We start from the raw sequence: 56813 nt of genomic DNA on the forward strand, positions 1-56813 counted from the left end.
GCTCACCGCCGCCTTCATGGGTCTGTTCGTCGACCGTCACCTCGGTGGCCACATCTTCGACCCGGCTACCGGTGGCGTTCTTCTGTGGCAGCACCTGTTCTGGTTCTTCGGTCACCCCGAGGTGTACATCATCGCGCTGCCGTTCTTCGGCATCGTCTCGGAGATCTTCCCGGTCTTCTCGCGTAAGCCGATCTTCGGCTACAGCGGCCTGGTGTACGCCACGATGGCCATCGCCGCCCTGTCGATCGCCGTGTGGGCGCACCACATGTACGCCACGGGCGCGGTTCTGCTGCCGTTCTTCTCCTTCATGACGTTCCTCATCGCGGTCCCGACCGGTGTGAAGTTCTTCAACTGGATCGGAACAATGTGGAAGGGCCAATTGACGTTCGAGTCGCCGATGCTCTTCTCGGTCGGCTTCCTCGTGACCTTCCTCTTCGGTGGCCTGTCGGGCGTTCTGCTCGCGAGCCCGCCGATCGACTTCCACGTCACGGACTCGTACTTCGTCGTCGCGCACTTCCACTACGTGCTGTTCGGCACCATCGTGTTCGCCACCTACGCGGGTATCTACTTCTGGTTCCCGAAGATGACCGGCCGCATGATGGACGAGCGCCTCGGCAAGTGGCACTTCTGGACCACGTTCGTCGGCTTCCACGCCACGTTCCTCGTCCAGCACTGGCTCGGTGCCGAGGGCATGCCGCGTCGCTACGCCGACTACCTGCCCACCGACGGCTTCACCACGCTGAACACGATCTCCACGGTCGGCTCGTTCATCCTGGGTGCCTCGACGCTGCCGTTCCTGTGGAACGTCTTCAAGAGCTACCGCTACGGCGAGGTCGTCAAGGTCGACGACCCGTGGGGCTACGGCAACTCGCTCGAGTGGGCCACCTCCTGCCCGCCGCCGCGTCACAACTTCACCGAGCTGCCCCGGATCCGTTCGGAGCGACCGGCGTTCGAGCTGCACTACCCGCACATGGTCGACCGACTGCGTGCCGAGGCTCATGTCGGACCGGGCCACGGCGGCAAGCACGCCACCGCGGTTCTGGAGGACAGTAAGTCCTAGCGGACCGTATGGTTCCTGCACTACCGGAAGGCCCCGCCCGTATCTCGGGCGGGGCCTTTCCGTTGCTCCCGCGCTGACTTGGCAGAATGGGGAGCGATAGTTCATTTTCGATTCGAGCCCAAACGAACGGAGTTCTCTCGGTGGGTGCGTCAGACGCCACGGTTCTGGTGACGGTTACTGGTCCGGACAGGCCCGGCGTCACGTCGGTGCTCTTCGGGGCGCTGTCGCGCCACGACGTGAGCCTGCTCGACGTCGAACAGGTCGTGATCCGGGGGCGCCTCACGCTGGGCGTCCTGGTCGCGTGCCCCACCGACCCCGAGGCACTCCAGGAGGAGCTCGAGGAGGCGATGGACACGGTCGGCATGAGTGTCGACATCGAGATAGGTGCCGACCCGGCCGGTCGGCAGCACGTCTCCACCCACGCCGTCGTGGTGCTCGGCAGCCCGGTCAGCGCGCGCGCCTTCCGCTCGCTTTCCCGTGAGCTCGCCCGCCAGGGCGCCAACATCGACTCGATCCGCGGCGTCGCCGACTATCCGGTGACCGGGCTCGAGCTCATGGTCACCGCGTCGAGCACCGGCGAGGCCGCCGACGCGCAGTTGCGGGCGGGCCTGGCCGAGGTCGCGGCCGGCGCGAACGTCGACGTGGCCGTCGAGCGCGGTGGTCTGGCGCGCCGCGCCAAGCGGCTCATCGTGTTCGATGTCGACTCCACGCTCGTCCAGGGTGAGGTCATCGAGATGCTCGCGGCCCGCGCCGGCGTCGAGGACGAGGTCCGTGCCGTCACCGAGGCGGCGATGCGGGGTGAGATCGACTTCACCGAGTCGCTGCACCAGCGCGTCGCGACGCTCGCCGGTCTCGACGCCTCGGTCATCGACGACGTCGCCGCCGATCTGCAGCTCACGCCCGGTGCTCGCACGACGATCCGGACGCTGCGCCGGCTCGGCTACCACTGCGGTGTCGTCTCGGGCGGGTTCCGTCAGGTGATCGAGGGTCTCGCACACGAACTCGAACTCGACTTCGTGCAGGCCAACACCCTCGAGATCGTGGACGGCAAGCTCACCGGACGCGTCGTGGGCGACATCGTCGATCGCGCGGCGAAGGCAGTCGCGCTGCGCAAGTTCGCGGCCGAGGTCGGTGTGCCGATGGAGCAGACCGTCGCGGTCGGCGACGGCGCCAACGACATCGACATGCTCACCGCCGCCGGCCTCGGTGTCGCGTTCAATGCGAAGCCCGCGCTGCGGGAGGTCGCGGACGCGGCGCTGTCGCACCCGTTCCTCGATGCCGTGCTGTTCATCCTCGGTGTCACCCGCGACGAGGTCGAGGCCGCCGACGCGGTCGACGGCGTCGTGCGGCGCGTGCCGATCGCATGACCCTCACCGGGGACGGGTTCGCGGCGCGGCACGGCATGCTTGCCGCCGGCTACGGCAGCCGACCCGACCCGGACGATCCGTCGCAGGTGCTCGCGATGCCGATCGTGCTGCACATCCCCAAGGTTGATCCGCCTGCTCGCAGCGACCTGCTCGCGGCGGCCGCGACGGCAACCGTCGCGTTGTGCCTCGACGCCCGCGTCGGGCCGGACGAGGACGGCGAACCCGGGCCGTGGCAGCACGCGCTGCGTGAATGGACGGATGCCCGCATCCGCAAAGTGGCCCGGCGAGCGCGTGGCGCGCAGTGGCTCGCGGCACAGGAGGTCGACGGCGTGACCGTCGACGTGGGCGGCGCGCAGGCTCGGGCGCTGGTGCCCGGACAGGTCGGCGCGCTCGATCCCCGGATACGGAAGTTGCAGATCGGCGGCACCGATCTCGAGCACGACGAGCCGGGCCCCGTCGAACCGGGGCTGCCGATTCTGTGGGTCAACGCCTCACTCGACATGACCGTCGGCAAGGCCGCGGCGCAGGTGGGGCACGCGTCGATGATCCTCGCCGGAGCGATGACTCTGGAACGGGCCCGCCTCTGGGCCGAGGACGGTTACCGCTGCGCGGTTCGTGACGCCGATCCGCAGCGGTGGGCGCAGTTGTGTGACGAAGTCGCCCGGGGAGCCGCCGTGGCGGTGCGCGACGCCGGATTCACCGAGGTCGCACCCGGTTCGATGACGGTGATCGCACCGATTCCCTGATCTGTCCGACGACACGCAGGTCCGGTCCGGTCGGACCGCTCGAAGGGCAGTACGCGAAGATGGTCGCTGTGTCGGAACCAGATCCTGATCTCCTCATCGATTTCGAAGACGTCCTGATTCGCCGTGGCGGAGCGACCCTCGTCGGCCCGGTCTCCTGGAAAGTGGAGCTGGACGAGAAGTGGGTCGTCCTCGGCCCCAACGGCGCGGGCAAGACCTCGCTGCTGCGGATGGCCGCCGCCGAGATCCACCCGACGTCCGGTGTGGCGCGTCTGTTCGGCGAAACGTTCGGCAAGGTCGACATCACTGAGCTGCGACCGCGGATCGGTCTGTCGTCGTCGTCGCTCGCTCACCGGGTCCCGGCGGACGAGATCGTCAGCGATCTGGTGGTGTCGGCGGGCTACTCGGTGCTCGGTCGCTGGCGTGAGAACTACGAGGCGATGGACACCGAGCGGGCGGTCGAGACTCTCGAGAGCCTCGGCGCGGAGCATCTCGCGAACCGGGTGTACGGCACCCTGTCGGAGGGGGAACGCAAGCGGGTCCTCATCGCCCGCGCGCTGATGACCGATCCGGAACTGCTGCTACTCGACGAGCCCGCGGCGGGCCTCGATCTCGGTGGCCGCGAGGAACTCGTCGCGCGCCTCGGAGATCTGGCGGCCGACCCGGATTCGCCCGCGACCGTGTTGATCACGCACCACGTCGAGGAGATCCCGCCGGGCTTCACGCACGCGATGCTGCTGTCCGAGGGGCGCGTGGTCTCGCAGGGACTGCTCGACGACGTCATCACGGCCGAGAATATCAGCGAGGCCTTCAGCCAGTCGATCACGCTCGATCGCGTCGACGGCCGGTACTTCGCCCGCCGGACAAGGCATCCCGGGCTGCACCGCGCCTGACATCCGTCGCACGACGATCCGCGACACGCGGAGCCGACGTGCCCAGTGGGACTCGTGATGAGGCGTCCGTCACTCGGGGCGTAAGTTCCCGGTATGGGAACTTCTCGAGAGTCGGGCGCCTCCACCACAGGTGCCCCGCAGCAGGCCGAAATGTTCGACGAGGCGCAGACCGAGTCGACGGCTCCCGCGCCCAAGGACGCGTCCACCGTCATGCTCGTGCGTGACGGGGATGACGGCGTCGAGGTGTTCCTGCTCCGTCGAGTCGCCGGGATGGCGTTCGCCGGCGGGATGACCGTGTTCCCCGGCGGCGGCGTGGATCCGAGTGACGGTGACGCGAACATCCGCTGGGCGGGCCCGTCGCCGGCCTGGTGGGCCGAGCGCTTCGGCGTCGACGAGTCGCGGGCCAAGGCCCTCGTGTGCGCGGCTGTCCGGGAGACGTTCGAGGAGTGCGGTGTGCTGCTGGCCGGGCCCACCGAGGCCAGCGTCGTCGCCGACACCGCGGGCTACGCGGAGTCGCGGCGCCAACTCGAGTCACGTGAGTTGTCGTTCGCGGACTTCCTCGCGCGCGAGAACCTCGTGCTGCGAACAGATCTGCTGCGTCCGTGGGCCAACTGGATCACGCCGGTCCAGGAGGGCCGCCGATACGACACCCGTTTCTTCGTCGCCGTCCTGCCCGAGGGGCAGCATGCCGACGGTCAGACGTCCGAGGCCGCCGAGGTCGCGTGGCGTACACCGGCCGCGGCCGTCGACGACTGGCGCGAGCGCCGCAGCGTCCTGCTGCCGCCGACGTGGCGTCAGCTGGCGACCCTGGGTCAGTTCGACGGCGTCGACGCCATTCTCGCTGCCGAGCTGGAGATTTCGCCGATCCTGCCGCAGCTGTCCTTCGTGGACGGCAAGCCGCGCGTGTCCTTCCCGGGCGACGAGGGCTACTACGACACCGGGGCACTGCCCTGGGGGTGACGCCCAGTAGCCTGAGCCGCATGGCTGAGTTTGTGACTCTCGAGGTTTCCGAAGGTATCGGCACGATCCGTCTGGCGCGTCCCCCGATGAACGCCCTGAACCGTCAGGTGCAGGAGGAGATTCGGGCGGCGTCGCGGCAGGCGACTGTCGATCCGGAGGTCAAGGCCGTCATCGTCTACGGTGGCGAGAAGGTGTTCGCGGCGGGTGCCGACATCAAGGAGATGGCGGAGCTCGACTTCGTGCAGATGAGCGAGATCATCGCCGACCTGCAGTCGGCTCTCGGTGCGATCGCCGACATCCCGAAGCCCACCGTTGCCGCGATCACCGGCTACGCGCTCGGCGGCGGCCTCGAGGTCGCGCTCGGCGCCGACCGTCGCATCGCCGGCGACAACGTCAAGCTCGGTGTGCCGGAGATCCTGCTGGGCATCATCCCCGGCGGCGGTGGCACTCAGCGTCTCGCGCGCCTGGTGGGTCCGGCCAAGGCCAAGGACATGGTTTTCACGGGCCGCTTCGTCGGCGCCGAGGAAGCCCTGCAGATCGGCCTGATCGACGAGATGGTCGCGCCCGACGAGGTGTACAACGCGGCCCGCACGTGGGCGTCGCAGTTCACCGGCGGCGCGAGCCGTGCGATCGCCGCTGCCAAGGCCGCGATCGACCAGGGTCTCGATACCGATCTGGCGACGGGACTGAAGATCGAGCAGCACCTGTTCGCGTCGCTGTTCGCGACGGCGGACCGCACCATCGGCATGGAGTCGTTCGTCGAGAACGGCCCCGGCAAGGCGAAGTTCACCGGCAAGTAGCCGTCCCGCGTTTTGCGCACTTGTCGTCGTTCTCGGGTCCGGGAAACCACGACAAGTGCGCAAAACGCGTCACCGTGAGAGCGAAAACTAGAACTTGTTCATTCCTTACCATTCGGTAGGATTCTCGGCATGACTGCAAGCCCCCAAGACCCCGCGCCCAACCCGCACGCCACGGCCGAAGAGGTCGAGGCTGCGCTGCGGGACACCAAGCTTGCCCAGGTCTTGTACCACGACTGGGAAGCCGAGACCTACGACGACAAGTGGTCCATCTCGTACGACGAGCGCTGCATCGACTACGCGCGCGGTCGCTTCGACGCCGTCGCGGGCGACCAACCGCTGCCGTACGAGCGGGCCCTCGAGCTGGGTTGCGGAACGGGCTTCTTCCTGCTGAACCTGATGCAGGGCGGTGTCGCGAAGACCGGGTCGGTCACCGACCTGTCCCCGGGCATGGTGAAGGTCGCGATGCGCAATGCCGAGCACCTCGGACTGCCCGTCGACGGTCGCGTCGCCGACGCCGAGACCATCCCGTACGAGGACAACACCTTCGACCTGGTCGTCGGGCATGCGGTCCTGCATCACATCCCGGACGTCGAGCAGTCGCTCCGTGAGGTGCTGCGCGTGCTCAAGCCGGGCGGCCGTTTCGTCTTCGCCGGTGAGCCCAGCACCATCGGAAACTTCTACGCCCGCTGGCTCGGCCGCGCGACGTGGGCCGCGACCACGAACGTGACCAAGCTGCCGTTCCTGGCCGACTGGCGTCGTCCGCAGGCCGAACTCGACGAGTCGTCCCGTGCCGCCGCGCTCGAGGCGGTCGTCGACCTGCACACTTTCGATCCCACCGACCTCGAGAACATCGCGAAGTCGGCCGGCGCCGTCGAGGTCAAGGCGAAGACGGAGGAGTTCGCCGCGGCACTGCTCGGCTGGCCGGTTCGCACCTTCGAGGCCGCCGTGCCGCCGGAGAAGCTGAGCTGGGGCTGGGCCAAGTTCGCGTTCGGCGGCTTCAAGACGCTGAGCTGGGTCGACGACAAGGTGCTCCAGCACGTTGTCCCGCGCAACTTCTTCTACAACGTGATGATCACCGGCGTGAAGCCGGGCGCCACCGACTGAGCTGAGCCGAACGAGCTTTGGGATACGAATTCACCACCGACGACGTCGGCTACCTGCGTAGCGCCGAGGGCATTGCGGCGCTTGCAGAAACGGCCGAGTCGGAGCTGTCCACGCGCACGCGTCTGGCCGACATCGGCCGCGCGCGTGCGCGTTTCGGCGACCGTGCGGCCCTCCTGGTCGAGACGGTCCTGCTGCGGCGCAAGGCCGAGGCCAAACTGTCGGGGACGGAGTCCTGGCTGTTCACCGACGACGCGCTGCAGCAGGCCACCCCACTCGTCGTCGCCCGGCACCGCGGCCAACGCCTGGCGGGACGTCGGGTCCACGACGTGACATGTTCGATAGGTGCCGAACTGTCGGCGCTGGTTCCGTTGGCGGACACGGTGATCGGCAGCGACCTCGATACGGTGCGGCTCGCGATGGCGGCCCACAACGTTCCCGGCGCCTCGCTGGTCCGGGCCGACGCATTGCGGCCCTGTACCCGCGACACCGTCGTGATCGCCGATCCGGCACGACGTTCCGGCGGCAAGCGCACCCACGATCCGGCCGCGTTGATGCCGCCGTTGCCCGACCTCCTCGACGTCTATGCCGGCCGCGATCTCGCGGTCAAGTGTGCTCCGGGCCTGGACTTCGACCGTCTCGACTGGGATGGCGAGGTGGAGATCGTTTCACTCGACGGCGGCGTCCGTGAGGCGTGCCTGTGGTCACCGGGCCTGTCCGGAACCGGAGTGAGCCGACGGGCGAGTGTGCTGCGCTCGGACGGGACGGCGTGGGAGATCACCGATGCCGAGTCCGACGAGATTCCCGAGCGCGAGCCGGGGGAGTGGATCGTCGATCCGGACGGCGCGGTGGTGCGGGCCGGTCTGGTGCGCCACTACGCGGCCCGGCACGGGTTGTGGCAATTGGACCCGCGGATCGCGTATCTCACGGGCGACAGCGTGCCCGACGGGGTTCGGGGGTTCCGGGTGCTGGCACGGCTCAAGTACACCGAGAAGGCGCTGCGTCAGGAACTGACGGCTCGGGACTGCGGCTCGGCCGAGATCCTGGTTCGCGGTCTCGACATCGACCCCGCTGTGCTGCGCCCGCGCTTGAAGTTGCGCGGCACCACGGCGATGTCGGTGGTGCTCACCCGGATCGGGCGCACTCCCGTCGCGTTCGTGTGCGCCGCGCGGGACTGACTGCTACTTCAGCACGAACAGTTCGCCGATGAGCGTGGGTGTGAGTACCTCGCCGCCCGGTCCGACGGAGGTACCGGCGGTGGCGCCGGTCGCTCCGGGCAGCACATCCTGATCGAGTGTTTCGCCGGTCGAGGCGTCGAACGTGAGTAGCGCTGGTCCGGTGCCGTCCCGGACGGCGGTGTAGGCCACGGAACCCGCCGTCTGCGCCGAGGCCCCGATCTGCACCACGTCGGCGCGCTCCCAGAGCACCTCGGGGTGGTCGCCGCGGTCCCGCAGGGCCAGGAGTCTCCCGTTCTCGCCGCCCGCCGGGATGATCACCTCGCGGTCGGAGACGGATGGGCCGCTGCGCACCGCGTAGCCGAGGTCGTAATTCCATTTCGGGGTGCCCGTTTCGGCTTCGAGGGCCCACAGATGTCCGGCATTGTCGTTGGCGTACACGGTCTTTCCGTCCTGAGACAGAACCGGACCGGATGCGCTTCCCCCGGCGAGGGTGGCGGTGGACCACTCTTCGGTGATCTTCGGCTTGTCACCGCCGGAGTACCGGAGAGCGATCAGGTCGGCCTGCGGAGCGCCGGGACGCCAGAACGTGACCACGATTCGCCCGTTCTCGAGATCGATCGTGGGTGCGGTCGCGACAGGGCACAGCGGAGATCCGGAGAAGCAGTCGTCGAGCCCGAGGCCGTTCGGCAGCGGATCGATGTTCGCGCCCTGCGTGTACGACGCCGGCGGGATGAGGTCGTACGGTGCTGTCACGGTGCGGCCGGTGTGCGGGTCGAGGACGTTGGCCTGCCCCAGTTGCGTCACGAAAAGCAGGTGGCCGTCTCCGGTGAACTGGGCCGACAGTGGGGTTCCGGTGACCGGTGTGCGCCAGCGCAATTGGCCACGCTCGTCGAACGAGAGCATCGCGCCTTCCTCGCCCACGTACGTGTTCGTCGTCGCGTCGACGACGGGTGTCGACAGGGACGCGCCCGGCCCGACCCGGGCACACCAGCGTTTGCGGCCGGCGTCGATCTGGAACGAGAAGAGGTTGCAGCCGTCCTCGGTGCGGGCGGTGAGGAAGATCTGACCGTTCGCGGCCACCGCCGCATTGGTCGTCGTCGGGCCGCCCAGCGGACGCGACCACTGGACGTCGAGGGAGCGCGATCCCGACACGTCGCTCGTGTCGCTGTTGCGGGCATCGGAATGCATGCCGGGCCAACCGCCGGCACCGAAGACGTCCTCGGTGCCCGAATCTCCGCCGCACCCTGCGAGAAGGAGGGCCGAGATCGTCGTCAGCGCCGCCGCCGACGACCGCAGGGCACGCCGCATTACATCTCCTCGAGTCGGAATCCGTCCGGACCAGAGACTATCCCGGCCACGATTGGGCGTCGGGCAACCGCCCCACGCCCAATCGTGGGACCCTCGAAGGACGGATCCGTTCCCGCGGAGGAGCCATCATGAGAATTGGTGTGCCGAAGGAGATCAAGAGCGGTGAACTGCGGGTGGCGCTGACCCCGCTGGCCGTCAACGAGTTACGCGCACGCGGCCACGACGTCCTGGTCGAGCGCGGGGCGGGGATCGGGTCCTCGATGCCCGACGGCGAGTTCGTCGCGGCGGGCGCGCGCATTCTCGAGCGGGCCGAGGACGTGTGGGCCGAGGCCGACCTGATCGTGAAGGTCAAGGAGCCGCTGACGCCGGAGTTCCCGCTCATGCGGCGCGGGCAGGTGCTGTTCACCTACCTCCATCTCGCGGCCTCACTGGAGTGCACGGAGGCGCTCCTGTCGAGTGGTGTCACCGCAATCGCGTACGAGACCGTCGAACGGTCCGACGGGTCGCTGCCCCTACTCGCGCCGATGAGCGAGGTGGCCGGTCGCGTGGCCACACAGGTGGGCGCCCACGCGCTGCAGGCCACGGCCGGGGGCGTGGGGCGGGGGATTCTGCTCGGGGGAGTTGCGGGCGTGCCGCCGGGTCGGGTCGTGGTGATCGGGGCCGGCAGCGCGGGCACACACGCGACCGCGGTCGCGGTCGGTATGGGGGCGTCTGTGACGGTTCTCGACAAGGATGTCGAACGATTGCGGGCACTGCATGCCCGCTTCGGATCCCGCATTGCGACGGCCGTCTCGACCCGCACCGAACTCGAACAGACGCTCGTCGACGCGGACCTGGTGATCGGTGCGGTGCTGCTGCACGGTGCGCGGGCGCCGCGACTCGTCACGTCCGAGCAGGTCGAGAGGATGCTCCCGGGCAGTGTTCTCGTCGACATCGCGATCGACCAGGGCGGGTGCTTCGAGGATTCGCGACCGACCACACACGACAATCCGACGTTTATGGTTCACGGTTCAATTGTCTATGCGGTTCCCAATATGCCGAGCATTGTTCCCCATACGTCCACCCGCGCTTTGGTAAATGTAACCCTTCCGTTTGTTTCCGCCGTTGCCGAAAAAGGTTGGCGTTCGGCGATGCGGGCCGATCCGGCATTGGCCGAGGGGTTGAACACCTGGTCCGGTCAGGTGACGCACGCCCCGGTCGCGTCCGCGCACGCCCTCCCGTTCGTGGCGGTGGAAAGTGCCCTGAACGGCGGAAATGTCCGATAGCGGTAAACGTCATCGATGGAATTCGGCCGGGCGATGATCGTTGCAGATCGTTTATCGAATTCGGTTGCGACACGCGGCAGGAAATTGTGTCTAATGGATTCATGCAGCCGGGAACGCGGACAGAATCCGAAGTCGACGCGCAGCAACCCATGATGTCCCCGGCCGATGTATTGCCGCCGGACCCCTGTCCGGAGGAGTCGAGTCCGATCCCCGATCCTGTTGCGCCGCCCAGGAATTCCGTCGCCCCCGGGGCGGACGACTTCATCCTCGGCACGCCGGCCGCGGGGCGAGCGATCACCGGGGCCCTCGTCGCGGGCATCGCCGCGACGGTGGGAATCGTGATGGTCTCGGTCGTCGCGATGTTGATCACCGCGCTGGCCGGCACGCTCATCGCGTACGCCGTCGCACACGACGACGAGTGGGTGCGGGCGTTCCGTCGTCGCCGCGCCCGCCGCCGCCACGTTCTCGTCGTTCCCGGCTACACGCGGCACCTGTGGGCCGGTCATCACGGCGTCGGTCGACACGCTGCGACCTGACCACGATCCGACAGGCGGGGCACGTGACCGGGCGCACACTCGTGGTCCGTAGGCTTATGTCCCATGACGAGCATGTGGGGCGCACCGTTGCGCACGAGGTGGCGCGGATCCCGACGTCGGGACAGTGAGCAGGCCCGTTTCCTGACGGTGGCCTCGCTCAGATGGGTGATCGCGCACAAGGCGTACACGCCGTGGTACCTGGTCCGCTACTACCGCCTGGCGAAGTTCAAGCTCGCCAACCCGCACATCATCACGCGCGGCATGGTGTTCCTGGGCAAGAACGTCGAGATCCACTCCACCCCCGGTCTGTCCCGCATGGAGATCGGCAAGTGGGTTCACATCGGTGACGGCAACGCCCTGCGCTGCCACGAGGGGTCCCTCCGGATCGGCGACAAGGTCGTCTTCGGCAAGGACAACGTCGTCAACACGTACCTCGACATCGAGATCGGCGCGTCCACCCTCGTCGCCGACTGGTGCTACATCTGCGACTTCGACCACCGCATGGACGACGTCAACGTGGCGATCAAGGATCAGGGCATCGTGAAGGGCCCGGTGCGGATCGGTCCCGACACCTGGATCGCGGCCAAGGTGACGGTTCTGCGTAACACCCGTGTCGGCCGCGGCTGTGTGCTCGGCGCGCATGCGGTCGTCAAGGGCGACATCCCCGACTTCAGCATCGCCGTGGGCTCACCGGCCAAGGCCGTCAAGAACCGCAGGGCCGACTGGGAGTCCGGGGCGGCGGATCGGGCGAAGTACATCGCGGCGCTCGAGGACATCGCCCGCAAGAAGACCGCCACGAACGGGGCCGACGCCGTCCCCGCGGTGAACGGGAACGGCGCCGGAGCCTGATCCTTCGGGGACCGGGACGTGCGCTACCGGCCGGGTAGCGGACGCTCCGGAATCGCCGGGCGGGCCAGCGGATGCCGGACCCGTCGCTTCGCGGCGGCGTACACCTGTGCGGTCTCCTCGGCGACCTTGTGCCAGTCGAAGTCCGAGGTGAGACGCTCACGTGCCGCCACTGCGCGCTGCTGCGCGGCCGCAGGGGCGTCGAGCACCTCGCGCGCCGCGGAGGTGAGCCCGTCCACGTCGCCCGGCTCGAACGACAGTCCGGTGACACCGTCGACGACGGCCTCGCCGAGCCCGCCCGCGGTCGACGTGATGAGCGGTGTGCCCGCTGCAGCGGCCTCGAGCGCGATGATGCCGAACGGCTCGTACCTGCTGGGCAGGACGATCGCGTCGGCTCCGTGCAGCCAGCCCAGCAGGTCCTCGTGGTCGAGGTTGCCGAGGAACGTCACCGATCGCGCGACCCGATGGGTGCGGGCCTGCTGCTGCAGCCACTCGAACTGGGTGCCCTCGCCTGCGATGGCGAGCGTCGTCCCGGGGTGGCTGCGCCGGATCCGCGGCAGCGCGGCGATCGCGTCCTGCACGCCCTTCTCGTACTCGAGCCGCCCCACGTACAGCAGTGTCGCGGGACCGGGCCGGGGTGCGCGCGGACGGAAACTCCAGGTCGTGACGTCGATGCCGTTGCGGATCACCGTGACGGGAGGCAACTCCGGGCCGTACAGCTCGGTGACCTCGTCCTGCATCGACGCCGAGCACGTGATGATCGAGTCGGACTCGTTGGCGAGCCACCACTCCACCGAGTGCACCTGACGGTTGATCCGCCCCGAGATCCAGCCGCTGTGGCGGCCGGCCTCCGACGCGTGCAGCGTCGAGACGAGCGGGACGTCGTAGAACTCGGCGAGTGCAATGGCGGGGTGCGCCACGAGCCAGTCGTGGGCGTGCACGACGTCGGGCTGCCAGCCCTCGCCGATCCCCTCCTTCGCCAACGCCACGCCGGCGCGGACCATGGCGTGACCCATCGCGAGCGTCCACGCCAGCATGTCCTCGCCGAAGATGAAGTGCGGCGGGTCCTCGGCGACCGCGACCACCAACACGCCGTCGGCGATCTCCGTCGTCGTGGGATGCGTCGACGGGTCGGTGCCCGACGGCCGGCGGGACAGCACGACCACCTCGTGGCCGGCCGCGGCGAGTTCCGTGGCGAGATGGTGGACGTGTCGTCCCAGCCCGCCGACGACGACCGGCGGGTACTCCCACGACACGATCAAGATCTTCATCACACGCTCCCAGCGAATGCGGCTGTTTCAGTCCGGCGACCGGGCAGACGTCGCGCGTCGAGTGCGGGAAAGAGGCCGTCGGCGGCGTTCCACCCGTCCGCGAGACGTCGTGCGTGGTCGTCGCGGCCGGACGCAACGGCGTCGGCGATCTCCCGCAGCGCGTGGGCGTGCTTGTGGGCTCGGTCGCGGGCGTACCCGGCCGCCGAGTCCTTGCTGACCATGAAGGCCCAGTCACTGGAAACCGTCATCAGCGTCTCACGCAGCATCTGGTCGTGGACCCGATTGCGAAGTTCCGGCTGTCCGGGACCGCCATGGCGGGCATCGCGATCCTTGTCGATGGTGTCGAGCGCGGTCTGTACGACCTCGGCGTTGAGCTGGACGAGATCCTGCACCTGGTCGCCGGCCCACACTCGCCAATCCTTGCCCGAACCCCACGACGAGTCCTGCAGTTCCACCGGCGAACCCACGTAGCCCGCGGTGCGGGCGTCGGCGAGGGTGCCGACCCGGATGCCCGCCTCGGGCAGCGCACGCAGCACCTTCTCGAGCCATTGCGGTCCCTCGAACCACCAGTGGCCGAACAGTTCGGTGTCGAACGCCGCCACGACCAGCGCGTCCCGACCGATACGGTCGGATTCGCTGCGCAGCCGTCGGCGCACCGTCTCGACGAAGTCGTCGACGTGCTTGTCGAGTGCGGCCGCCGCGAGGTCAGGGTCGTACGGGGCCTTCTGATCCGACGGCACCGAGCGGCCGGTGACCCGGGCGGGCTTGAGCCCCGTGGCGTGGTCGTAGGTGTGGAAGTCGCGGTAGGCGGCATCGCCCGGGTACCCGGTCTTGGGCGACCACACCCGATAGCTGACCTCGAGATCGCGGCCGAACGCCACGACGTCGGAGTTCCACACCGGCCGACCCGCCGACGTGTCGCCGCGCAGTGCGGGGCCGTCGACCATGAAGTGCGACACGCCCGCCTCGGCGTAGCCGGTTTCCATGCCCGGCGTGTACCCGCATTCGGGGGCCCAGATCCCGGTGGGAGTGTGGCCCCAGCGGGCGCGGGCGTCGGCGAGTCCCTCGCCGAGCGAGAACGCGCGTAGTCGGGGATCGAGCAGCGGCTGGAACGGGTGTGCCAGCGGGCCGCCGAGAAGTTCGATGGCGTCGGCGTCGATGAGCTCGCGGAGGACGGCGGATCCGCCGTGGCGCCAACGGGTTTCGAAATCGGCCAGCGCTGCGGCAGACGCACGGTGCTCGCGCGCACCGAGTTCCTTGTGCGAGGCCGACGGCATCCCGGCGGCCTCGTGCGCACGGATCTGCCAGTTGCCGAGCCAGTGGTGCATGCCGTCGAGGCAGTGCGGGTCGTCCAGCTGGGCCGCGAGCACCGGGGTGACACCGAGCGTCAGCATCCGCGAGTGCCCCTCGGCGGCGAGGCGGCGCAGCACCTGTGTCACCGGCAGGTACGTCGCCGCCCACGACTGGTACAGCCATTCCTCGCCGACCGGCCATCTGCCGTGGTTCGCGAGCCACGGCAGATGCGAGTGCAGGACCAAGCAGAACATCCCCGGCTCTCGGGCGGAATCCGCCCGGCCCCCCTGAGTGCCGGTCATTTCACGGGGTCCTTGATGGCGACCGCGACGAGGTCGAGGCTCGCGTCGATGTCGGATTCGCGCAGCGCGAAGTCGTCGACGCCGATGTCGGCGACGTCGCGCGTGAGGTCCTCGGGCCACGGTTCACCGGCGAGGGCGCGCTCGATCTGCGCGTCGATGAACGAGCCGCCGTGCTTGGCGTCGAGCGCGCGCAGGCGATCGCCGTGGTGCACGCCGGTCATGATCGCGACGCGGAAGCCCGCTTCGATGAGCAGTTCGGTCAGCTCGGCAGCATTCAGCTCACGCGTATGGAACGGATTGAGCGGCGTGTCGCGACCGGGGGAGAACGTGATTCGGTTCGGCGTGCTGATCAGAAGCTCGCCGCCCGTTGTCAGGACACGGTGGCACTCGCGCAGGAACTGTGCCTGGTCCCACAGATGCTCGATCACCTGGAAGTTGACGACTGTGTCGACGGTCCCGTCGGCCAGCGGCAGTTCCGCGAGGTTGCCGTGCAGCATCTCCACTCGCGGGTAGCGGGAACGGACGTGAGCGACCGCCGAGACGTCGTAGTCGAGGCCCGTCACCTTGGCCGCAACGTCGGCAATCATGTTGGCGCCGTAGCCTTCTCCCGATCCGGCCTCGAGGACTCGACGGTCGGCGCAACGGGGGAGCAGGTCGCGGTAGACGACCTCGTGCCGGCGGAACCAGTAGTTCTCCTCGGGGATTCCGGGCACCGTCCGCTCGCCGGTCAGTGGCAGCGTGGAGGCGTCGTCGGAGGACGTCGCCCCGGCGTCGAGGGACTCGGTAGTGGAACCGACTGTGGATTCGCTCACCCCAGCGAGGTTAGTGGCACCCGGAGTGGCAGTTGTCGGGGTGGTCCACATCACAGCCACGAAAGCCCTCGTCGGCGGTTATGGTGAGACCGGATTTCACCCAAGTTACCGGCTGGTAACTTAGCGTGAGGTAATCTGTCGCACAGCCAACGTGCGACGAAATTACTTACGAGAGCTCGGCATGTCGCGGAGTTTCTCGCGACTATCAGCCGGCTACACACAGGAGGTCGACGAAGACCCATGACGAACATCGTCGTTTTGATCAAGCAGGTTCCCGACACGTGGTCCGAGCGAAAGCTGTCCGACGGAGACTTCACGCTCGACCGTGAGGCTGCCGACGCCGTGCTCGACGAGATCAACGAGCGCGCCGTCGAGGAAGCCCTCCTCATCAAGGAGCGCGACGGTGGCGAGGTCATCGTGCTGTGCGCCGGTCCCGACCGTGCCACCGATGCCATCCGCAAGGCGCTGTCCATGGGTGCCGACAAGGCCGTTCACGTGAACGACCCGGCTCTGCACGGCTCCGACGCCGTCCAGACCGGCTGGACGCTCGCTGCGGCTCTGGGTCAGATCAGCTTCGAGAACGGTGAAGCTGCCGATCTCGTCATCGCCGGCAACGAGGCCACCGACGGCCGCATCGGCGCCGTCCCGGCCATCATCGCCGAGTACCTCGGCCTTCCGCAGCTCACCCAGCTGCGCAAGCTGACGGTCACCGACACCACGGTCACGGGCGAGCGCGAGACCGACGAGGGCGTCTTCGGCCTCGAGGCGTCGCTGCCGGCCATCGTCTCGGTCACCGAGAAGATCAACGAGCCGCGCTTCCCGTCCTTCAAGGGCATCATGGCCGCGAAGAAGAAGGAAGTTCAGGTCCTCACCCTGGCCGACCTGGGTGTCGACCCCGCGACCGTGGGCGTCGCCAACGCCGGCACCACCGTCACCGGCTCCACCCCCAAGCCCCCGCGTACCGCTGGCGAGCGCGTTTCCGACGAGGGCGACGGCGGCAGCAAGATCGCCGCGTACCTCGTGGGCCAGAAGATCATCTGATCGAGCCCCCTCGAGACCAGCAGACAAGACAGGGAGAAGTAAGCAATGGCAGAAGTACTCGTGCTCGTCGAGCACGCCGAGGGTGCACTCAAGAAGGTCAGCCTCGAGCTCATCACCGCCGCCCGCGCTCTCGGTGAGCCGGCAGCCGTCGTCGCCGGCCCCGCCGGCACCGCTGCGAAGCTGGCCGAGGCCCTCGCCGCCGCCGGTGCAGCCAAGATCTACGTCGCCGAGTCCGACGACATCGAGGGTTACCTGGTGACCCCGAAGGTCGACGTCCTCGCCGGCCTGGTCGAGTCCGCCGGCCCGGCTGCCGTGGTCCTTGCCGCCAGCACCGAAGGCAAGGAAGTTGCCGGTCGCCTGGCCGCCCGCATCGGCTCCGGCCTGCTGTCCGACGTCGTCGAGGTCAAGGCGGACGGCAGCGCCATCCACTCGATCTTCGGTGGCGCGTTCACCGTCGAGGCCAAGGCCAACGGCGAGGTCCCGGTCATCTCGGTTCGCCCGGGTGCCGTCGAGGCGCAGCCGCAGGCCGCTGCCGGCGAGCAGGTCGTCGTCGAGGTTCCGGCTCAGGACGAGGGCGCCGTCAAGGTCGTCTCCCGCGCGCCGATCGTCGGTGGCGATCGTCCGGAGCTCACCGAGGCGTCCATCGTCGTCTCCGGTGGCCGTGGCGTCGGCTCGGCCGACAAGTTCTCGGTCGTCGAGGAGCTCGCGGATTCGCTCGGTGCCGCTGTCGGCGCTTCGCGTGCCGCGGTCGACTCGGGCTACTACCCGGGCCAGTTCCAGGTCGGTCAGACCGGTAAGACGGTCTCGCCGCAGCTGTACGTCGCGCTCGGCATCTCCGGTGCCATCCAGCACCGCGCCGGCATGCAGACCTCGAAGACCATCGTCGCGGTCAACAAGGACGAAGAGGCCCCGATCTTCGAGATCGCGGACTTCGGCGTCGTGGGCGACCTGTTCAACGTCGCACCGCAGCTCACCGAGGCTGTGAAGGCTCACAAGGGCTGATTCCAGCTCGAGCTTCCCGGGAGCCCCCGTCGCCGATTCCGGTGGCGGGGGCTCTCGCGTTGTATCGGTGGCTCTGGTAGCTCCCGCGCGCAGATTCGTCTCCCGCGCGCGCGATCGGTGGCGCGGGGCGTCAATTCGCGCGCAGCACCGCGCCTAGCGGTCGTCGTCGGCCCGCGGATCGGTTCATTGCCCGACGAATCCGCGTGCCGATCACGTCCGGATGGTCGAGATCCCGCCAGGTCCACCGGGCGACCTCCCAGCCCGCGTCCCGAATCCGGTCTTCGCGCTGCTTCTCCGCGAACACCGCATCGCCCGGGTCCTGCCCGCGGCGAAGGTACTTGCCGTACTTGACCTTCCCGTCGAATTCGCCGACCACTCCGGCGTCGGCGAACAGGAAGTCGACGCGGCCGAGCAGCAGGCCGTCCGGGTCGAGCAGTGACGCCTGGAGGTCCGGGGACGGCAGCCCCAGCGCATCGAGCGCGGCACGGCTGCGCGACTCGCCCACGCTCTCGCTGCGGCCGTCGAGGAAGGCGAGCGCACGCAGCGCGGCGGGGTGACCGGGCCGGCCCGCCGCGTAGTCGAGTGCACTCCCGATCGCATCGCGCGCCAGATCGGGGTTCGCCAACGCGGCATCGCCGACGACTACGGCCCGCTCGAACGGCACGGTCCGACAAAGATCTGCGACAGTGCGGGCGACTGTCGTCACCCGAGCGCCTCCTAGTTCGACGACATCGTCGGTGGACAGCGGCGCACTGTGGGAGTGCAGGTGGCGGGTCCGGCGTCCGCCGCTGGACTTGTCGCGGGTGACGTGGATCCGGTCGAGGGGAATCTGCCACAGCGACAACCCGTGCAGCACCGCCGCCGACTGGTGGCTCACGACTGCGTCGCGGCTCAGGCCTGGCAGCGTTGCCGTGAGCAAGGCGCGGTGTCGGGCCCTGTCGTCGAGCAATTCCTGCGCTTCGGGTGACAGATAGCTGCCCGGGCGAAGTCGGGCCCACCCGCCGCTGCGGCAGAGCGTTCGGAGTTCGCCGTCGGTGAAGCCCCGTGCGAGGGCATCGCGCCGGAGCAGCGGGCGGTGAGTCGGTTCGTCGTCCACGGCGTCATCGTGCTGGACGCCGGGCGCGTCGGGACGGCCCTGCCGCAGATTGTGGATGCGCGAGAAAGTTGTCCACAACTTCCCGCGCGCAGATTCGTCTCCCGCGCGCGCGATCGGGGGCGCGGGGCGTCAATTCGCGCGCGGCACGTTCACCGAAGCTGCACCGACGCGACACGCCTCCGACGCTCGGCCGCCGTACCGGCTCGATAGACCTCTGCCATGACAACTTCGTCACCGGTCGAAACCGTCTACTCCGACACCGTGACCTCCGGAATCTCCGGGTCGCGCTACTCCCTCCTCGTGTCCTCCGACCGCGAACACCGTCTCGCCGCGCAGCGTCTGCGCTACAGTGTGTTCGCCTCCGAACCCGGATACGTGATCCCCGCGTCCGACGACCGTCTCGACGCCGATCGATTCGACGACTTCTGCGATCACCTGCTGGTTCGCGACAACGCGACCGATGAGTTCGTCGGCTGCTACCGGATGCTCCCGCCCGACGCGGCGGTGGCGGCGGGCGGCTACTACACCGCCACCGAGTTCGACCTCGCTGCCCTCGATCCGGCCGGACGCCGGGCGGTCGAGATGGGGCGTGCGTGCGTCGACGTCGATCACCGGTCCGGCTCGGTGCTCGCGCTCATGTGGGCCGGCATCCTGCACTACCTGCAGCTCACCGGTCACGAGACCGTCATGGGCTGCGTCTCGGTGCCGATGCAGGACGGGCCCGGCGCCGTCGCCGGTGCGAACGTGCGCGGGGTGCGCGATTTCCTGCTGAGCCGTCATGCCGCCGATCGGTCGTCGTGGGCGCGGCCCCTGCGCCCGGTGCGGGTGGACGGCCGGCCGCTCGACGACATCGTCGCACCGCTGCGGCCGGCGGTGCCGCCGCTGCTGCGTGGCTACCTGCGGTTGGGGGCGAAGATCTGCGGGGAACCCGCGCACGACCCGGACTTCGGTGTCGCTGATTTCGTGGCCCTGCAGAGCCTGCACGACGCCGACGTCCGCTACCTCGAACGGTTGCGGCGGGCGTCGGCGACCTTCGAGGCTGCAGCGTGATTCACCCCTGGCTGCCGACGAGCCCGTGCGGCGAGGGATGTCTGCCGTCGGGGCGGGATCGGGTGTCCGTACCGACGGTGTGCGGGCGGTGGGCGATGCTGACGGTGGTGGCGTCGAGCGTGCTGCTGTTCCCGCTGCTGCGTGCACTCCCGGCTGCGACACGCGCCCAGTGGAACCGGCGGCTGGCCCGGGCCGCGCTGCGCAGCATCGGGATTCGCGTCGACATCGGGGCGCCTGACCTGCGAGTGCCGGGCGGCACCTTGGTCGTGGCGGGCCACGTGTCGTGGCTCGACGTGCTGGTCCTCGCGGCGGTGGCGCCCGGGCGGTTCGTCGCCCGTGCCGACCTGGTGACCTGGCCGCTGCTGGGTGCGGTGGCCCGTCGGGTGCGGGTCATCCCGATCGAGCGCGACCGATTGCGCCGGCTGCCCGACACGGTGGCCGCCGTCCGGGACCGGTTGTCGGCCGGGGAGACGGTGATCGCCTTCCCCGAGGGGACCACGTGGTGCGGGCGGGCGTTCGGGCGCTTCCGGCCCGCGCTGTTCCAGGCAGCGATCGACGCACAGAGACCGGTGCTGCCGCTGGCGGTGGCGTACGTCGACGCGACAGGTTCGGGGTCGACGCTGCCTGCGTTCGTCGGCGCCGACACGATCGGGGCGTCGATGGGCCGAATCATCCGCAGTCGGGGGCTGCGCGCAACGGTCACTCCGGGGGAGTTGCAGGGCCCGGGCTCCGATCGGCGTGAGCTGGCGAACCGCTGCGAACGGCAGGTGCGCCGGGGTTCCCACGCCGTCACCGACCGTCTGCTCGCTCGGCTGGACGGGCCCGCCCACGTGCGCGCTGCGTGACGGGGATCTCCGGCCGCGTGGGAGTCCGGCACCACGGGCTATCCTTGTCGGGTCATGATCTCGCCTGCCCCCAGCTCAGCGGTCTACCTCGACCATGCCGCGACCACACCCGTGTACCCGGCCACGATCGAGGCGATGACCGAGGTCTTCGCGACGGTGGGTAACGCCTCGTCACTGCACGGATCGGGTCGTTCGGCCCGGCGCCGCATCGAGGAGGCCCGCGAGTCCATCGCAGCGTGTCTCGGGGCTCGCCCGTCCGAGGTGATCTTCACATCCGGCGGCACCGAGAGCGACAACCTCGCCGTCAAGGGCATCTACTGGGCCCGGCGCGACGCCGATCCGAAGCGCACCCGCATCCTCGCCAGCGCCGTCGAACATCACGCCGTGCTCGACGCCGTCGAGTGGCTCGTCGCGCACGAGGGCGCCCAGGTGACGTGGCTGCCCGTCGACGCAGACGGTGCTGTCGATCCCGACGTCGTGCGTGCTGAACTGGCCGTGCACGCCGAGGAGACGGCTCTCGTGACCGTGATGTGGGCGAACAACGAAGTCGGCACCATCAATCCCATCGCCGAGATCGCCGCGATCGCGTCCGAGTACGGCGTCCCGATCCATTCCGACGCGGTCCAGGCCGCGGCGCACCTGCCGATCGACTTCGCGGCGAGCGGGCTCTCGGCACTGAGCATCGCCGCGCACAAGTTCGGTGGACCGCAGGGCGTCGGTGCGCTGTTGCTCGGACGTCAGGTGCCGTGCGTGCCGCTGTCGCACGGCGGTGGCCACGAACGCGATCTGCGCTCCGGCACGCAGGACACCGCGTCGATCGTCGGCCTCGCGTCCGCGCTGCGGATCACGACCTCCGAGATGGAGGCGCGCGGCGCCGAGCTGATCGCCTTGCGGGACAGCCTGATCGAGGGCGTTCAGGGCATCGTGCCCGACGCGGTCCTCAACGGTCCGGCAGGTTCGCGGCGGCTGCAGAGACTTCCTGGCAACGCGCACTTCACCTTCCCCGGCTGCGAGGGCGACTCGCTGTTGATGCTGCTCGACGTCGCGGGCGTCGAGTGCTCCACGGGGTCGGCATGTACCGCAGGGGTCGCGAGCGCGAGTCACGTGCTGACCGCAATGGGGGTCGACCCCGTCGTCGCGCGCGGATCGCTCCGCTTCTCGTTGGGGCACACGTCGACCGAGCAGGACGTCGAGACGCTGCTGTCCGCTCTGCCGCAGGTGATCGAACGCGCCCGCGCCGCCGGACTGGCGAGCGCCGGTGCCCGAGGAGGGAATCGTTAGATGCGAGTTCTGGCAGCGATGAGCGGCGGAGTGGACTCTGCTGTCGCGGCGGCACGGGCGGTGGCTGCCGGTCACGACGTCGTGGGTGTGCACCTGGCGCTCTCGACCGCACCGGGCACACTGCGCACGGGTTCGCGTGGCTGCTGCTCCAAAGAGGACGCCGGTGACGCCAAGCGGGCTGCCGATGTGCTCGGAATCCCCTTCTATGTCTGGGATTTCGCGGATCGTTTCAAGGAAGACGTGATCGACGATTTCGTCGAGTCCTATGCCGCGGGCGAGACCCCCAATCCGTGCCTGCGCTGCAACGAGAAGATCAAGTTCGCGGCGCTCGCCGACCGCGCGTATGCGCTGGGCTTCGACGCCGTCGCCACCGGGCACTACGCGCGACTCCAGGACGGCGTGCTGCGCCGCGCGGTCGACGCAGACAAGGACCAGTCGTACGTGCTCGCGGTGCTCACCGAGGATCAGCTGTCTCGGGCGATGTTCCCGATCGGTGACACCCCGAAGGAACAGATCCGCGAGGAGGCGGCGGAGCGTGGCCTCGCCGTCGCGAACAAGCCGGACAGCCACGACATCTGCTTCATCCCGTCCGGTGACACGCGGGCCTTCCTCGGCGCGAAGATCGGCATCCGGCCCGGCGCGGTCGTCGACGCCGACACCGGTGAGGTGCTGGCGCAGCACGAGGGCGTGCACGGGTTCACGATCGGCCAGCGCAAGGGACTCGGTGTGCAGGGCCCGGCTGCCGATGGCCAGCCCCGCTACGTGACGTCGATCGAACCCGACACCGGCACCGTGCGGGTCGGTTCGGCCACCCGACTCGAGGTGTGGACCATCACCGCCGACCGCGCGATCTGGACGTCGGGGCAGGCACCCGTCGGCCCGGTCGAGTGCGTCGTGCAGGTGCGCGCGCACGGCGGGACAGCGCGCGCAGTGGCCGAAGAAGTCGACGGCGGCATCGTCGTGCAGTTGTCGGAGCCGCTGACGGGTGTCGCGAAGGGCCAGGCCGTGGTGCTGTACCGGCCGGATGCGGCCGGCGACGTCGTGATCGGCAGCGGCACCATCGCGGGCACGTCGTCGGACCGGTCGTGACGGACCTCCGGGTTCCCGTCGGTGTCGCGACGGGCGTCGGATCGTGGCCGGGTACCGATCCGCGCGAGGCGGCGGAGATCGTTGTCGGTGAGGTCGCAGCGCTGCCCCACCTGGTCGAGCTTCCGGCGCGTGGCCTCGGCGCCGACATGATCGGCCGTGCCGCTGCGCTGTTGATCGACATGCCGCTCGACACCTCCACCTCCGGATACCGTCTGGCGCAGCGGGTCGGCCCGATGACCCGGACCGCTCGGGATCTGCTGGCCCGGGATCTCGATGCCTTCGAGGAGGCGTGGGAGCTGGCTGGGCGCCGCGGCACGGAGCAGCCGGTGAAGGTGCAGGCGGTGGGACCGCTGACGCTGGCCTCGCAGGTCGAGCGCTTCGGCGGCCACCGGGTTCTCACCGATCGCGGCGCGATGCGGGATCTGACGGAGTCGCTCGCCGAGGGCATAGCGGCGCACGCCGCCGCCGCCGCCCGCCGCTTCGAGTCGCCCATCGTCGTCCAGCTCGACGAGCCCGCGCTGCCCGCGGTCCTCGCCGGCTCGCTGCCGGGTGTCTCGATCCTGCAGGCTCCGCCCGCGCTGCCCGAGCCCGAGGCCCTGCACTTCCTGCAGCAGGCGATCGAACGGATCGGTGCTCCGGTCCTGGTGCACTGCTGCGCGTCCGACGTTCCGTGGGGTCTGCTGCGCCGCAGCGGCGCGACGATGGTCGGGTTCGACGTGAGTACCCTGCGCACCCGTGATCTGGACGGCATCGGCAACCTGCTCGACGCCGGCGTCGACCTGGCGCTGGGTCTGGTACCCACCACTGCGCCGGAGCGCATACTCGGCTGGCGGGAGCTGGCCGAACCGGCGACCCGATTGCTGGACCGGCTCGGGTTCTCGCGTGAGCTGCTCACGTCGCGCGTGGCCGTCACACCCGCGTGCGGACTGGCGGGCGCGAGCCTCGACTGGGCGCGTTCGGCGCTGCGGTCGTCGAGCGAGCTGACCCGCGCCTTCGCCGACGGCGCCGACCCGTCCGAGACGCCCTGAACGGTTTCGCGTCGGCAATATCTGTCGTGCCACTGCGATAACCTTCCCGGGTGGACCAGAACGATGCCGCTACCCCGATGACCAGCCCGTCCGACGTCGAGGTGCAGCCCGCGAGTCCCGCGGACCGGGAACGCTGGCAGGAGCTGGCCGAGGTCGTGCGCAACCACCAGTTCCGCTACTACGTGCTCGATTCGCCCGTCGTCTCCGACGGCGAATTCGACCAGTTGTTCGGTGAACTGAATGCCCTCGAGGAGCGGCATCCGGACCTGCGGACCCCCGATTCGCCCACCCAATTGGTCGGCGGCGGCTTCAAGACCGAGTTCAAGGCCGTCGACCACCTCGAACGAATGCTGAGCCTCGACAACGTCTTCGACTACGACGAACTGCGCACCTGGGCCAGTCGCGTGGAGAGTGAGACCGGATCGGACCTGCACTACCTGTGCGAGGTCAAGATCGACGGCGTCGCGCTGAACCTGGTGTACGAGAACGGCCGGCTGGTCCGTGCCGCGACGCGTGGCGACGGACGCACCGGCGAGGACGTCACACTCAACGCGCGCACCATTTCGGGTATCCCTGAAACCCTCACGCCCAGTGATGAATACCCGATCCCGGCGCTGCTCGAGGTGCGCGGCGAGGTGTTCTTCCGGCTCGAGGATTTCGCGGCCCTCAACGCCTCTCTCGTGGAGGAGGGCAAGGCGCCCTTCGCGAATCCGCGGAACTCGGCGGCAGGGTCGCTCCGGCAGAAGAATCCGGCGATCACCGCCCGACGCCGACTCGGCATGATCTGCCACGGACTGGGCCGCACCGAGGGATTCGACCCAGTCGGTCAGTACGACGCCTACATCGCGCTCGCGGCCTGGGGCCTGCCCGTCTCCACCCACACCTCGCGTGTCGTCGGCGTCGACGCCGTCGTCGAGAAGGTGAAGTACTGGGACGAGCACCGACACGACGTCGAGCACGAGATCGACGGCCTGGTCGTCAAAGTCGACGAGATGGCGCTGCACCGCAGGCTCGGCGCGACGTCGCGCGCGCCGCGGTGGGCCGTGGCGTACAAGTATCCGCCCGAGGAGGCCACCACCAAACTTCTCGACATCCGTGTGAGCGTCGGCCGCACCGGACGCGTCACCCCGTTCGCGTATATGGAACCGGTACTGGTGGCGGGGTCGACGGTGGCGCTCGCGACGCTGCACAATGCGTCCGAGGTCAAGCGCAAGGGCGTGCTGATCGGCGACACCGTCGTGATCCGCAAGGCCGGCGAAGTGATCCCCGAAGTGCTCGGCCCCGTCGTCGATGTGCGTGACGGCACCGAGACCGAGTTCGTGATGCCCACGGAGTGCCCGGAGTGCGGTACGACGCTCGCACCCGCCAAGGAGGGCGACGCCGACATCCGCTGCCCCAACCAGCGGTCGTGCCCGGCGCAGTTGCGGGAGAGGGTGTTCCACGTCGCGGGGCGCGGCGCGTTCGACATCGAAGTGCTCGGCTACGAGGCCGCCACCGCACTGCTGCAGGCCGGCGTCATCAGCGACGAGGGCGACCTGTTCTCGCTCACCGAGGACGACCTCCTCGAGGCGCCGCTGTTCCGGACCAAAGCCGGCACGTTGTCGGCCAACGGTCGTCGTCTGCTCGACAATCTGGGCTCGGCCAAGCAGCAACCGCTGTGGCGCGTGTTGGTCGCCCTGTCCATTCGTCATGTCGGGCCGACGGCGGCGCGCGCGCTCGCGGGGGAGTTCGGCAGCCTCGAACGGATCGAGAACGCCGGTGTCGAGGAACTCGCCGCGGTCGACGGCGTCGGCGGCACCATCGCGGCGGCTGTCGTGGCCTGGTTCGACGTCGACTGGCATCGCGACATCGTCGACAAGTGGCGTGCGGCAGGCGTGACGATGGAGGACGAGCGCGACGAGTCGATCGTGCGCAACCTCGAGGGGCTGTCGATCGTCGTCACCGGTTCGCTCGACGGCTTCAGCCGGGACGAGGCGAAGGAGGCGATCCTGATCCGCGGCGGCAAGGCTGCCGGGTCGGTGTCGAAGAAGACCGCGTTCGTCGTGATCGGTGATGCCCCCGGGTCCAAGGCCGCGAAGGCGGAGGAACTCGGTGTGCCGATCCTGGACGAGGCCGGGTTCCGTCGACTTCTCGAGAACGGGCCGGACGACATCTGACGGTCGGCGGGCAGAAAGCACAGCGCGACACGAACATTCACACCGACAGCGGGTCGTTGTCTACGTGATGAACACCACGCTACGACGCGATGTCGTTGAGCGCTGGTTTGCGGTGGGCGAGACGCGGGGGCGTTCGGGAGTTGATCCACAGAGCCGGCGGGAAAGCATCGATCCTGGTCGGAGTCGGTTCGGGTGTGGTGCGACGCATGTAACGGATGGGTTCGCCGGGGCGATCCCGGCGAGACGGACCGGCTGGTCCGAGTGTGGTGGGCGTCTCATTTCCCCCGCTCGGAGCGTCTGAATCGGTTTTTTCGCGGAGGGGAGTGGCTGACATAGTGACGCCCATGATCGATATCCGTACCGCCACCCCCGCCGACTACGACGCCGTGGGAACGCTCACCGCCGACGTCTACATCGGGGGCGGCTTCGTGTCGGAGGCCGACGGGTACGCGGACCGTCTGCGCGACACCGCGTCCCGCGCGGAGCATGCCGATGTGGTCGTCGCGGTTGTCGACGACGAGATCGTCGGATCGGTGACGATCGCCGCACCCGAGTCGCCGTTCGCGGACGTCGCGGAGACGGGCGAACTGGAGTTCCGCATGCTCGCGGTCGCGCAGTCGGCCCGTGGCAAGGGCGTCGGGTCGGCGCTGGTGCGGCACGTGCTCGATGTCGCGTACGAGCGCGGCGACCGCGCCGTCGTGATCTCGACGCAGGCCGACATGGTCGAAGCCCGTCGCATCTACGACCGCAGTGGCTTCGTGGCGGCTCCCGAGCGGGACTGGGCCCCGGTGCCGGGCACCGAACTCACCGCGCTGGTTCGTGAACTGGTCTAGGGCTCAGCCGAGGACGGTCGCGACGATGCCGGCGAGGTAGCCCAGTCGCGCAACCTCCGACGGCCGGAACTCGGGTCCGCCGGAGCGCCCGAGGAGCAGGACCTTGCTGCTGTTGCCGAGCGGCGCGGCGGCGAGGGCGGTGTCCATGTCACGCCACGATTGCGGAACCCACTCTGCCTCGCCGTCGAGGGCGGTCGCCTTCGCGAGCGGCATCCACGGCGCATCACCGGCGTGCGTCTCGGGGGCGCTGGGGCTGCCGACGACGCGGAACGCCCCGTGCGGGCCCAGATCCATGACCGTGGACCAGCCGACCCGCAGCACACGCGGCGCTCCGTCGACCAGCACCTGCAGTCGGTCGGAGCGCGCCGTCGCGACGTTGTCGATGAGTTCGAGTTCGCGGTGGGTGTCGAGGATGCCGGAGTACGGGCGGATCGAGTCGACCCGGACGTCGGGCAGGTGTTCGGCTGCGGTGATGAGGGTGTCCGGCAGCGATCCGGTCGCGACGTCCACCACGAGATCGTCGACGGCGAATCCGGAGCCGCGCTCGACGACGTCGAGCGAGAGGATGTCCGCGCCGACCGAGCCGAGCGCGACGGCGAGTGCGCCGAGGCTGCCGGGACGGTCGGGCAGCTGGACGCGCAGCAGGTAGGACACGTGCGGCCTTTCCAATCGATCGAAGCCTGGCTTCGACACCGAGGAAGGGACACGGTGCGAGCCCCCGCCTCCACCATCATTTCACCCCGGTCCGGTGCCTGCTCGGGTGACGGGCTGCACGGCCCGCCTCGGTCACGCTCTAGGCTGGTGGGAACGTTCACTCCGACCTGAAAGGGGTCACCGAAGGTGCCTGCCATCTCCCGTGACGAGGTCGCCCACCTCGCCCGGCTGTCCCGGCTTGCCCTGACCGACGCCGAACTCGACGAGTTCGCCGGTCAGCTGGATTCGATTCTCAGCCATGTGAAGGCGGTGTCCGAGGTCGCGGCAGATGATGTCCCCGCCACCGCGAACCCCAACCCGGTCGTCAACGTGACCCGGCCCGACGTCATCGTCCCGGGCCTCACGCCCGAGCAGGCGCTGTCCGGTGCCCCGGCCGTCGAAGAGGACCGGTTCGCCGTTCCGCAGATCTTGGGAGAGGGCGAATGAGCACCGATCTGACCCGTCTCGACGCCTCCGACCTGGCATCGAAGATTCACTCGCGCGAGATCTCGTCGGTGGAGGCCACCCAGGCCCACCTCGATCGGATCGGCCAGGTCGACGGTGAGCTGCACGCGTTCCTGCACGTCGCCGGCGAGCAGGCGCTCGTCGCCGCCAAGGAGGTCGACTCCTCGATCGCCGCCGGTGAGAAGCCGGCGTCGGCGCTCGCCGGTGTGCCGATCGCGCTCAAGGACGTCTTCACGACCACCGACATGCCGACCACGTGCGCGTCGAAGATTCTCGAGAACTGGGTGTCGCCGTACGACGCGACGCTCACCACCAAGCTGCGCGACGCGGGCATCCCGATCCTCGGCAAGACCAACATGGACGAGTTCGCGATGGGCTCCTCCACCGAGAACTCGGCGTACGGCCCCACCCGGAACCCGTGGGACACCACGCGTATCCCGGGCGGCTCGGGCGGTGGCTCCGCGGCCGCGCTGGCGTCGTACCAGGCGCCGCTCGCGATCGGCACCGACACCGGCGGCTCGATCCGTCAGCCGGCCGCGGTGACCGCGACCGTCGGCACCAAGCCCACCTACGGCACCGTCTCGCGCTTCGGTCTCGTCGCGTGCGCGTCGTCGCTCGATCAGGGCGGCCCGTGCGGCCGCACCGTTCTCGACACCGCACTGCTGCACGAGGTCATCGCCGGGTACGACCCGCGTGACTCGACGTCGGTGAACGAGCCGGTCCGTCCGGTCGTCGAGGCGGCCCTCCAGGGCGCCACCGGCGACCTGAAGGGCGTGCGCGTCGGCGTCGTCAAGGAACTGCACTCCGACAGCTATCAGCCCGGCGTCATCGCCTCGTTCGACGCGGCAGTCGAGCAGCTGACGGCGCTCGGTGCCGAGGTTGTCGAGGTGTCGTGCCCCAACTTCCTGCACGCGCTCGCCGCGTACTACCTGATCCTGCCGAGTGAGGTGTCCTCCAACCTCGCGCGCTTCGATGCGATGCGCTACGGCCTGCGCGTCGACGACGGCAACATGAGCGCCGAGCAGGTCATGGCCGCGACCCGCGCCGCCGGCTTCGGCAAGGAAGTCAAGCGCCGCATCATGATCGGCACCTACGCACTGTCGTCGGGCTACTACGACGCCTACTACGGTTCGGCGCTCAAGGTCCGCACGTTGATCGCCCGCGACTTCGACGCCGCGTACGAGAAGGTCGACGTCCTGGTCTCGCCGACGAGCCCGTTCACGCCGTGGAAGCTCGGCGAGAAGGTCGACGATCCGCTGGCGATGTACCTGTCCGACCTGTGCACGCTGCCGACCAACCTGGCCGGTCACTGCGCGATGTCGGTGCCGTCCGGTGTTTCGGCGGAGGACGGTCTGCCCGTCGGCCTGCAGATCATGGCGCCGGCGCTGGCCGACGAGCGCCTGTACCGCGTCGGCGCGGCCTACGAGGCGGCCCGCGGGCCGATCGCGTCGCCCGTCGCGTAACCCGCTCCACCACGACAGCCCGGATTCGGACCTCGGATCCGGGCTGTCGCGCGTTCGGTACGACTAGGCTGCGGGGCAGCTGACAGTCCGAAACAGGTTGCCCGACAGTCCCGGAATCGAGATGCATGTGTCGTTCACAACCAGCTTGAACCCTCGACAGTACGAGAAGTTTCAGGGCATCTCGCTCGCGATGTCGGCATGGTCGTGTTCTCCGGCGTCTGGCTGTTGACGGATCTGGTCCCTCGCTGAAGTTTGCCACCGGCAAGCGAGAGATCAGCTCGCCTCGTAAAGTCCCCGCACGTACGCGGCCTGGCCCAGGTGCTGCAGACAGTCCCCGATGACGCTCACCAGCCGGACCGATACCGTCACCGGCGGATCCCACCGCCGGTCCACGATCCGTTCGAGTTCGTCGGTGGTCAGCTCGTCGATGTATTCGAGCGTCGCCAGGTGCACGTCACCGTGGTAGTCGGCAAGCAACTGCGCGTCGGCGTGCACCTCGCCGACCTGCGCGCTGTCGTGCCCGTACCCGATGTCGGTGGTGGGGAACGGGAACCCGAACCGCTCCTGCCAGCCGCGTGACGTCCACGCCTGCTCCACGTCGGCGGCGTCGCTCACGTGGTCGTCCTGGACGCGGGTGAGATGCCAGACGAGCCATGCGATCGAGTTCGCCTGCGGGCCGGGGCGATAGTCGGACATCTCGGTGGTCAGCCCGTCGGTGACCGCGACCACGAGTTCGCGGATCCGTTCGAAGTTGTCTCGCAGAATCGCCCGCGCAGCTTCCGTGTCCGATGCACTCATTCCTCCACGGTAGGCGGGTGGCGCGAATGTGTCCGGGGATCGGAGTCAGCCGCACTCGCGCATCGCCAGTCCCTGGTCGTCGCCGTAGCGATGCCCGTGCCCGGACGGGGCATTGAGCGCGAACAGGAGGTCGACGCCGGTCTGGACGAAGCTGACCGCGGGAATCCATTGCGGCACAGGTGCGTCGATGCGTGCGTTGTCGAGGTCGGGTTCGTGCATCAGCAGTCCCGGTGACCACCACACGACGGGATCGGAACTGTTCGCGACCACCGTCGCACCCTCGGTGCGGACCGCACCGGCCGGCGGGCCGGCCCAGACGACACTGCACGCGCGTGTCTGCTGATCGGCGCTGTTGTCGAAGATCGCGCTGCCGCCGACCGAGCCGAGGCTCTGCCCGTAGACGTGCAGGTCCGGCCGGTTCTCCACCGGAAGCCGTGCGGTCCGCTCGGAAACCGCGCCGAACAGTGCCCGGGCGGACTCCTCGGCGTCGGCGCGTCCGAACAGGAACGTCGCCCAGCTGGGCGCGTACGAGTACTGCATGCCGACGATCGCGACATCACCGTCGAAGCGACGTTCGAGGCCGCGCGCCGCCTCACCGTCGATCCACCCGGATCCGGTGGGGACGGCGACGATCACGTGCGAACGACCGAAGGCTCCGGCACGATCCATTTCGGCGACCGCGAGTCGTGCCCGTGCTGTCACATCCGGTGCCGAGCCGAGACCGACGTACGTGCGGATGCTGCGCGGATCGGAAGTGCCGGCGACGAACCGGCGGCCCTCCGCGCCGAGGGTCGACCACGGGACGAGGGACTGCGGGTCGCCGGATCCGAGCGCCGGGTCCATCTGCCCGCTGGTGCTCCGGAAGTGTTGCGATGCAGCCGAAGCGGTTGCCGGAATTGCCCCCACGGTCAGGATCGTGCCGGCCACGATCGCCAGCGCGGCGCCCCGCACCAGGCCGAGACGTCTTGCAATGCTGTGGGTTCCGCGCGTGAGTCCGATCAGTGCGAGAAAGGTCGAGCCTGCCCAGAACGCGACCTCGGCCCAGTGCCCGGCACCGATCGCGGGCGCACCCATCGCGGCTCGCACCGCGTTCTGCCAGTGGTTCGCGGTCTCCACGCACCAGACGAACGCGACAGCCGAGATCAGCAGCGCGACGACGCGCACGTCCCGGGATCGTTCCGCCGCGCCCGAACGTCGAAGTCGCCGCAGCAGCGACACGGCACCCCACCCCAGCGCCACCAGAACCCCGCTCAGCACACCCTGCGTGACGGGGCCGCGGGGCAACAGGGAGGGCGCGAGTGACGCGACGACGCCTCCGGTCACCGCGAGGGTGGTGCCGACGCGGGGGAGGGCGGGCGCGTGTGTGATCGCGGCCCGGGAGGCGGTGAGGACGCTCATGCCGCACCTGCCCGAACCCGGCGGATCGCGAACGCGACGAGCAGCACGCCCCCGCCCCCGGCTGCGCCACCGAGCGTGTACCGGATCCAGGGTTCGTCGACGGGCGCGCCGTAACTCTGCCGCCGCGAGTTCCACGCGACGGCCGTGGCGGCGGTGTCGGCCATCACGAAACAGGATGCGCGGTCCCGTATCCGGGTGTCGCACGCGTCGTGCATGCGACGGTCGAGCTGGGCGTCGATCTCGGTCCGAGCCCACGTCCCCAGGTCGCCACCGCCCAGGTGCGCGTACCGCAGCAGGTCGTAGCCGAAATCGTGTGCCTTGCACGCCGTATCGAACTCTGCGGGCAGGGGGACCGGTGACGAACACGATCCGTCCGGGTTGACGAGCATCCCGTCCACTGCGGCCGGGCGGTAGCCCATCACGGCGGCGAAGTCGCCCGGCAACACGGCGGCGAAGTCGCCCGGGACGACGTCCGGCGACGGGTCTTCGGCCGTCAGTGCTGTCAGCGCGGTGACCGCCCGGGCCGCGGCGGCGTCCTCCCTCAGCGGGGTGTTCGCGTCTGCCGTGGGTGCGTACGAGGTTGCGGTCACGATCGCGGTGGCGGCGAGGACCGCGCCGGCCCAGATTCTGGTTCGCATGCCTGAAGACGCTAGAAATAGCTCGTACGCTGCGACATCACCCGAAAGTGCCGACCGTCTGCAGCGCTGCGGCGGGACTGGTGACGTGTCGCCGGTACCGCAGAGCCACACCGATCTCACTCTCAGGTATGACGCCCGACGAGACGCGAGTTCCTAGAGTCGGAACCTGTGAGTGGCAACAACCTGGTCCGTGACGCGACAACACGATTGCGTGGGCACGGCCTGAACGTCCTTATCGGTCTCGTCACCGTGATCCTGTACGCGGTGGCCTGGCCGACGCTGCATCTCACGCATCAGGTGTCGCCTCCCCTTCAGCCCATCATCGCCGCCCTCGCCGCGTGGCCCTTCATCTTCGTCCGGGCCAATCCGGCTCTGGGATGGGCGATCTCGGCGGTGTCGGCGCTCGTGATCCCGTGGGTCTTCGATCTCGTCCCGGACTCGGGGTACACCTATCCGTGGCAGGTCGTCCACATCATCGTGATCATGACGTTGCTGTTCGCCGTGAGCCTGGTGGCCGCCACGCCCACTGTCGTCGTCGCGTGGATCTCGACGGTGCTGCTGTTTCTCGCCGACACCCCGGGCGATGACGGGATGGGGTGGGCCGTCGGGCTGAGCGCGCTGGTCGCGTTCGGGTTGCTGATCCGCTGGCTGGTGCTCTCCCGCCGGCAGTTGGCCGCCGAGGAACAGGCCAATGACCTGGAACGCGCGCGGCGCGCGGTCCTCGAGGAGAAGGCCCGGATCGCGCGCGACCTGCACGACGTCGTCGCGCACCACATGTCGATGGTCGTCGTGCAGGCTCAGAGCGCGCCGTATCGGCTCGACTCGGTGTCCGACGAGGTGAAGGCGGAGTTCGAATCGATCGGCGCCACCGCGCGGGAGGCGCTCAACGAGATCCGCGGCCTGCTCGGGGTGTTGCGCAGCGACGCCGAGTCGATCGAACGGGCACCTCAGCCGGGCGTGGACCAGATCGAGGAACTGCTCGACAACACTCGGCGGGCCGGGATCTCGTTGTCGTGGAATGTGACCGGCGATCCGTCGTCGTTGTCGGAGATCGCGGGACTGACGGTGTACCGGATCCTGCAGGAGTCGCTGTCCAATGCGGCCCGGCACTGTCCGGGCGCACCGGTGACGGTGTCGCTCGACTACGGACCGTCCGCTACCTCGATCGTCGTGTACAACGGACCGGCAGCGGGTCCTGCGCGGCCGTCGGAGTCGTCGGGCGGCAGCGGCATCGGCGGCATGCGCGAGCGCGCCGCCGCGGTGGGCGGCATGCTCGACGTCCGGGCACTCGGTGACGGCGGATTCGAGGTCAGGGCCCACATCCCCAGCGCGCCGCTCGCCTAGGCTGTGGCGGTGGCGATCACGGTATTCATTGCGGACGACCAGGCGATGGTGCGGCAGGGCTTCGGGGCCCTCCTGGGCGCGCAGCCCGACATCAGCGTGATCGGAGACGCCCCCGACGGCCGCCTGGCGGTCACCGAGGTGAAGCGTCTGCGACCCGATGTCGTGCTCATGGATGTACGGATGCCGGAGATGAACGGCCTCGATGCGGCGCGCGAGATCCTTTCGGCTGCACTGGCACCGCCGGTCCGCGTGCTCATGCTCACGACCTTCGACATCGACGAGTACGTGTACGAGGCGCTCGGCATCGGGGCGAGCGGCTTCCTGCTCAAGGACGCGCCTGCCGAGGAACTGATCCGGGCTGTGCGCGTCGTCGCTGCCGGTGAGGCGCTGCTCGCGCCGAGTGTGACCAAACGCCTGATCGAGGACGTCACTCGCCGCCGCGCAGCGCCGCGGCGGCGTGACCGACAGCTCGACTCGCTCACACCCCGCGAGCGGGAGGTGCTCGAACTGATCGCGGCCGGTCTGTCCAACGTCGAGATCGCCGATCGGCTGTTCGTTGCGGAACAGACCGTCAAGACGCACGTCGGCAAGGTGCTGTCGAAGCTGTCGCTGCGGGACCGGGCGCAGGCCGTCGTCCTGGCGTACGAGTCGGGTCTGGTCACACCCGGTTGATCGACTTGGCGTGCCTGATCGGCGCGAGAGCGGCAAGATGAACAGGGATCGCTCTGCTCGTGAACGCCGAGAGGTGCCGTGATGCGCATCGGAATACTCACCGGGGGCGGCGACTGCCCCGGGCTCAACGCCGTGATTCGCGCTGTCGTGCGCACCGCGGACAGCCGATACGGGAGCACCGTCGTCGGCTTTCAGGACGGCTGGCGCGGACTGCTCGAGGACCGCAAGGTCCAGATGCGGAACGAGGACCGGATCGACCGACTCCTCGCCCGCGGCGGCACGATCCTCGGGACCGCCCGCGTCAACCCGCAGAAACTGCACGACGGTCTCGACCGCATCAAGCAGACCCTCGACGACAACGGCATCGACGTCCTCATCCCCATCGGCGGCGAGGGCACACTGACCGCCGGTAGTTGGCTCGCCGAGAGCGGCGTCCCGGTGGTGGGGGTGCCCAAGACGATCGACAACGACATCGACTGCACCGATGTCACGTTCGGGTTCGATACGGCTCTCACGATCGCGACCGAGGCGATCGACCGCCTGCACACCACCGCGGAGTCGCACCAGCGGGTGATGCTCGTCGAGGTGATGGGCCGGCACGCCGGGTGGATCGCGCTGCAGTCCGGCATGGCGTCGGGGGCGCACCTGACGTTGGTTCCGGAGGTGCCGTTCGACGTGGACGAGGTGTGTGCGCTCGTCAAGAAGCGCTTCCAGCGCGGCGACTCCCACTTCATCTGCGTCGTGGCGGAGGGGGCGTCGCCGGATCCGTCGTCCATGACGCTGCGCGAGGGCGGTATCGACGAATTCGGGCACAAGATCTTCACCGGTGTCGCGCAGCAATTGGCGGTCGAGATCGAACGCAGGATCGGGAAGGAAGTGCGGACGACGGTGCTCGGCCACGTGCAGCGCGGCGGCACACCCACCCCGTACGACCGGGTCCTCGCCACCCGGTTCGGCGTCCACGCGACCGACGCCGCGCACCGCGGGCAGTTCGGGCAGATGGTGGCACTGCACGGAACCGAGATCGAATTGGTACCGCTCGCGGAAGCGACCAAACAACTCAAGACCGTGCCGGTGGACCGCTACCGGGAGGCGGCCGCGTTCTTCGGGTGACCAGACGCATAAACTCATGGCCATGACTGCCGCCGTGTCCGCTGACCTTCTCGACTATGACGCCGTCCTCGCGAAGTTCGAGCCCGTACTGGGCATGGAAGTGCACGTCGAGTTGCACACCGCCACCAAGATGTTCTGCCCGTGCCCCACTGCGTTCGGTGCCGAGCCCAACACCCAGGTGTGCCCCGTGTGCCTCGGCATGCCGGGAGCGCTGCCCGTCGTCAACCAGGCGGCCGTCGAGTCGGCGATCCGCATCGGCCTCGCGCTGAACTGTTCGATCACGCCGTGGGGCCGGTTCGCGCGGAAGAACTACTTCTACCCGGATCAGCCGAAGAACTACCAGATCTCGCAGTACGACGAGCCCATCGCGACCGAGGGCTACCTCGACGTCGTGCTCGACGACGGCACCACGTGGCGCGTCGAGATCGAGCGCGCGCACATGGAGGAGGACACCGGTAAGTCGCTGCACGTCGGCGGCGCCACCGGACGTATCCACGGCGCGAGCCATTCGCTGCTCGACTACAACCGTGCCGGCGTCCCGCTCGTCGAGATCGTCACCAAGACCATCAGCGGCGCCGGCGAGCGCGCCCCCGAGGTGGCCCGCGCGTACGTCGCCGCGCTGCGCGATCTGCTCAAGGCCCTCGACGTCTCCGACGTCCGCATGGACCAGGGTTCGCTGCGCTGCGACGCCAACGTCTCGCTCATGCCGATCGGCGCCGACGTGCTCGGCACGCGTACCGAGACGAAGAACGTCAACTCGCTCAAGAGCGTCGAGACGGCCGTCCGGTACGAGATGCGCCGTCAGGCCGCGGTGCTGACACGAGGTGACGAAGTTGTTCAGGAGACCAGGCATTTCCAGGAGGCCGACGGCACCACCTCCGCGGGTCGCCGCAAGGAGACCGCCGAGGACTACCGCTACTTCCCGGAGCCCGATCTCGAGCCCGTCGCGCCCGACGCCGCCTGGGTCGAGGAACTGCGCGGCACGCTGCCGGAGCTGCCGTGGATCCGCCGTGCCCGGATCCAGCAGGCCTGGGGCATCTCCGACGAGGAGATGCGTGACCTGGTGAACTCCGACGCACTCGAGTTGGTCATCGCGACCACCGAGGCCGGCGCACCCGCGTCCGACGCCCGCTCGTGGTGGGTCGCCTACCTGAGCCAGCAGGCCAACACCCGTGGTGTCGAGCTGACCGCGCTGCCGATCAGCCCGGCTCAGGTCGCCCAGATCATCGCCTTCGTCACCGATGGCAAGCTCACCAACAAGCTGGCTCGCCAGGTCGTCGATTACGTGCTCGACGGCGAGGGCGAGCCCGAGCAGATCCTCGCCGCGCATCCGGAGCTGGTGGTCGAGCGCGACGACAGCAAGCTGCAGGCGGCCGTCGACGCGGCGCTCGCCGCCAACCCGGACATCGCCGAGAAGATCCGCAGCGGCAAGGTCGCCGCGGCAGGCAAGATCGTCGGCGACGTCATGAAGGCCACTCGCGGACAAGCGGATCCGGCGCGTGTCAAGGAGCTCGTTATCGCCGCGTGCAGCTAATGTAGCGGCGCATGAGCGCTGCCGTAGCCACGTCACTCTTTTGGATCACAGTCGCCGCGGCGATCGCGCCACTCATTGCGGGATCGTTGCGGCGCAAGCTGATTCCAGAGGTCGTGCTCCTGCTCGTGGCCGGGATCGTCATCGGCCCCTATGTGCTCGATCTCGCGAACGTCGACAGCGAGATCGACATGCTGCGCGAACTGGGCCTCGGCATGTTGTTCCTCCTCGCCGGCTACGAGATCGACAAGGACGAACTGACCGGTCGCGGCGGGCGGCGCGCCCTGGTGGCCTGGCTGGCCTGTCTCACACTGGCGTTCGCGGTCGTCGGGGGCCTGGCCGCGGCAGGATTGGTCAACTCCGAGATCGCCGTCGCCATCGCCCTGACATCGACGGCGCTGGGCACGCTGCTTCCGATTCTCAAGGACCGCGGTCTCGTCGAGACCCCGGTCGGTCGCGCGGTGCTCAACCACGGCGCCATCGGCGAGATCGGGCCCGTTATCGCGATGGCCGTGCTGTTGGGCGCGCGCGGCGCGGTGCTCTCGCTCGTGGTGCTCGCCGCCTTCGCCGCGGTCGCCGTGATCGTGGCTATGCTGCCCGCGCGAATCCTCCGCGAGGGCACCGATCTGCTGGCGCTGATCCGGCGTGGATCGGACACCACCGCACAGACCACCGTCCGGTTGGTGATGCTGCTGCTGGTGGCGTTGATCGCGGTCGCGACCGTGTTCGACCTCGACATCATCCTGGGTGCTTTCGCCGCCGGATTCATTCTGCGGCGGACGGTTCCGGACGGCAACGAACAGCTCGAGGGAAAGCTCGAAGGACTCGCCTTCGGTCTGCTGATCCCGATCTTCTTCGTCACCTCCGGGATGGCGATCGACGTCTCCGCGGTCGCCGGGGAACCGCTGATTCTGCTCGCGTTCCTGGGACTGCTGGTACTCGTACGTGGCCTGCCGGTGTTCGTGGCGTCGCGCTACGACCGCGGTTCGAACTTCGACACGCGCGAACAACTGCAGATCGCTCTGTACTCCACCACCGGACTACCGCTCATCGTTGCGGTCACCGGCGTCGCGGTCGAGGCCGGCCAGATGTCGAACGCCACCGCGTCGATCCTCGTCGCCGCGGGCGCGATCTCGGTGCTGGTTCTGCCGATGGTTGCCGGATTCCTCGTCAAACGCGAGACGTCGGCCGAGGGGGAGAGTCGCGAGGATGTGAGCGCCTGAGCGTCAGTCGAATCCGCCGCCACCCGAGGGCAGCGGAAGCTTGACGACGCGGTCGTCGGTGGACACGGGTGCGCCGCCGGACTTGTTGACCGTGGACGCCCAGATCTGGCCCTCGCCACTGATCGTGACATCGCCGAGTCGTCCGTAGAGTTTCTGCGCCAGCAGCGCGGGCGCGGACGACACCGAACCGGTCTCGCGGTCGGTGGTCAGGACCGCCACCGCTTGCGCGTCGGTGAGCGCGATCGCGACGGCGCCGCCGGCAACCGTGCACCCGGCGACCCCGGGCTTGTCTGGCCATGTCCACACCGGGGCACCGCCGGTGGTGCCGTCCGTCCGGACGCGCTGCAGTCGGTCCTCGAGCACCGTTCGATCGGCCACCCACACGGCACCTTCGGCGTCGGTGCACACGCCCCCGGCGCGCCCGAGTCCGGAGAGCACGATCGCAGGCCGGGGCGGCGTGGGCGTCGCGGCCAATGACGTGACGCCGAGAAGCTTGCCCGCCAAGGATCCCGGGTCGGCAGCGGCGGCGGGATTTCCGGCGTCGCCCGTGAGGACCATGAGTTCGCCGGGGCGCGAGAACTCCAGCGCCCCGGCATTGCCCACATCGCCGCGGGGAATTCCGGTGAGCACATCCTTGGGAACGTCTCCGGGCGCGATGCGCACGACGCGGTTGTCGACCGCCGTCGTGATGTACGCGTAGACGAGCCTGTCCTCGCTGAAGGTGGGAGAGAGCGCGATGTCGAGCAAGCCGCCGTCGGTGCCGGAATCCACAGGTACCGAGGCGAACTCGGTGGGAGGTTCGCCTGGTGTCACGAGAAGGATGCGTCCGGTGCGACGCTCGGTCACCATGGCCGATCCGCCGTCGGGCAGCATCACGAGTCCGCCGGTGCTGTCGAGGCACGTTGCCACGACGTTGGGGTCGCGGTCGAAACACGGATCGTCGGGCACGGACGGCGAAGGAGCAGTCGGCGACGGCGCGGACGGCTCCTTCGGCTGCACCTCGGCGCCCGAACCGAACGTGGGCTCCGGGGTGAACGGGGAGGACGCGGTGTCGTCGAAGCGCGCGCACCCCACGGCCGCGAACACGGCGATCGAACAGACTGCGGCAGTCGTCGCGCGCCGTCCCCGCAGGCTCGGTCCACCCATCCTCATGCTGCACGACGTTACGGAAAGGGTGGCCGTCGCCGCCACGTCGCCCGGTGTGACCGGCGCGCCGAGCCGCCAATCCGGTCGCTCACCACGATCCGACTTAGGCTGCCTTTCGTGACCGACAAGCCGAGAGAGCACCCAGCGTCCACCGGCCAGGGATCCGCGCCGAGCCCGTTCGATCAGCCGACGGAGCGGTTTCCCGTTCAGTCCGTCCGGCCGATTCCACGCACCGACGACGACCTCGATCTCGGCGCGGACGACGTGAGCAGTTTGCCGACGGAGCAGATCCCCGCGTTCCGTCGTGAACCGGACGTCGTCGTGCCGGTCCGGATGGAGGACCAGGTCACCGAGGTGATCGAGCGCACCGAGCCGATCGTGTCGGAGCCGGTTTTCTCGGAGCCCGCTGTCTCGGAGCCCGCTGTCTCGGAACCCGCCGTCTCGGAGCCGATCGTCTCGGAGCCGATGACGGTCGCTGCTCCGGTCGTGGTTGCCCCGGCTTCCCCGTCCGCGGGCGCGCCGGGTTCTGGGCGCGGCACCCTCGATGTCGGTCTGCTCGTGCTCAGGCTTGCCGTCGGCGGCGCCCTCCTCGCCCACGGGCTCCAGAAGCTGACCGGGTGGTGGAACGGGCCGGGGCTCGCAGGCTATCGGGACGACCTGGTTGCCGCCGGCTTCGACCATGCGCGCGCCCTCGCGGTTGCAGGTGCGGTCGGAGAGGTGGCGGGTGGTGCACTGCTGATCCTGGGTCTGCTCACTCCGTTCGCGGGCGCCGCGGTGCTCGCCGTGATGATCAACGCCTGGTGCCTCAAGCAGTCGGCGATGCCGGGCCTCGAGTACTTCGCACCCGACGGCATCGAATACGAGACGCTCCTCGCTGCCGCGGCGGCGGCGATCGTGCTCACCGGCCCGGGTCGGATCGCGCTCGACGGCCGTCGCAAGTGGGCCACCCGGCCGCACGTGGGTTCGGTCGTCATCCTGCTTGCCGGCGTCGCCGTCGGTCTGGCGGTGTGGTTCGTCTTCAACGGGGCGAACCCCGTCATCTGAGCCGCTGCCGCTCCGGTCCTTGTCGTGCCGCTCCGCCCATCGGGGGAGCGGCACGACCAATTCCGGAGCGGCAACCCCGTGTCAGCCGAAGGCCCGCCGCAGCCGGCGCACCACCTCCGCGGGAGTGGACAGCTCGCGCCAGCCCCACCGGGCGACGCCGTAGCCGGCGCCCCGGATGCCGTCCTCTCGCAGCTTCTCCTCGATCACCGCCTGTTCGGTGGTCTGGCCGGGGCGCAGATGCTGTGTGTACTTGCCGAGGCCGTCGAACTCACCGACCGCGCGCTCGCGCTCGAAGAAGAAGTCGACTCGACCGATCGGGAGGCCGTCGTCGCTGAGCACGCGCTGGAGGTCGGGAACCGGGAGTCGCTCCCGATGGATCAGCACACGGCTACGGGATTCGCCGACGCTCTCGCTGCGCCCGTCCAGGAACGCGACCACTCTTCCGGCCTGCGCCGCGCCGCGTCGGCCACGACACCGTCCGCGCGCTTCGTCGAGATCCGCGCGCGTCACGAGGCCTGTCGCGAGGGCATGGTCGCCTGCTACGACTGCGCACTCGAACGGCAGTGTCCGCGCGAGGTCGACGATCGTGCGCGCTGGCGCCGTGACCTGAACCCCACCCACGGCGACCACGTCCTCGGTGGGCAGGTGCGCGACGTGCGCGTGACGGCGCGCGGTGATCTTGCCGCCGGATGGGCGGTCGAGGGTGGAGTGAACCCGCTGCAGGGGCACGTTCCAGATGTCGATGCCGTACAGCACCGCCGCCGACACGTGGCTCACGACGACGTCGGGACACGCCGCCGCCATGGCGAGGAGGGCGAGTCGGTGCTGCGCCGCGGAGTCGAGTCGCGCGAGGTCGGTCGCGCGGACGTAGGCGCCCGGCCTGACCGCGAGCAACTCTCGTGACCGCCGGGCCGCGCGCAGTTCGTGATCGGTGAAGCCCCGACACAGGGCGTCGGATCTGAACACCAGTGGTGTGCCGTCGAATTCCATGGGCCCGAGAGTGCCGCGCCGCACGTCGCCCCGGACGCCCGCTGCGCGATCTGTGGATGGATTTCTCGGTATCCACAGATCTGCCGCTCCGGAAACGGCTGTGCCGCGCCCCCGATCGGGGACGCGGCACAGCGAAGAGCGGAGCGGCAGGACCGCTACGGCACGTAGCGGACGGCACCCTTGTCGGCCGAGGTGGCCAGCGCGGCGTAGGCACGCAGCGCGGTGGTGACGGTGCGCTGACGGTCGACCGGCTGCCACGGACGCTCGGAGGCCTCCATCTTGGCGCGACGCTGCGCGAGGGTCTCGTCGTCGACGAGGACCTCGAGGGTGCGGGTCTTGACGTCGATGCGGATCTGGTCGCCGTCCTCGACGAGTCCGATCACACCGCCCGACGCGGCCTCGGGAGAGATGTGGCCGATCGACAGGCCGGAGGTGCCGCCGGAGAAGCGGCCGTCGGTGACCAGTGCGCACTGCTTGCCCAGACCGGCGCCCTTGAGGAAGGCGGTGGGATGCAGCATCTCCTGCATGCCCGGGCCGCCCTTGGGACCCTCGTAGCGGACCACGATGACGTCGCCCGGCTTGATCTGCTTCTGCAGGATCACCGAGACGGCGGCTTCCTGGGACTCGACGACGACGGCCGGGCCCTGGAACGAGAACAGTTCCTCGTCGATGCCGGCGGTCTTGAGGATCGCGCCGTCGACGGCGATGTTGCCGCGCAGCACGCACAGGCCGCCTTCGACGGTGTACGCGTGCTCGAGGTCGCGGATGCAGCCGCCCTCGGCGTCCGTGTCCAGCGCGCTCCAGCGGTTGTTCGTCGAGAACGGCTCCGTCGTGCGGACGCCGCCCGGCGCCGCGTGGAAGAGCTCGAGCGCTTCGTCACTCGCCTTGCCGGAGCGGATGTCCCACGTGTCGAGCCACTCGTCGAAGCTCTTGGTGTGGACGGTGGAGACATCGGTCTCGAGCAGGTCGGCGCGGCGCAGCTCGCCGAGCAGCGCGGGGATGCCGCCGGCCCGGTGGACGTCCTCCATGTGGTAATCCGAGTTGGGGGAGACCTTCGACAGGCACGGCACGCGACGGCTGATCTCGTCGATCGTGGTGAGGTCGAAGTCGACCTCGCCCTCCTGGGCGGCGGCAAGTGTGTGCAGGACGGTGTTGGTGGAGCCGCCCATCGCCACGTCGAGTGCCATCGCGTTGCGGAACGCCTTGGGCGAAGCGATGTTCCGGGGCAGAACCGACTCGTCCTCGTCGCGGTAGTAGCGCAGCGCGGCTTCGACGACGGTGGTGCCGGCGCGGCTGAACAGGGCGCGACGTGCCTCGTGCGTGGCCAGCGTCGAACCGTTGCCGGGCAGGGCCAGGCCCAGTGCCTCGGTGAGGCAGTTCATCGAGTTCGCGGTGAACATGCCCGAGCACGAACCACACGTCGGGCACGCGCTGCGTTCGACCTCGTCGAGGCCCTCCTCGGACACGGCGTCGTTCGCGCTCGCGGAGATCGCGGTGATCAGGTCGGTGGGGGCCTGGGCGACGCCGCCGACGACGACGGCCTTGCCGGCCTCCATCGGGCCACCGGAGACGAAGACCGTCGGGATGTTCAGTCGCATAGCCGCATTGAGCATGCCGGGGGTGATCTTGTCGCAGTTCGAGATGCACACCAGGGCGTCGGCGGTGTGGGCGTTGACCATGTACTCGACGGAGTCGGCGATGATCTCGCGGCTCGGCAGCGAGTACAGCATGCCGCCGTGGCCCATCGCGATGCCGTCGTCGACGGCGATCGTGTGGAACTCGCGGGGCACACCGCCGGCGGCGCGGACGGCCTCTGCGACGATGTCGCCGACATCCTTGAGGTGGACGTGGCCGGGGACGAACTGGGTGTACGAGTTGGCGATCGCGACGATCGGCTTACCGAAGTCGGAGTCGGTCATGCCGGTGGCGCGCCACAGCGAGCGGGCTCCGGCAGCGTTGCGTCCGACGGTGGTGGTGCGTGACCTCAGCGGGGGCATGGGCGGATTCCTTCGTCGATCAGCGGTTCTCGGCGGCGGGCTGTGCACGCCGAGCGCAGCGAGAAAAGTTCGTGAACGTGTGGGCCCGTGGGGTGCTGGTCGGCTGGACCCGATATCGGCTGTAGTACTGCCTCGTCATCTCCGGTGGGAGTGGGAGACGTCCTGGTGCGACGCTACTCCCGTGACCGGGTCATTCGTCATTCGGCTCCGGCGCGTCGGCGGCCTCGGCCTCGGCGCGGTGCTTGCGCTCGTCCGCCTCGCGTGCGGCCGCGTAGGGGTCGGTGACCCGCCCGCCGCTCGCAGACGCCAGCTGGGGCAGTCGCCCGAACGTCACGGTCGGCAGCGACACCTCGGTGCCGTCGACGAGGTCGGCCCGCGCCCAGCCCCGCTTCGGGAACCTGAAGCCCTTGATCTGATCCCACGATATGGACTGCGAGGAGAAGGCTCGACGCAGTTCGAGGCCGTCGGGCGTGACCGTGGTGCGCACGCGCAGCACCCAGGCGGCGACGAGGAACGGGATCACCAGCGTCCAAGCGAACCCCGCCGGCCACCCCAGGACCGGGAAGCTGAGGCAGAACAGCAGGAATATGCACGCAATCAGTGCGAGCGGCGAAATCCGGATGACCTGTCGGCTGTCCGTCGACGTATGGGATGATGACTGTGGTGGCACGGGCTGCTGAGGAGATGACACCTCTACATCTTCGCACTGCAGCCGAGGCATCTTACATTCTGGGACAGCTCACTCACCAAAGTTGACTGTCTACCATTTACGCGCCTACCGTCGAGCGCGTGAAACAGAATGAGTTGCTCGTAATCGGCCGGCGCGTCGTCGCCTGAGCCGGTTGCTGCAACTCGCCAGATAACGACGCGCCACCCTCGTACAGCGGATGCTGACGAGGGTTTTTTGTTGCCCGGAGCCAGAATCAAAGAGGACTTTCCAGTGAGCGCACCAACCGCACGGCCTCAACCCACGCCGCGCAAGTCGGGAGCTACCGGCCCGACCGCGGGAGACAGCAGGGCAGCCGCGGCGCAGCCCGGTAACCGTCGTCAGGTCGCCCCTGAGCGGGTCACCGGCGCGCAGTCCGTGGTTCGCGCCCTCGAGGAGCTCGAGGTCGACACCGTGTTCGGCATCCCGGGTGGGGCCGTTCTGCCGGTGTACGACCCGCTCTTCGACTCGAAGAAGGTTCGGCACGTCCTGGTGCGCCACGAGCAGGGCGCGGGTCACGCCGCGACCGGCTATGCCCAGGCAACCGGCAAGGTCGGCGTCTGCATGGCAACGTCCGGGCCCGGTGCGACCAACCTGGTGACCCCGCTCGCGGATGCCCAGATGGACTCTGTTCCGGTCGTTGCCATCACGGGGCAGGTCGGGCGCGGGCTGATCGGGACCGATGCGTTCCAGGAAGCCGACATCTCCGGCATCACGATGCCCGTCACCAAGCACAATTTCCTCATCACCGACGGCATCGACATCCCGCGGATCCTGGCGGAGGCGTTCTACCTGGCGTCGAGCGGCCGCCCGGGCGCGGTCCTCGTCGACATCCCCAAGGACATCCTGCAGGCGCAGACCACGTTCTCGTGGCCGCCGGAGATGCACCTGCCCGGCTACCGTCCGGTCACCAAGCCGCACGGCAAGCAGGTGCGCGAGGCTGCGCGGCTCATCGCCGACGCCAAGTCCCCGGTCCTGTACGTCGGTGGCGGCGTCATCAAGGCCGATGCGTCGGCCGAGCTGCTCGAACTGGCCGAGCTGACCGGCATTCCCGTCGTCACCACCCTCATGGCTCGTGGTGCGTTCCCGGACAGCCACCAGCTCAACTGCGGCATGCCGGGCATGCACGGCACGGTCGCGGCCGTCGCCGCGCTGCAGAGGAGCGACCTGCTGATCACCCTCGGAGCGCGGTTCGACGACCGGGTCACCGGTCAGCTCGACTCGTTCGCGCCCGACGCCAAGGTCATCCACGCCGACATCGATCCGGCGGAGATCGGCAAGAACCGCCACGCGGACGTCCCGATCGTGGGCGACTGCAAGGAGGTCATCACCGAGCTGCTCGAGGCGATCCGCGCCGATCAGGCGACGGGTACGACCCTCGACCTCACCGAGTGGTGGGCGTACCTCGACGGCATCCGCCGCACCTACCCGCTGGCCTACGACCGTCCGGCGGACGGGTCGCTGTCGCCCGAGTACGTGATCCAGGCCGTCGGCCGGCTCGCGGGCCCGGACGCGATCTACTGCGCCGGCGTCGGCCAGCACCAGATGTGGGCCGCGCAGTTCGTCAACTACGAGAAGCCGCGCACCTGGCTCAACTCGGGTGGCCTGGGCACGATGGGCTACGCCGTGCCGGCCGCGATGGGCGCCAAGATGGGCATGCCGGACCGTGAGGTCTGGGCCATCGACGGCGACGGCTGCTTCCAGATGACCAATCAGGAACTGGCCACGTGCGCCCTGGAGGGCGTGCCGATCAAGGTCGCCCTCGTCAACAACGGCAACCTCGGCATGGTCCGCCAGTGGCAGACGCTCTTCTACGACGAGCGTTACTCCAACACCAACCTGGGCACCCACGGCGCCGTCCGTATCCCGGACTTCGTGAAGCTGGCCGAGGCGCTGGGCTGCGTCGGCATCCGGGTCGAGCGCGAGGAGGACGTCGAGGACGCCATCCGTACCGCGCAGTCGATCAACGACAAGCCCGTCGTCATCGACTTCATCGTCGGCGCCGACGCACAGGTCTGGCCGATGGTCGCGGCCGGCACCAGCAACGACGAGATCATGGCGGCACGGGGCATCCGTCCGCTGTTCGACGAAGACGAGGCTGCGGACGAACCCGCAACCATCCACGAGGCCATGCAGGAAGCCGCGCGTGAGCAGGCCGCTTCCGGGGAGGAACGTCAGTGAGCACCAGTCACACCCTCAGTGTTCTCGTCGAGGACAAGCCGGGCGTGCTGGCCCGCGTCGCTGCACTCTTCTCCCGCCGGGGCTTCAACATCGAGTCGCTCGCCGTGGGTGGCACCGAGGTTCCCGACATCTCGCGCATGACCATCGTCGTGACCGTCGACGAGTTCCCGCTCGAGCAGGTGACCAAGCAGCTCAACAAGCTGATCAACGTCATCAAGATCGTCGAGCAGGACACCGAGGCGTCGGTGGCGCGCGAGCTGATCCTGATCAAGGTCCGCGCCGACGCCAGCGTGCGCACCCAGGTGATCGAGACCGTGAACCTGTTCCGCGCCAAGGTGATCGACGTGTCCCCGGAGGCCGTCACGATCGAGGCGACCGGCACGCGGTCCAAGCTGGACGCGCTCCTGCGCATGCTCGATCCGTTCGGTATCCGCGAGATCGTGCAGTCCGGTGTGGTGGCGGTCGGCCGCGGGCCGAAGTCCATCACGGCCACCCGCTAGATCCGTTCACCAGCACACAACAGACAATCAAGCGTTCATAGAACCCAGAGGGAAGGTAAGAACTGTGGCAGTCGAGATGTTCTACGACGACGATGCAGACCTGTCGATCATCCAGGGCCGCAAGGTCGCGGTCATCGGCTACGGCAGCCAGGGCCACGCGCACTCGCTGAGCCTGCGCGATTCCGGTGTCGATGTGCGCATCGGCCTCAAGGAGGGTTCGAAGTCCCGCGCCAAGGCCGAGGAGCAGGGCCTGACCGTTGGCACGCCGGCAGAGGTTGCCGAGTGGGCCGACGTCATCATGGTGCTCGCCCCCGACACCGCTCAGGCGTCGATCTTCAAGAACGACATCGAGCCGAACCTGAAGGACGGCGACGCGCTGTTCTTCGGCCACGGCCTCAACATCCACTTCGACCTGATCACGGCCCCGGAGAACGTCACCGTCGCCATGGTCGCGCCGAAGGGCCCGGGCCACCTGGTCCGTCGTCAGTTCGTCGACGGCAAGGGCGTTCCGGCCCTGATCGCCGTCCACCAGGACCCGAAGGGTGAGGGCCAGGCGCTGGCTCTGTCCTACGCGAAGGCCATCGGTGGCACCCGCGCGGGCGTCATCAAGACCACGTTCAAGGAAGAGACCGAGACGGATCTCTTCGGCGAGCAGGCTGTGCTCTGCGGCGGCACCGAGGAACTGGTCAAGACCGGTTTCGAGGTCATGGTCGAGGCCGGCTACGCGCCCGAGATGGCGTACTTCGAGGTGCTGCACGAGCTCAAGCTCATCGTCGACCTCATGTACGAGGGCGGCATCGCCCGCATGAACTACTCGGTGTCCGACACCGCTGAGTTCGGTGGCTACCTGTCCGGTCCCCGCGTCATCGACGCCGGCACCAAGGAGCGCATGAAGGCGATCCTGGCCGACATCCAGTCGGGCGAGTTCACCCGTCGTCTGGTCGCCAACGTCGAGAACGGCAACACCGAGCTCGAGGGCCTGCGCAAGGAGAATGCCGAGCACCCCATCGAGGTCACCGGCAAGAAGCTGCGCGACCTGATGAGCTGGGTCGATCGTCCGATCACCGAGACGGCCTGATCCACAGCCTCTTCTGTCGGCCCGGGAGCCGCGCGACGTGTCGCGTGGGTCCCGGGCCGGAGTCGTTCCCGGCTGCGGCGAGACTCTCCGAATTGCCCGCCGGCGGTGTCCACTATGTGGTAGCGGGTACCCGCCCTGCGGAATCGTGGCGCACGGCCAACTAAACTGATCACGTCTGAGACCCGCGCGCGCCCGAAGCGGTGCCCGGCCACGGACAATCGCTCGACCCGACCCACCAGACACCGAAACACAGGAGAGTTCCTCGTGAGCCAGAATGGCCGTCCCGTTGTCCTGATCGCCGACAAGCTCGCACAATCGACCGTCGATGCGCTCGGTGACGGTGTCGAGGTGCGCTGGGTCGACGGCCCGGACCGTCCCGCGCTGCTCGCGGCCGTGCCCGAGGCCGACGCTCTGCTCGTCCGCTCGGCCACGACGGTCGACGCCGAGGTCCTCGCCGCCGCCACGAAGCTGAAGATCGTCGGCCGCGCCGGTGTCGGCCTCGACAACGTCGACATCCCGGCCGCCACCGAGCGTGGCGTCATGGTCGTCAACGCGCCGACCTCGAACATCCACTCGGCCGCCGAGCACGCCGTCTCGCTGCTGCTGTCGACCGCGCGCCAGATCCCGGCCGCCGACCGCACGCTGCGCGAGAAGACCTGGAAGCGTTCGAGCTTCAACGGGACCGAGATCCTCGGCAAGACCGTCGGCGTCGTCGGCCTGGGCCGCATCGGCCAGCTGTTCGCGCAGCGTCTCGCCGCGTTCGAGACCGAGATCATCGCGTACGACCCCTACCTGCCGGCTGCTCGCGCCGCGCAGCTGGGCATCGAGCTGGTCGACATCGACCAGCTGGTCGAGCGCGCCGACTTCATCTCGGTGCACCTGCCCAAGACCAAGGAGACCGCGGGTCTGCTGAACGCCGAGCGCCTGGCCAAGGCCAAGGACGGCGTCATCATCGTCAACGCCGCCCGCGGTGGCCTGATCGACGAGGACGCGCTGTACGACGCGCTCGTGGGCGGCAAGGTCCGCGCCGCCGGCCTCGACGTGTTCAACACCGAGCCGTGCACCGACTCCAAGCTGTTCGACCTCGACAACGTCGTCGTCACCCCGCACCTCGGTGCATCGACCTCGGAGGCGCAGGACCGCGCGGGCACCGACGTCGCCAAGAGCGTCCTGCTGGCCCTCGCCGGCGAGTTCGTGCCGGACGCCGTCAACGTCTCCGGTGGCCCGGTCGGCGAAGAGGTCGCGCCGTGGCTCGAGCTGGTCCGCAAGCTGGGTCTGCTCGCCGGCACCCTGTCGCCCGAGGCCGTCCAGAACGTCCAGGTCGTCGCGAGCGGTGAGATGTCGGCCGAGAACGTCGAGATCCTCGGTCTGGCCGCCCTGCGTGGCCTGTTCTCCGCGAGCAGCGACGAGGCTGTCACGTTCGTCAACGCCCCGCAGCTCGCCGAGCAGCGCGGTGTGAGCGTCGAGGTCGAGAAGCACAGCGAGGCGCAGACGCATCGCAGCGCCGTCGAGGTGCGTGCGGTCGCCGCCGACGGCACCGTCACCACCGTCGCGGGCGCGCTGACCGGCCTGCAGCAGGTCGAGAAGATCGTCAACATCAACGGCCGCAGCTTCGATCTGCGCGCCGAGGGTCACAACATCGTGGTCCACTACGTGGATCGTCCGGGCGTGCTCGGCGTCCTGGGTACCGTGCTCGGCACCGCCGGCATCGACATCCAGGCCGCCGCTCTGAGCCAGGACGTCGAGGGCGAGGGTGCCACCGTCATCCTGCGCGTCGACCGCGTCGTCGGCGATGCCGAGATCGCGCAGATCGTGGAGCAGCTCGACGCGCGAGTCGCGCAGGTCGACCTGTCCTGATCTTCTCCATCCCTACCCGGTGGCCGCGATCGTCGAGGACGGTCGCGGCCACCGGCGCAACCGGGGTGTCTCACGCCACCGGTGGATTCTCAGTCGAAAGAGAGTGTGTCCCATGAAGCTTGCGGTCATTCCCGGTGACGGCATCGGTGTCGAGGTCACGGCGGAAGCGCTGAAGGTGCTCCGGAAGCTGGTTCCCGATGTGGAGACCACCGAGTTCGACCTCGGTGCCAAGCGCTACAACGAGACCGGCGACCTGCTGCCGGAGGCCGAGCTCGACGCGATCCGTCAGCACGACGCGATCCTGCTCGGCGCCATCGGCGATCCGCGGTTCGTCGCGCCGGGCATCCTCGAGCGTGGCCTGCTGCTGAACATGCGGTTCCTGCTCGATCACCACGTGAACCTGCGTCCGGCCCGCACCTACCCGGGCTCGAGCTCGCCGTTGGCCGCGAACCCGGACATCGACTTCATCGTGGTCCGTGAGGGCACCGAGGGCCCGTACACCGGCAACGGTGGATCGATCCGCATCGGCACCCCGCACGAGGTTGCCACCGAGGTCTCGGTCAACACGTGGTTCGGCGCGGAGCGCGTCGTGCGTGCCGCGTACGAGCTGGCGCAGACCCGCCGGGGCCACCTGACGCTCATCCACAAGACCAACGTGCTGTCGAACGCGGGCCGCATCTGGACCCGTGCGATGGAGACCATCGGTGCCGAGTACCCGGACGTCGAGACCGCGTACTGCCACATCGACGCGGCGACCATCTACATGGTCACCGATCCGGCGCGCTTCGACGTGATCGTCACCGACAACCTGTTCGGCGACATCATCACCGATCTTGCGGGCGCGGTCACCGGTGGTATCGGCCTGGCTGCGAGCGCCAACATCGACGCGTCGGGCACCAACCCGTCGATGTTCGAGCCGGTCCACGGCTCGGCGCCGGACATCGCCGGACAGGGCATCGCCGATCCGACCGCCGCGATCCTGTCGGCCGCCATGCTGCTGCGTCACCTCGGCCGCGAGGACGACGCCGCTCGCATCGAGACTGCCGTCGAGGCGGATCTGTCCTCGCGTGGTGACGCTCCGATCGTCACCACCGAGGTCGGCGACCGGATCGCCGCCGCCGTCTAGGCCTTCTTTCCACAGACTCGACCGCCGCCCGGAATCCGTGCGGCGGTCGAGTCGTTTGCAGGTGCTTCGGGTGTCAGCGACGTTCGGGGTGATCCGCGGGAACCAGCGGCACCGCCACCAGTGGGAACAACGCGGTGATCGCGAAGGCGACAGGGAAACTCACCGCCGCGATCAGGCCGCCGAAGAGCGGTGGCACCACCGACGCCGCCAGATACTGGCTCGTGTTCTGGGTGCCGAGTGCGCGTCCGCTCCAGTAGGGCCCGGCGATCTCGGCGACGGCGGTGAAGGCCAATCCGTTGTCTGCCACAGTGATCACCGACGCCAGGACCAGCAAGGCCACGGACACGGGGGAGTCCAGCCAGTCGGTCAGCGCCAGTGCACCCATCGAGATCGCGGCGGCGATCGCGACCCAGCGCAGTGGGCGCATGCGACTGCCCACTCGATCCGACAGTGCTCCCGCGACGATCCGACCTGCGGCTCCGAGCAATTGGGTCACGGTGATCAGAAGTCCGGCGGATGCCGCCGACCAGTTTCGATCGGTCATCAACCACAACAGCGAGAACGTCCACACGAGGTATTGCGGAACCACCAGCAGCACCGAGACTCCGTGAATCCGCCACAGCACACTCGACTTTCGGTACGGGTTGTCCAGCAGACCCGTCTGCTGCGCGGCCGTGCGGTCCGGGCGTGGTGGGTCGACGACGAACAGGCACGCGACCGCAGCGATGAACGTCACAGCGGTGGGCAGCGCCAATGCCCAACCGATGCCGTGGGATTCGGCGATGCGGGGCACCGTGAGCGCAGCCACCGCGACTCCCAGTGGGAGCGCCATCTGGCGGATTCCCATTGCCAGTCCGCGCCGATGTGCTGGGAACCAGCCGACCACCACGCGTCCGCTGGCAGCGTTCGCGCTCGATGCTGCCATCCCGCCGATCAGCAGGAACACACCCAGCATCACGAACGACGAGCTGAACGCTGCACCGGCGCTCGCCAGGGCCGTGCCGGCCATGCCCATCACCAGGACCCGGCGTTCGCCGATGCGGTCGACGACGGCGCCCCATGCCATCAGGCTGACGAGGAACCCGACAGTGGGTGCGGCCACCACGAGTCCGGCGCGGGAGAGTTCCATCCCGTGGATGTTCTGCAACGTGGGCAGCAGGAAGGCCGGCGCGTTGGAGAACACCGCGCCCGCGGCCTGCGCGAGCACACCCAGTCCCAGCATCGACCAACGCTTCGTCGAATTCACCCGAACTTCCTCGCCTGCCGTGGTGTCCATATTGCCGTCCCAATATGTGAAATGAATGTCCTAGAATGTGGATATCGCTCGAAGTGTAGACCCTTCGCCGACGGGTGCACGACGGGTACTCCGTGGCGATGTCGCGCGAGTCGATAGACTCGGCCACATGCGCCTTGGTCGAATTGCCAGTCCCGATGGAGTTGCCTTCGTGTCGATCGAGGGGGAGGGCGACGCGCAGACTGCGAAGGAGATCGCCGAACACCCCTTCGGTACACCGACTTTCACCGGGCGTAGCTGGCCCCTGGCCGACGTCCGACTGCTGGCGCCGATCCTGGCGAGCAAGGTGATCTGCGTCGGCAAGAATTACGCAGCGCACGCCGCGGAGATGGGCGGCGAGGCACCCGAGGATCCGGTCATCTTCATCAAGCCCAACACGTCGATCGTCGGTCCGGGCGCGCCGATCATGCTGCCGCCGTCGTCGAACGAGGTGCACTACGAGGGCGAACTCGCGGTCGTCATCGGGCGTCCCTGCAAGGACGTACCTGCGGCGAAGGCGCTCGACGTCGTGCTCGGGTACACCGTCGCCAACGATGTCACCGCCCGCGATCAGCAGCGTCACGACGGGCAGTGGACCCGTGCGAAGGGCTACGACACGTTCTGCCCGCTCGGTCCGTGGATCGAGACGAACCTGGACGTCTCGGACGTCGAGATCAAGACCGAGGTGGACGGCGAGGTCAAGCAGCGCAGCCGCACTTCGCTTCTGCTGCACGACATCCCGAAGGTCATCGAATGGGTGTCCGCGGTCATGACGCTACTGCCCGGCGACGTCATCCTCACCGGCACGCCCGAGGGTGTGGGCCCCATCGTCGACGGTCAGAGCGTGAGCGTCACGGTGGAGGGCATCGGCACTCTGACCAATCCGGTTGCCGCCAAGCGCTGATCGGATACCGCTCCGGAGGGGTGCGGACTAGCCTGTAAGGGTCCGTTTCCGTAGATGACCACGCCTAGCAGCGTCTAGCAGTGTCGACCCGAAGTGAGCCATGACCACCAGCGAAGTACGTGTCCGTTTCTGTCCGTCGCCCACCGGCACCCCGCATGTCGGGCTCGTCCGAACCGCCCTGTTCAACTGGGCGTTCGCACGTCACCACGGTGGCACGTTCGTGTTCCGCATCGAGGACACGGACGCCGCCCGTGACACGGAGGAGTCGTACCAGGCGATCCTGGACGCACTGCGCTGGCTGGGCCTGAACTGGGACGAGGGTCCGGAAGTGGGCGGCCCGCACGAGCCGTATCGGCAGTCGCAGCGACGCGACCTGCACCTCGACGTCGTCCGCCGTCTGCTCGAGGCCGGTGAGGCCTACGAGTCCTTCTCGACCCCGGAGGAGGTCGAGGCGCGGCACAAGGCGGCCGGACGTGACCCCAAGCTCGGCTACGACAACTTCGATCGCGACCTGACGGACGAGCAGCGTGCGGCGTACCTCGAGGAGGGGCGTAAGCCGGTCGTGCGGCTGCGGATGCCCGACCACGACCTCACGTGGAACGACCTGGTGCGTGGTGAGACGACGTTCAAGGCCGGCACGGTGCCCGACTTCGCCCTCACCCGAGGCAACGGCATCCCGCTGTACACGCTCGTGAACCCGGTCGACGACGCGTTGATGAAGATCACGCATGTTCTGCGCGGCGAGGATCTGCTGTCGTCGACTCCGCGTCAGCTGGCGTTGTACGAGGCGCTGCAGCGCGTCGGTGTCGCCGATTTCACGCCCGAGTTCGGGCACCTCCCGTTCGTGATGGGGCAGGGCAACAAGAAGCTGTCCAAGCGCGATCCCGAGTCGAACCTCTTCATCCACCGCGACCGCGGCTTCATCCCCGAGGGCCTGCTCAACTACCTGGCCCTGCTGGGTTGGAGCATCGCGGACGACCACGACGTCTTCTCGCTCGACGAGATGGTCGCAGCGTTCGACATCTCCAAGGTGAACTCGAACCCGGCCCGCTTCGACCAGAAGAAGGCCGACGCGATCAACGCCGAGCACATTCGACTGCTCGAGCCGGCCGATTTCTCTGCGCGCCTGCGCCAGTACCTGACCACGCACGGGCATCCCGTGGACGCGCTGACCGACGAACAGTTCGACGTCGCGGCCGAGTTGGTCCAGACGCGCATCGTGGTCCTCTCGGACGCGTGGGACCTCATGAAGTTCCTCTTGGTGGACGAATCCGACTTCGGGATCGACCCGGCTGCCGCGGCGAAGAATCTCGGCGCCGATTCCGCCCCCGTCCTGGACGCGACGATCGAGGCACTGGATTCGCTGTCGGAGTGGGTTACCGCGGATATCGAGGAGTCACTCAAGGCCGCGCTGATCGAGAAGATGGAACTGAAGCCGCGGAAGGCGTTCGCGCCGGTTCGTGTCGCGGTTACCGGCTCGCACATCAGCCCGCCGCTGTACGAGTCGATGGAACTGCTCGGCCGGGAGGCGACGCTCGCTCGTCTGCGCTCCGCCCGCGCTCAGGTCGGAATCTAGGCTTCCCGTCGGCGGTCAGAGGGCGTTTTCAGCCCTCTGACCAGCCGATTTGGAGAAACACTGGGGGGCTTTGATATTGTTCTCCTCGTTCGAAAGGCGAGCCCCCGGCCGCAAGGTCAGGCAAGCCTGGAAGATCATTGGGGTATGGTGTAATTGGCAACACAGCGGTTTCTGGTACCGCCATTCTAGGTTCGAGTCCTGGTACCCCAGCGGAGAGTTCAAGTGGTTTCACTCTGAACTCCGGTCAGCTCAGCTGATCGAGTTTCCGTCGAAGATCTGATCCGCGAGGGTTCGATCGGAATCGGAAGCGTTCCATCGTGTCGCGAGCATGCGGCGGCACACCTTGAAAATGTTCTGGCCCCGTCGTCTAGCGGCCTAGGACGCCGCCCTCTCAAGGCGGTAGCGCGGGTTCGAATCCCGTCGGGGCTACCAAGGAAGCGTCCTCTAATCCTGGATCAGGGGGATTTTCTCTTGGTGAGAGCATGTTTCCGGGCGCACAGTGTGCACAACAAAGAAGATCCTGGCCCCGTCGTCTAGCGGCCTAGGACGCCGCCCTCTCAAGGCGGTAGCGCGGGTTCGAATCCCGTCGGGGCTACAAAGCAAGACCCTCCGATCATCGATCGGAGGGTCTTTTCGCTTTCCGGGTTCCGCAGGAGGCCTGCGCTGAGCCTCAGCCGCTCTTGCGGCGGAACTCACGCTTGTGATCGGCGCTGCTGTGCGCATCGTGGACCTTCGACTGCCCGTCCAGATGCGCGGTCGCACCCGACTGTCGGTGATTCTTGCGGTCGAGCGCCTCGCGGAACTTTCGCTTGATGTCTTTGTCGGCGGAATCGCTCACGTCGTCCTCCTCCCTGCCTCGGTGGTGGGTCGTCCGATTCGGAATGTACCGCCGAGACCGGGGTCACGTCGCGTCGTTTTTCCCGGCGGGGCCGGTCGTCTAGAGATATGCGGCGGTGGATCCGCCGACCGGCATGGCAGGAAGCCCCAGCTTGCGGTGATCCCATGAGCGCACCCGCTCCGGTACGACCTTGACCGCAATGCGCTTGTGCAACATCATCTCGACCGCGGGCTTGACGTCCTCGGAATAGGGCCCCGTGTACCGCTCCCAGATGCTGATTCCGACCTTGAACAGCGCCTCCGGGTCGTCCACGATCTCCCCGCGTCCTTCGATGGATACACCGCGGAGCGTGTCGTACGTATCGCCGTCCTCGATCATCATCGTGAGCCGGCTGTCGCGCCGGAGGTTGACGGACTTCTGCGACTTGGCCTTCGTCTCGAACCACAATTCGCCGTCGATCACGGCGTACCACATCGCGACGAGGTGGGGAGTGCCGGTCGCTCCGATCGTGGCTATCGTCGAGACTCGGCTTCGCTCGATGAATTCGGTGATCTCGGCGTCCGACATGGTTATCTGCCCGCGTTGGTTGGTCCCCACAGCCGTACCTCCACTCGTATGGAATTCGTTCTCACGAGCGACTGTGCCACGAATCACTTGGCAGGGAACCGAGTGGGGTCTGTTACATCCTTACAGGCGCTTGTGGAGTGCGTCCGCCGCAGCGAGGAGGTCGGCAGCCCAGCGCGCGCCGGGGCGTCGGCCCATGCGGTCGATGGGTCCGGAGACCGAGATCGCTGCCACGACGTTGCCGGCGGCATCCCGAACCGGAGCGGCGACGCTCGCGACACCTGATTCGCGTTCGGCCGCGCTCTGCGCCCAGCCGCGGCGGCGCACCTCGACGAGAACCCGCTCGCCGAAGGATGCGTCGGGGAGGATGGCGCGCTGGGTCTGGGCGTCCGCCCATGCGAGTAGGACCTTGGCACCCGATCCGGCCGTCATCGGTAGTCGCGCGCCGACGAGCACGGTGTCGCGCAGGCCCGTCGGGGGTTCCATCGATGCGATGCACACGCGATGGGTGCCCTCGCGTCGGTACAGCTGCACGCTCT

The 56813-nt window shown here is 68.6% G+C and carries 52 protein-coding genes and 3 tRNA genes (2 of these 55 running past the window's edge); 38 read left to right on the top strand and 17 right to left on the bottom strand.

The genetic code is table 11. From position 1 onward, the window contains the following. The 8 genes from ctaD to C8K36_RS04090 form a co-directional block, all read left to right on the top strand. On the top strand, positions 1 to 1060 hold the 3' portion of the coding sequence (gene ctaD / locus C8K36_RS04055) for a cytochrome c oxidase subunit I (RefSeq protein WP_107983103.1). It extends 677 nt beyond the left edge of the window; 1060 of the gene's 1737 nt are visible here — the last part of the coding sequence; its start codon lies off the left edge, out of view; the stop codon is at positions 1058 to 1060. A 140-nt stretch (positions 1061 to 1200) separates the two neighbouring features. Then, on the top strand, positions 1201 to 2427 hold the full coding sequence (serB, locus tag C8K36_RS04060; protein ID WP_107983104.1) for a phosphoserine phosphatase SerB: 1227 nt from the start codon (positions 1201 to 1203) through the stop codon (positions 2425 to 2427). After that, a complete protein-coding gene (locus C8K36_RS04065) occupies positions 2424 to 3173 on the top strand; it encodes an aminoacyl-tRNA hydrolase (RefSeq protein ID WP_107983105.1) in 750 nt (249 codons plus the stop codon). Before serB ends, C8K36_RS04065 begins: the two co-directional genes overlap by 4 nt. Positions 3174 to 3232: 59 nt before the next feature. Next, on the top strand, positions 3233 to 4063 hold the full coding sequence (locus C8K36_RS04070; protein WP_107983106.1) for an ABC transporter ATP-binding protein: 831 nt from the start codon (positions 3233 to 3235) through the stop codon (positions 4061 to 4063). 150 nt (positions 4064 to 4213) lie between these two features. Then, a complete protein-coding gene (locus C8K36_RS04075; protein ID WP_181319444.1) occupies positions 4214 to 5023 on the top strand; it encodes an NUDIX hydrolase in 810 nt (269 codons plus the stop codon). 20 nt (positions 5024 to 5043) lie between these two features. Continuing rightward, the gene (locus tag C8K36_RS04080) at positions 5044 to 5823 is read left to right on the top strand and encodes an enoyl-CoA hydratase/isomerase family protein (protein ID WP_107983757.1); all 780 of its coding nucleotides are present in this window, start codon (positions 5044 to 5046) and stop codon (positions 5821 to 5823) included. A gap of 129 nt (positions 5824 to 5952) precedes the next feature. After that, a complete protein-coding gene (locus C8K36_RS04085) occupies positions 5953 to 6927 on the top strand; it encodes a class I SAM-dependent methyltransferase (protein ID WP_107983108.1) in 975 nt (324 codons plus the stop codon). 17 nt (positions 6928 to 6944) lie between these two features. Next, positions 6945 to 8102 carry a THUMP-like domain-containing protein gene (locus tag C8K36_RS04090; protein WP_107983109.1) on the top strand — a complete coding sequence of 386 codons (1158 nt, stop codon included), beginning with the start codon at positions 6945 to 6947 and terminating at the stop codon, positions 8100 to 8102. A gap of 3 nt (positions 8103 to 8105) precedes the next feature. On the opposite strand, the gene C8K36_RS04095 is transcribed toward C8K36_RS04090, so the two are convergent. Then, positions 8106 to 9410 (bottom strand): PQQ-binding-like beta-propeller repeat protein, encoded by a 1305-nt coding sequence (locus C8K36_RS04095; RefSeq protein WP_107983110.1) that lies wholly within the window; start codon positions 9408 to 9410, stop codon positions 8106 to 8108. Between the two features lie 128 nt (positions 9411 to 9538). Between C8K36_RS04095 and ald the strand changes: the two genes are divergently transcribed. From ald to C8K36_RS04110, 3 genes are all read left to right on the top strand, one after another. Continuing rightward, positions 9539 to 10675 carry an alanine dehydrogenase gene (ald, locus tag C8K36_RS04100; protein ID WP_107983111.1) on the top strand — a complete coding sequence of 379 codons (1137 nt, stop codon included), beginning with the start codon at positions 9539 to 9541 and terminating at the stop codon, positions 10673 to 10675. 101 nt (positions 10676 to 10776) lie between these two features. Then, positions 10777 to 11211: a hypothetical protein gene (locus C8K36_RS04105; protein ID WP_181319350.1), complete on the top strand. Its 435-nt coding sequence runs from the start codon at positions 10777 to 10779 to the stop codon at positions 11209 to 11211. Positions 11212 to 11274: 63 nt separating this feature from the next. Continuing rightward, positions 11275 to 12060 (top strand): acyltransferase, encoded by a 786-nt coding sequence (locus C8K36_RS04110; RefSeq protein ID WP_107983112.1) that lies wholly within the window; start codon positions 11275 to 11277, stop codon positions 12058 to 12060. A gap of 23 nt (positions 12061 to 12083) precedes the next feature. On the opposite strand, the gene C8K36_RS04115 is transcribed toward C8K36_RS04110, so the two are convergent. Genes C8K36_RS04115 through C8K36_RS04125 form a run of 3 tightly spaced genes read right to left on the bottom strand, consistent with a single transcriptional unit; the run spans position 12084 to position 15735 of the window. Continuing rightward, positions 12084 to 13328 carry a glycosyltransferase family 4 protein gene (locus C8K36_RS04115; protein ID WP_107983113.1) on the bottom strand — a complete coding sequence of 415 codons (1245 nt, stop codon included), beginning with the start codon at positions 13326 to 13328 and terminating at the stop codon, positions 12084 to 12086. Beyond that, complete coding sequence (locus C8K36_RS04120) at positions 13328 to 14923, bottom strand: glycoside hydrolase family 57 protein (RefSeq protein ID WP_181319352.1); 1596 nt, start codon at positions 14921 to 14923, stop codon at positions 13328 to 13330. The genes C8K36_RS04115 and C8K36_RS04120 overlap by 1 nt, the downstream gene beginning before the upstream one ends. Then, positions 14920 to 15735 (bottom strand): class I SAM-dependent methyltransferase, encoded by an 816-nt coding sequence (locus C8K36_RS04125; protein ID WP_107983114.1) that lies wholly within the window; start codon positions 15733 to 15735, stop codon positions 14920 to 14922. The genes C8K36_RS04120 and C8K36_RS04125 overlap by 4 nt, the downstream gene beginning before the upstream one ends. Before the next feature lie 240 nt (positions 15736 to 15975). On the opposite strand from C8K36_RS04125, the gene C8K36_RS04130 reads away from it, so the two are divergent. Continuing rightward, a complete protein-coding gene (locus C8K36_RS04130; RefSeq protein WP_107983115.1) occupies positions 15976 to 16776 on the top strand; it encodes an electron transfer flavoprotein subunit beta/FixA family protein in 801 nt (266 codons plus the stop codon). A 45-nt stretch (positions 16777 to 16821) separates the two neighbouring features. After that, on the top strand, positions 16822 to 17778 hold the full coding sequence (locus C8K36_RS04135) for an electron transfer flavoprotein subunit alpha/FixB family protein (protein WP_107983116.1): 957 nt from the start codon (positions 16822 to 16824) through the stop codon (positions 17776 to 17778). 130 nt (positions 17779 to 17908) lie between these two features. On the opposite strand, the gene C8K36_RS04140 is transcribed toward C8K36_RS04135, so the two are convergent. Then, the gene (locus C8K36_RS04140) at positions 17909 to 18874 is read right to left on the bottom strand and encodes a hypothetical protein (protein ID WP_258195019.1); all 966 of its coding nucleotides are present in this window, start codon (positions 18872 to 18874) and stop codon (positions 17909 to 17911) included. A gap of 219 nt (positions 18875 to 19093) precedes the next feature. Between C8K36_RS04140 and C8K36_RS04145 the strand changes: the two genes are divergently transcribed. The 7 genes from C8K36_RS04145 to C8K36_RS04175 all read left to right on the top strand — a co-directional run bounded on the left by C8K36_RS04145 (position 19094) and on the right by C8K36_RS04175 (position 27156). Next, the gene (locus C8K36_RS04145; protein WP_107983117.1) at positions 19094 to 19924 is read left to right on the top strand and encodes a GNAT family N-acetyltransferase; all 831 of its coding nucleotides are present in this window, start codon (positions 19094 to 19096) and stop codon (positions 19922 to 19924) included. 62 nt (positions 19925 to 19986) lie between these two features. Continuing rightward, positions 19987 to 20769 carry a lysophospholipid acyltransferase family protein gene (locus tag C8K36_RS04150; RefSeq protein ID WP_258195020.1) on the top strand — a complete coding sequence of 261 codons (783 nt, stop codon included), beginning with the start codon at positions 19987 to 19989 and terminating at the stop codon, positions 20767 to 20769. A gap of 54 nt (positions 20770 to 20823) precedes the next feature. Continuing rightward, the gene (locus C8K36_RS04155) at positions 20824 to 22050 is read left to right on the top strand and encodes a cysteine desulfurase family protein (RefSeq protein ID WP_107983119.1); all 1227 of its coding nucleotides are present in this window, start codon (positions 20824 to 20826) and stop codon (positions 22048 to 22050) included. Further along, the gene (mnmA, locus tag C8K36_RS04160; protein WP_107983120.1) at positions 22051 to 23139 is read left to right on the top strand and encodes a tRNA 2-thiouridine(34) synthase MnmA; all 1089 of its coding nucleotides are present in this window, start codon (positions 22051 to 22053) and stop codon (positions 23137 to 23139) included. Next, positions 23136 to 24167 (top strand): methionine synthase, encoded by a 1032-nt coding sequence (locus tag C8K36_RS04165; RefSeq protein ID WP_107983121.1) that lies wholly within the window; start codon positions 23136 to 23138, stop codon positions 24165 to 24167. Before mnmA ends, C8K36_RS04165 begins: the two co-directional genes overlap by 4 nt. Positions 24168 to 24244: 77 nt before the next feature. Continuing rightward, positions 24245 to 26323 carry an NAD-dependent DNA ligase LigA gene (gene ligA, locus C8K36_RS04170; protein ID WP_107983122.1) on the top strand — a complete coding sequence of 693 codons (2079 nt, stop codon included), beginning with the start codon at positions 24245 to 24247 and terminating at the stop codon, positions 26321 to 26323. 344 nt (positions 26324 to 26667) lie between these two features. Next, positions 26668 to 27156: a GNAT family N-acetyltransferase gene (locus C8K36_RS04175; RefSeq protein WP_107983761.1), complete on the top strand. Its 489-nt coding sequence runs from the start codon at positions 26668 to 26670 to the stop codon at positions 27154 to 27156. A gap of 3 nt (positions 27157 to 27159) precedes the next feature. Here the strand turns inward: C8K36_RS04175 and C8K36_RS04180 are convergent, their stop codons facing one another. Beyond that, positions 27160 to 27810, bottom strand: coding sequence for an amino acid-binding protein (locus C8K36_RS04180; RefSeq protein ID WP_107983123.1), 651 nt, complete (start codon positions 27808 to 27810; stop codon positions 27160 to 27162). 186 nt (positions 27811 to 27996) lie between these two features. Between C8K36_RS04180 and gatC the strand changes: the two genes are divergently transcribed. Both gatC and gatA read left to right on the top strand, forming a co-directional pair. Further along, a complete protein-coding gene (gatC, locus tag C8K36_RS04185) occupies positions 27997 to 28296 on the top strand; it encodes an Asp-tRNA(Asn)/Glu-tRNA(Gln) amidotransferase subunit GatC (protein ID WP_107983124.1) in 300 nt (99 codons plus the stop codon). Next, positions 28293 to 29777, top strand: a complete 1485-nt coding sequence (gene gatA, locus C8K36_RS04190) for an Asp-tRNA(Asn)/Glu-tRNA(Gln) amidotransferase subunit GatA (protein ID WP_107983125.1) — start codon at positions 28293 to 28295, stop codon at positions 29775 to 29777. The genes gatC and gatA overlap by 4 nt, the downstream gene beginning before the upstream one ends. 273 nt (positions 29778 to 30050) lie before the next feature. Here gatA and C8K36_RS04195 read toward each other — a convergent pair whose 3' ends face one another. From C8K36_RS04195 to C8K36_RS04205, 3 genes are read right to left on the bottom strand one after another with little or no spacing between them, the layout of a single operon-like run. Next, on the bottom strand, positions 30051 to 30575 hold the full coding sequence (locus C8K36_RS04195) for a mycothiol transferase (RefSeq protein WP_107983126.1): 525 nt from the start codon (positions 30573 to 30575) through the stop codon (positions 30051 to 30053). 45 nt (positions 30576 to 30620) lie between these two features. Next, positions 30621 to 31973 (bottom strand): alpha/beta-hydrolase family protein, encoded by a 1353-nt coding sequence (locus C8K36_RS04200; protein WP_107983127.1) that lies wholly within the window; start codon positions 31971 to 31973, stop codon positions 30621 to 30623. Further along, positions 31970 to 32611, bottom strand: a complete 642-nt coding sequence (locus C8K36_RS04205; protein WP_107983128.1) for a hypothetical protein — start codon at positions 32609 to 32611, stop codon at positions 31970 to 31972. Before C8K36_RS04205 ends, C8K36_RS04200 begins: the two co-directional genes overlap by 4 nt. 168 nt (positions 32612 to 32779) lie before the next feature. On the opposite strand from C8K36_RS04205, the gene C8K36_RS04210 reads away from it, so the two are divergent. The 5 genes from C8K36_RS04210 to C8K36_RS04230 all read left to right on the top strand — a co-directional run bounded on the left by C8K36_RS04210 (position 32780) and on the right by C8K36_RS04230 (position 38494). Next, entirely contained in the window at positions 32780 to 33955 is a 1176-nt protein-coding gene (locus tag C8K36_RS04210) for a sensor histidine kinase (protein WP_258195021.1), read from the top strand. Between the two features lie 9 nt (positions 33956 to 33964). Beyond that, entirely contained in the window at positions 33965 to 34627 is a 663-nt protein-coding gene (locus C8K36_RS04215) for a response regulator (protein WP_107983763.1), read from the top strand. Between the two features lie 81 nt (positions 34628 to 34708). Beyond that, entirely contained in the window at positions 34709 to 35740 is a 1032-nt protein-coding gene (locus C8K36_RS04220) for an ATP-dependent 6-phosphofructokinase (RefSeq protein ID WP_107983129.1), read from the top strand. Between the two features lie 22 nt (positions 35741 to 35762). Next, the gene (gene gatB, locus C8K36_RS04225) at positions 35763 to 37274 is read left to right on the top strand and encodes an Asp-tRNA(Asn)/Glu-tRNA(Gln) amidotransferase subunit GatB (RefSeq protein WP_107983764.1); all 1512 of its coding nucleotides are present in this window, start codon (positions 35763 to 35765) and stop codon (positions 37272 to 37274) included. An 11-nt stretch (positions 37275 to 37285) separates the two neighbouring features. Further along, positions 37286 to 38494 (top strand): cation:proton antiporter, encoded by a 1209-nt coding sequence (locus tag C8K36_RS04230; RefSeq protein WP_107983130.1) that lies wholly within the window; start codon positions 37286 to 37288, stop codon positions 38492 to 38494. Between the two features lie 3 nt (positions 38495 to 38497). Here C8K36_RS04230 and C8K36_RS04235 read toward each other — a convergent pair whose 3' ends face one another. Beyond that, positions 38498 to 39646: a PQQ-dependent sugar dehydrogenase gene (locus C8K36_RS04235; protein WP_107983131.1), complete on the bottom strand. Its 1149-nt coding sequence runs from the start codon at positions 39644 to 39646 to the stop codon at positions 38498 to 38500. A gap of 111 nt (positions 39647 to 39757) precedes the next feature. On the opposite strand from C8K36_RS04235, the gene C8K36_RS04240 reads away from it, so the two are divergent. Beyond that, on the top strand, positions 39758 to 40684 hold the full coding sequence (locus C8K36_RS04240; RefSeq protein WP_107983132.1) for a DoxX family protein: 927 nt from the start codon (positions 39758 to 39760) through the stop codon (positions 40682 to 40684). Between the two features lie 81 nt (positions 40685 to 40765). Here the strand turns inward: C8K36_RS04240 and C8K36_RS04245 are convergent, their stop codons facing one another. From C8K36_RS04245 to C8K36_RS04255, 3 genes are all read right to left on the bottom strand, one after another. Then, a complete protein-coding gene (locus C8K36_RS04245) occupies positions 40766 to 41674 on the bottom strand; it encodes a type IV toxin-antitoxin system AbiEi family antitoxin (RefSeq protein ID WP_107983133.1) in 909 nt (302 codons plus the stop codon). A gap of 155 nt (positions 41675 to 41829) precedes the next feature. Further along, positions 41830 to 43671, bottom strand: a complete 1842-nt coding sequence (gene ilvD, locus C8K36_RS04250; RefSeq protein ID WP_107983134.1) for a dihydroxy-acid dehydratase — start codon at positions 43669 to 43671, stop codon at positions 41830 to 41832. 190 nt (positions 43672 to 43861) lie between these two features. Continuing rightward, positions 43862 to 44341 carry a PH domain-containing protein gene (locus C8K36_RS04255; protein WP_107983135.1) on the bottom strand — a complete coding sequence of 160 codons (480 nt, stop codon included), beginning with the start codon at positions 44339 to 44341 and terminating at the stop codon, positions 43862 to 43864. A 270-nt stretch (positions 44342 to 44611) separates the two neighbouring features. Here C8K36_RS04255 and C8K36_RS04260 point away from each other — a divergent pair, with 270 nt between their 5' ends. From C8K36_RS04260 to C8K36_RS04280, 5 genes are all read left to right on the top strand, one after another. After that, positions 44612 to 46558: an acetolactate synthase large subunit gene (locus C8K36_RS04260; protein WP_107983136.1), complete on the top strand. Its 1947-nt coding sequence runs from the start codon at positions 44612 to 44614 to the stop codon at positions 46556 to 46558. After that, the gene (gene ilvN / locus C8K36_RS04265; RefSeq protein WP_107983137.1) at positions 46555 to 47058 is read left to right on the top strand and encodes an acetolactate synthase small subunit; all 504 of its coding nucleotides are present in this window, start codon (positions 46555 to 46557) and stop codon (positions 47056 to 47058) included. Before C8K36_RS04260 ends, ilvN begins: the two co-directional genes overlap by 4 nt. Before the next feature lie 76 nt (positions 47059 to 47134). Next, entirely contained in the window at positions 47135 to 48136 is a 1002-nt protein-coding gene (gene ilvC / locus C8K36_RS04270; RefSeq protein WP_181319445.1) for a ketol-acid reductoisomerase, read from the top strand. A 264-nt stretch (positions 48137 to 48400) separates the two neighbouring features. Next, positions 48401 to 49993, top strand: a complete 1593-nt coding sequence (gene serA, locus C8K36_RS04275) for a phosphoglycerate dehydrogenase (RefSeq protein ID WP_107983139.1) — start codon at positions 48401 to 48403, stop codon at positions 49991 to 49993. 112 nt (positions 49994 to 50105) lie between these two features. Beyond that, positions 50106 to 51119: a 3-isopropylmalate dehydrogenase gene (locus tag C8K36_RS04280; RefSeq protein ID WP_107983140.1), complete on the top strand. Its 1014-nt coding sequence runs from the start codon at positions 50106 to 50108 to the stop codon at positions 51117 to 51119. Positions 51120 to 51192: 73 nt separating this feature from the next. Here the strand turns inward: C8K36_RS04280 and C8K36_RS04285 are convergent, their stop codons facing one another. Next, complete coding sequence (locus C8K36_RS04285) at positions 51193 to 52395, bottom strand: MFS transporter (RefSeq protein ID WP_181319356.1); 1203 nt, start codon at positions 52393 to 52395, stop codon at positions 51193 to 51195. 127 nt (positions 52396 to 52522) lie between these two features. Between C8K36_RS04285 and C8K36_RS04290 the strand changes: the two genes are divergently transcribed. The 5 genes from C8K36_RS04290 to C8K36_RS04310 all read left to right on the top strand — a co-directional run bounded on the left by C8K36_RS04290 (position 52523) and on the right by C8K36_RS04310 (position 55467). Next, entirely contained in the window at positions 52523 to 53296 is a 774-nt protein-coding gene (locus C8K36_RS04290; RefSeq protein ID WP_107983142.1) for a fumarylacetoacetate hydrolase family protein, read from the top strand. Between the two features lie 100 nt (positions 53297 to 53396). Further along, a complete protein-coding gene (gene gltX, locus C8K36_RS04295) occupies positions 53397 to 54872 on the top strand; it encodes a glutamate--tRNA ligase (RefSeq protein ID WP_107983143.1) in 1476 nt (491 codons plus the stop codon). A gap of 138 nt (positions 54873 to 55010) precedes the next feature. Continuing rightward, positions 55011 to 55082: transfer RNA gene (locus C8K36_RS04300), tRNA-Gln, on the top strand. A gap of 146 nt (positions 55083 to 55228) precedes the next feature. Next, a tRNA-Glu gene (locus tag C8K36_RS04305) sits at positions 55229 to 55304 on the top strand. Positions 55305 to 55394: 90 nt separating this feature from the next. Then, a tRNA-Glu gene (locus C8K36_RS04310) sits at positions 55395 to 55467 on the top strand. 75 nt (positions 55468 to 55542) lie between these two features. On the opposite strand, the gene C8K36_RS24665 is transcribed toward C8K36_RS04310, so the two are convergent. The 3 genes from C8K36_RS24665 to C8K36_RS04320 all read right to left on the bottom strand — a co-directional run. Further along, a complete protein-coding gene (locus C8K36_RS24665; RefSeq protein WP_181319357.1) occupies positions 55543 to 55710 on the bottom strand; it encodes a DUF5302 domain-containing protein in 168 nt (55 codons plus the stop codon). Between the two features lie 99 nt (positions 55711 to 55809). Further along, entirely contained in the window at positions 55810 to 56307 is a 498-nt protein-coding gene (locus tag C8K36_RS04315; RefSeq protein WP_107983144.1) for a pyridoxamine 5'-phosphate oxidase family protein, read from the bottom strand. 90 nt (positions 56308 to 56397) lie between these two features. Beyond that, positions 56398 to 56813, bottom strand: the 3' portion of a protein-coding gene (locus C8K36_RS04320) for an IclR family transcriptional regulator (RefSeq protein ID WP_107983145.1). It continues 286 nt past the right edge of the window; 416 of the gene's 702 nt are visible here — the last part of the coding sequence; its start codon lies off the right edge, out of view; its stop codon occupies positions 56398 to 56400.

Source organism: Rhodococcus sp. OK519 (genome assembly GCF_003051005.1).
Lineage (GTDB): Bacteria > Actinomycetota > Actinomycetes > Mycobacteriales > Mycobacteriaceae > Prescottella.

Excerpts from the sequence above, each read along its gene's own strand:
- gltX (WP_107983143.1), top strand. The coding sequence starts at position 53,397 with ATGACCACCAGCGAAGTACGTGTCCGTTTCTGTCCGTCGCCCACCGGC.
- C8K36_RS04135 (WP_107983116.1), top strand. The coding sequence starts at position 16,822 with ATGGCAGAAGTACTCGTGCTCGTCGAGCACGCCGAGGGTGCACTCAAG.
- C8K36_RS04075 (WP_181319444.1), top strand. The coding sequence starts at position 4,214 with ATGTTCGACGAGGCGCAGACCGAGTCGACGGCTCCCGCGCCCAAGGAC.
- C8K36_RS04285 (WP_181319356.1), bottom strand. The coding sequence starts at position 52,395 with ATGGACACCACGGCAGGCGAGGAAGTTCGGGTGAATTCGACGAAGCGT.
- C8K36_RS04175 (WP_107983761.1), top strand. The coding sequence starts at position 26,668 with ATGATCGATATCCGTACCGCCACCCCCGCCGACTACGACGCCGTGGGA.
- C8K36_RS04145 (WP_107983117.1), top strand. The coding sequence starts at position 19,094 with ATGACAACTTCGTCACCGGTCGAAACCGTCTACTCCGACACCGTGACC.
- C8K36_RS04085 (WP_107983108.1), top strand. The coding sequence starts at position 5,953 with ATGACTGCAAGCCCCCAAGACCCCGCGCCCAACCCGCACGCCACGGCC.
- C8K36_RS04200 (WP_107983127.1), bottom strand. The coding sequence starts at position 31,973 with ATGAGCGTCCTCACCGCCTCCCGGGCCGCGATCACACACGCGCCCGCC.
- C8K36_RS04205 (WP_107983128.1), bottom strand. The coding sequence starts at position 32,611 with ATGCGAACCAGAATCTGGGCCGGCGCGGTCCTCGCCGCCACCGCGATC.
- C8K36_RS04245 (WP_107983133.1), bottom strand. The coding sequence starts at position 41,674 with ATGGAATTCGACGGCACACCACTGGTGTTCAGATCCGACGCCCTGTGT.
- gatA (WP_107983125.1), top strand. The coding sequence starts at position 28,293 with ATGAGCACCGATCTGACCCGTCTCGACGCCTCCGACCTGGCATCGAAG.
- C8K36_RS04155 (WP_107983119.1), top strand. The coding sequence starts at position 20,824 with ATGATCTCGCCTGCCCCCAGCTCAGCGGTCTACCTCGACCATGCCGCG.
- C8K36_RS04105 (WP_181319350.1), top strand. The coding sequence starts at position 10,777 with ATGCAGCCGGGAACGCGGACAGAATCCGAAGTCGACGCGCAGCAACCC.
- C8K36_RS04290 (WP_107983142.1), top strand. The coding sequence starts at position 52,523 with ATGCGCCTTGGTCGAATTGCCAGTCCCGATGGAGTTGCCTTCGTGTCG.
- C8K36_RS04195 (WP_107983126.1), bottom strand. The coding sequence starts at position 30,575 with ATGAGTGCATCGGACACGGAAGCTGCGCGGGCGATTCTGCGAGACAAC.
- C8K36_RS04080 (WP_107983757.1), top strand. The coding sequence starts at position 5,044 with ATGGCTGAGTTTGTGACTCTCGAGGTTTCCGAAGGTATCGGCACGATC.
- ilvD (WP_107983134.1), bottom strand. The coding sequence starts at position 43,671 with ATGCCCCCGCTGAGGTCACGCACCACCACCGTCGGACGCAACGCTGCC.
- C8K36_RS04120 (WP_181319352.1), bottom strand. The coding sequence starts at position 14,923 with ATGACCGGCACTCAGGGGGGCCGGGCGGATTCCGCCCGAGAGCCGGGG.
- C8K36_RS04230 (WP_107983130.1), top strand. The coding sequence starts at position 37,286 with ATGAGCGCTGCCGTAGCCACGTCACTCTTTTGGATCACAGTCGCCGCG.
- C8K36_RS04130 (WP_107983115.1), top strand. The coding sequence starts at position 15,976 with ATGACGAACATCGTCGTTTTGATCAAGCAGGTTCCCGACACGTGGTCC.
- C8K36_RS04115 (WP_107983113.1), bottom strand. The coding sequence starts at position 13,328 with ATGAAGATCTTGATCGTGTCGTGGGAGTACCCGCCGGTCGTCGTCGGC.
- ligA (WP_107983122.1), top strand. The coding sequence starts at position 24,245 with ATGACCAGCCCGTCCGACGTCGAGGTGCAGCCCGCGAGTCCCGCGGAC.
- mnmA (WP_107983120.1), top strand. The coding sequence starts at position 22,051 with ATGCGAGTTCTGGCAGCGATGAGCGGCGGAGTGGACTCTGCTGTCGCG.
- C8K36_RS04220 (WP_107983129.1), top strand. The coding sequence starts at position 34,709 with ATGCGCATCGGAATACTCACCGGGGGCGGCGACTGCCCCGGGCTCAAC.
- C8K36_RS04070 (WP_107983106.1), top strand. The coding sequence starts at position 3,233 with ATGGTCGCTGTGTCGGAACCAGATCCTGATCTCCTCATCGATTTCGAA.
- C8K36_RS04280 (WP_107983140.1), top strand. The coding sequence starts at position 50,106 with ATGAAGCTTGCGGTCATTCCCGGTGACGGCATCGGTGTCGAGGTCACG.
- C8K36_RS04095 (WP_107983110.1), bottom strand. The coding sequence starts at position 9,410 with ATGCGGCGTGCCCTGCGGTCGTCGGCGGCGGCGCTGACGACGATCTCG.
- C8K36_RS04235 (WP_107983131.1), bottom strand. The coding sequence starts at position 39,646 with ATGAGGATGGGTGGACCGAGCCTGCGGGGACGGCGCGCGACGACTGCC.
- C8K36_RS04110 (WP_107983112.1), top strand. The coding sequence starts at position 11,275 with ATGACGAGCATGTGGGGCGCACCGTTGCGCACGAGGTGGCGCGGATCC.
- C8K36_RS04065 (WP_107983105.1), top strand. The coding sequence starts at position 2,424 with ATGACCCTCACCGGGGACGGGTTCGCGGCGCGGCACGGCATGCTTGCC.
- gatB (WP_107983764.1), top strand. The coding sequence starts at position 35,763 with ATGACTGCCGCCGTGTCCGCTGACCTTCTCGACTATGACGCCGTCCTC.
- ald (WP_107983111.1), top strand. The coding sequence starts at position 9,539 with ATGAGAATTGGTGTGCCGAAGGAGATCAAGAGCGGTGAACTGCGGGTG.
- ilvC (WP_181319445.1), top strand. The coding sequence starts at position 47,135 with ATGTTCTACGACGACGATGCAGACCTGTCGATCATCCAGGGCCGCAAG.